Origin of the sequence: Aquimarina algiphila (assembly GCF_947494415.1) — a bacterium.
Classification (GTDB): domain Bacteria; phylum Bacteroidota; class Bacteroidia; order Flavobacteriales; family Flavobacteriaceae; genus Aquimarina; species Aquimarina algiphila.
Genome location: NZ_CANLVC010000008.1, coordinates 692058 through 749728, shown reverse-complemented (window position 1 = coordinate 749728; position 57671 = coordinate 692058). Strand labels below are relative to the sequence as shown.

Here is a 57671-nt window from a genome sequence, read left to right as displayed (position 1 = left end):
TTAATGCTTTAGCATGTTTATACAAATATATTAGCGCACATCGAAGGTCTTCAATCGCTCCAGGGGCTGGAGAAACGTCTACCAAACGATATTCTACATTGGCAACAGCAAATCCTTTCTTAAAAAAATATCCAAAACCAGTTTGTGACTCTTTAACACCATGATTCCATCCTCCGCCATGAATATTAATAACAATGGGAGTTGGTTTTTCTGAAATCGGATTAGTATATATATCCATACGACCTTCCCAATGCTCTATTTTGGTATAGACTACGTCAATTTGGGCTTTATAATTATTTGGATACTTAACGGGTTTATATGTGGTTTCTTGACATGATACATTAAGAAAGGACCCCAACGAGAGTATGACCAATAAAAAATATCTTTTCGTATATAATTTAGATTTCATAATAAATAGGTATAATAACAAAGCAAAACGTTACTCATTCAGTGATTTTTCTGTACTCTTTTTAATCTTTTACTTCTAAAACTTTTCAATACTATAGCTTATGTACAATAATTCTTGGTATTGCCTTCAGTTTTTACCTATGTAAAATCTGTCTTTCTGCTCTAGATTTTAATTTTCGAAACAGGGATAAAAGAGTAATTCCTAAAAATAAAGAATATCCAATAATTAATTTCACTTTTCCTAGATTGGCTAATATAAAAACTAGCCCGGCTAATCCGATACGACCTCCTCCACGTAATTCAAAAACGGTTCCGTTATCGATTTCAATTGCATAATACATACTCCATATAAAAACTCCGGTTAAAATTAGTATGGCAAAGATTTGAGCTTTACAATAACTTAAAAAAGTTGGTAATTCAGATTTATATTTTAATCCTTTAATATCATCTTTTAAAAAATCAAAAATTTCGTTTTTTATTTTTTCATCCTCCACATTGAGCTCCTCTTCTGAGTCCTTTCCAAAGAATATCTTTATATGCTTAATCCCCTTTTGGTTAATTATTTTTTTTATGTATTTGTAGGGTATACTGAATAATTCCTTTTCAATTTCATTATTTGTGGAAGTTTCTATATTATAATTGAATTTGTTTATTTTTTCAGGATCAAGATTCCCTTTGTAAATAGTTTGATTTTTAATCAAAATTAACTTGTCAGATTTAGCTTCAGAAAGCTTCCAGAGTTTATTCATTTTTATACTTTAACCTATTTTTTAATTAATGTCAACATTTAATATATATGTCATGATAGAGCAAAATGTTACCTAGGTATTTACAATTATACATTGATTTTATATTTTTACTTCTAAAACCATAACAGTAATTTTCTCTTATTTCTTTTTTCAATTCACATAGGTTGGTTATTGATAGTTTTTATTTTGTCCATCCAACCTTTTTTTGCCATTTTTTAATTTCTTGTTTCCTTTTTTCAAAATCAATTGGCGGTGATTGATTTTCATTTTTAGCTTGTGTTCTTATAATTTCTGTCTGTTCTTCAAGTGTATTAAGTCCAATTGATTTTCTTCTTTGATTTACTTTGGTCAAATCGTCAAAACTATATGGACTTAACTCTTTGTTTTTATCCCAATCAAATTGAGTTCCATAACGTTGTGGTTTACCTTCAAATACAGCTATTCGGTCAGTTAGATACGCTAGATTTTTTGGATTTGCTTTATTATCATTTACAGCCTTTTCTAATAGTTTCTCACACTTTTTCATAAAAGAAGGTTGCCCGATCGAATGTTGTATAATTAACCAAGTTGCTTCATTGGCTTGTTTACCTACTTTATCAATTGTAGGGTAACCGATTACATCTATTATTTCATCTAAAGCTTCAGCATTTTTGTTGTGCAATTTCTCCATTTCTTTGTTATATCCTTCATCGAGTTGTCCAGTTTGTATCAGCTTGTCCCTAAGTTCAAGGTCCGCATTTTTTAATTCAATTATTCTTTTTGCAATGTTTTTGTAATCCATTTTATTGTTCCTATTGACTTAAATTACTAAATATGATAATTCTTGTTCATTCACATTCATCAAAGTGAAATAGAATGAGGTATCTCTATTAGATTTATCTCCTTTTTTTAGATAAAATTGTTCTTTAGTTTTTTTGAATCTTTAGCCATTTGCTTCTTAATATTTACCGTGTTTTTACATCTTAGCTAGAGATTGATTAATAATATCAGATATTTCATTTGCTTTATTTACGATCATAAAATGACCACCTCCTTTAATCCATATTGTATTATCTATATTTCTATTTGTAAAAATTCTGTCTTTACTACCTTGAATATGTATGATATTATACTTTCCCTGGGAGAAGTTTTTCCATTGCATAATCTTATCAATAGCCCAGACCATGAATCTTTCATCAGTATCATTAATAATTGCACTTAATAGTTTAGATTCTTCTTTTGACTCTGTACCAAAATAATAATCGGCAGTTAATTTATTAGACCATTTGAGGATAAATGAAGGTATAATCTTATATATTTTGGTAAAACTAGCTAGCTTTAGATTAAGTCCATAGTCTTTAAAACTTTTGACACTTGAAATTATTATAAGTTTTTCTACCTGTATATGTTTAGCTATTTCTTGTACAACAATTCCTCCAAAAGAAACTCCAATAAGTATAATTGGTTTTGATCTATCAATTTGATCAATCAGCCTTTTTGAATAGGAGTCAAGTGACTCTTTTTTATTTGGTTCTAACCATTTAATAAAAGTTTCATTAGCATTTTCAATTTTTAAAAAAGTAAAAACTCTTTCATCTGCACCTAATCCACTAACATAATAGATGTTTTTTGTCATTTTTTTTCTAATTAATATGACGTTTATTTTTTTACTCTATTGTTTTTAATTCAATTTATAAAGGTTTAGTCCCATACAAGTAAACAACATGCAATGAGTCATTGGTTGTAACTTTCTTTCAAATATTTGATGATTATTCCTATTTGTCCTAAATGATATAAATCGTGGTGTAACATTCCGTTGATTACAAAGCTATATTTATAATAATCTTTAAAATCTGTATCATAGTACTCTTCCTCAAGAAACGTATCACTTTTTGATTCTAGCAGGTTTATTAATTTGGTTAGGGTTTTGTTATATTTTAATATGATATTTTGCCAACCCATTGGTTCTAATCTTTGATTATTCAGCCAATTTTCTTCACAATCGTCTGTTTTACTTCCTTTTCCGGTTCGAATCTTTAATATGGTTTCTTGTCTCCATAAGGTTAAATGAGAAATTATTTCTGCTATACTATGCAAACCTTTTATTGGTCTTGTGAAAAACAAATTTTCATCAATTTGATTCAATTTAGTATTAAAATTACTCCCAATCCATAATTTTCCGTTCTGGACTTCAATTAGTTGTTCAACTATGTGGTTGATTAAGGTATTCATTAAGTTGTTATGAGATATTCGTGTTTGACATATGACGCTAGTGAACTAAGTTAGCAAAAAAGGACAAAGAGTGACAAAATTTGAAATAATATCCTGAACTGTTTTAAGGGGTATAAACTTTCCTTATTGTATACTTTGTTTTTATATTAGAACCTTTAACAATTCTTCATAGGGATTACCAGTTAACCCTAGTAATTTAGCAAAAGCAGGTTCAGTTTTTAATCCTTCTTTTTTTAGTTTCCTAATGTCAGTCTTAAATTTTGCTCCCATTTTTTTCAAAATTTTATACTCAATCATCATATGTTTATATGCGTTTTGTTGTTGAGTAGGAATATTCTGCCCAAAAATTTCGATTTCAAAACTTTCGATTCTAAATTTTGCTAGTATTGATTTCACATTATTACAATTTATGGTTCTGATTTGAAAATCCTTTTCGTTTGCAAATAATTCAGTTAAAAGTATAGAGAACTCTTCATAATTTTTACATTCACAAATGATATCCAGGTCGCTGTTGGTTAAATCAATATCAATTGGAATTGTTCCTGTTAAAATTGGGTTATAACTTCTAAGGTGATCTAAAATCTTAATTTTTTTCAACACTTTATAGGCTTGTCGTTGACGTTTATTTCCAGATTTTAAATAATCAATTTTTGTGAAATCATTCATTTAGTACCAGTTAATTTAAGACGATGTACATAACAGTTTGTTCATGGTGAGTTATAGAAAATCGGTTGTAATTTTTTGTCAATAACTGATCAAGCCCCCTTGTTAATCTATTGGACGAGAGGTTGAAATCCACCATATACCATTCGTTTGGCATCAAAGATCATTTTTGAAGGATCTGTTAATGGGGCAATTAAGTTATTCATTCTCGGGTCTTTAGCGACCTTTTGATTTGCTAAGTCACGTGTTGCTTTTGAATCAAATACGACCCATCCAAATACAATAACTTCATCTTCTTTTGCATCTAAGAGTTCTGGGAAAGTACGTGTCCCTTCAAACATTAAATCCTCACCAACATACTCAAAATATGCTAGTGCACCATGTTCTTTCCAAATCTTTGCAACAGTTTCGGCAACATGTTTGTATTCGTCCAGATGATTTTGCGGAATGGGAAGGGCGAATCCGTCGATATAATTTGTCATGTTTTCTTAATCGTTTTTATTTAGAATCTATTTTTTGTTGTTAATCAACGATCTCTTGTAAGATTAGTAGATTTTTCTACTCACTAGCTTTTATTTTGCAAGCATAATATCATATTAAATATACAAAAAACATCTAGCTATTCCTTAATCGCTATGACATAACACCTGGTAATTTAGGACGTTATTTTCTGTTTTTGTACAGTTCAATTGCTTTTAAGAACTTTATTCCCCCAGTTTCTGTTTGGTCGTATATGAATCCATTTAATTCAGGATGATTTTCGTCAATCCAGGTTAAGAGTTTAGTTTTGTTTTTCTCCCAAGTTTTTTCATTAAAATTCACGTAATCTATTTCTACAGTAACTATTTTATTTTTTTGAAACCTTATACTTTGATTAGTTATAAATGGTTCTTCATGAAGGAAAAAGATTCTTTTATCCATTTTTGAAATCTTTGCTTTAATAATTCCGTCTTGTTGCTCTATTTCTAGTATTTCATAGTTAGGATCAAAAACAGAATCCCATTTTAGAAACTCCAGGTATTCGTTTTGAGAATAAACCTGTTTATATTCTCCTTCTTTTGTAATTAAACTATCCGCAAACCAAATCTTTATTCCAGTATAATCAGAATTGTCAAGAACCTTAAAGTATTGCCTTGCAATTTCAAGTTGATCAATTTCTTCCTTAGAAGTTTTACAGGATATAAATGCAATTGTCAAAAACGATAATAGGATTATAATTCTATTCATATATTTTAGATTAAGTATAAAAACCTTATGTGTTTTGATACATTGTTACCCACTGTTTTTTTTAAAATTAGTTTTCTTAATGAAGACTTACTACTTTCTTAATTTTCCATTTTCCATTTTGATTATTCCAGATTAATATAAACTTCATAGGTATTGATTCAGCATCCGGCTCTTGATTGTTGTAATATTTATGAAAACCTATTTGTACTGCTCCATAATCGTGAATCGGATATACCTCAACACTTTCTTTTAATAGTGTTCTTGTTACTTTTCCACAAATATTACGTTTGGTTCCATCAATAATATCTTGTTTTGAGGTCATTAATCCACCTTTGTCATGAAAGAATTCTATATCATCACTATAAATGTCTGCTTGCTTTTTTAAATCACAAGTATTGTAGGCGTCAAAAAACTCTTTATCCATAGCTAATATTTCATTGAATAAATTCTTGTTTGCTGGAGTATATTGCCTTATTTGATTATCTTTTTTCTCTGATTCTGATTTACATGATAAAAATGAGATTGAAATAATTAAGTATGTAAATAATATAATTGCTTGTTTCATTTAACTTTATTAATGGTTTATGGCGTACAGGTAATGTTTAATATATGTGTCGTAGTCGTGTAAATTGTTACTTAATTGGCGACAATATTATGTGTTTTTTACCTCTTTTTATCTTGTGAGGTAATTATGAATAAACACGATATTTATTATAATTAAAATCCAGAATAAAGTTCCATACCATCGAACTTTTCTAGCTTCTCGTGCCTTTTCTTCATATCCATACTTTTCATATCGTTCAAATTCTGACGTTGAAAAATGATCATACTTTCTCCATCTTTGCATAGGAATAAAAAATGGTAAAAAGAAAAGGGGTATCCATTCTCTCGTTGTCAAAGGAGCAGTTTTGCGATTATTTTGGAATTTTTTATACTTGATGTACTCAGTCTCGACTTCTGATAACTGTTTTTGAGTCAGATTCCGAGTTTCTAATTCTAATTCAGCTTTTTTAACGTCATTTTTATTGACTCCATTTTTGATGAGGTCAAACAATTCAATATTAGTATATCGGTAAATCTTTTTATGATTCATGAATATCCAATTCACATAATGTACAACGTTTATTAGGTTTTATTGTATCAAGGCAAAATGTTACCATAATACGATCTGTAAATCTACGCGGATTTTATAACTTTTTCTTCATACTTCATACAAACTTGATGACATATCAAATATGCTAGAACTAATAAGTTATTACTTCATCATACTTCTTGATGTTAACGAATCTTTGGTTTTACCACCTTTCTTCCAATTTCTCAAAATTACCTTCATAAAAGAGTAGAAAAGCTTCAAGCCCGTCATTTTTTGTTTGCTCGGGGATTACACTACAGAAATCTTTATCGTAATAATCATATTCGATAAGTCCGAACCACTTTTTCCTCTTTCGAGTTATTGGTCTTTTGAAACAAACATAAAATTCATAATCATTTAATTCACCAACTATGGAAACCGATATTAATTTTCCATCATTATTTTCAACATTTAGAGAAGGAGAGCAATGAATGTTTTTGTCATCTGCATTCAGTTGTTCCTCTAACAATTCTTTCCAAGGGAATTTTTCATATTTATTTACAAATTCTTCCTTAGATAATAATCTTTTATTTACCAATTCGGCTTTTAAAGGGTGAGATTCAGAATATTTTAATTTCGAATAGGCCATTAGAATTTATGTTTGCTAACATGATTATGAAAGGTTAGTTGTATCAGCAAGGACTAAGTTAGTAAAAGCAAACGAGACGAGCCAGAGGCAAATACGTAGAATTTTACTAGCATACACAGAACCTATAATTAATTACATGTGGTATTGTTATCGCTATTTTTTTAGTTTCGACACTCATTTACAATATCTTTCATTAAAGAATCAAACTTTTGTTCTTCCTTAGAATTATAATCAGTTAGAGTGTCTTGATAGACTTCAAATTCTGTATAACGTATTGCTAAAGGTGATTCTGTTGAAGAACTTCCATCAATCATGATTCCGCCAATTCCTCCAGAACCGATCAATCGAATTCCCGGAACATGTTGAGTTCTATCTGAATCATTCTCATATCGTTCAATTTTTGTTCTTTCTTTGTTTTTGTTGACAAAGTAGTATTTGTGGTCAATAATTCCGCCTTCAAATTCAGGCTTAATAATTAAAATTCCGTTATTAGGTATTTCTAAAACTCGACGTCCATTTTCTATTAAAGGTTCTATTCCACAATCTTCTCCGTAAACTATTATTATTTTTCCAGAATAATTCTCTGGTATGAGGTAGGTTTCTGGTTTTTCAGTATTAATTTTAATCCAAATGGGCCAAAATAAAATTACAAGAGTAATCATAGAAAAAATCCATATGATTTTTGTTTTTAATTTTTTTTTACTCAGTGAAATGAGAATTATCCCAATAATAAAAATGGGTAATCCGATAAAAGTAAAAAAAGCCATAATGGTCAATCCAATTCCACCTAGTATGAGAAATGCAATTCCAATATTGAAAAGTATGTTGCTTGTTCTTTGATTCATTCTAACGGTATATTATCCTTAGTACTTTTTTATTTCCATTTCCAATTTAGTTCGTCAATATATTCGGTTCCCAATTCTGCCAGACGTCTTTTAAATTCAGCTTTATCCTTAATCGAATGTTTTGGAACAATAAGTGATAAATCGGTTGTCAATTTTATAAAGAAATGGTTTTTTGTTTCAATTAATTCTTTAAGTTCAGTTCCGTTTATTTTAGTTTCAGAAGTGAAGTCTTTTGCCTTTACAAAATTTTCATCAAGGATAATTTCTACGGACGTATCAATACGGTTTTTATAGTTTTCTTCAACGTATTTTTTAAAATGCCTTTTGTATCTCCAGCTTGAATAAATAGGGTAGAAGGCAAACCATAAAATTGCTGTAATTCCAAAAACTAAAATTCCAATGTAATTTTTGTCCTTAAGAGTCAAGTATAATCCATATATCAAAAAAATAATTGGAATTATAATTCTACTATTTTGACGTTTCTTTTTATGGGATTTAGATTTTGAAGATGCGTATAGTTGATATTCTAAAAAATCTAAGTTGGTAAGTTTATAGTTTAGATTCATTTTTGGTAGTAATGGTAGCGCTAAATATATGAATAGGAGAGGAGCAAGTATGTTTGAACCAATCGATCTATTTACACAATTTTTATTTCTTGTTTAAGTTATAAAAAATTTAGTGCCACAGCAAAAAAAGAAATGACCTTATGATTGATACTTAACTTTGCTCTGATTTTTAGGTATAATATTGGATACATTTTTTTTAACAACCTGGAGAGTTAAAAAAAGATATTATTTTCCACTTTCCATCTATTTTTGCAATGGTCATTTCTTTTATTAGGGAATAAGAAGTTAATTCTACTGAAATATATCCAGCTTGTCCGGATTTTAGCTTTATTTCAAGCCAATTTATTCCGTCAACCGTTTGATATGTACTTTTCTTCATTGTAATAATATTACAATCACAACTAAACTTTTCAAAAGATGATTGTCTTATAACTTTTCCTTTCAAGCTTGGTTTTTCTCTTATATTTACATTTTCTCCAATTACGATTATTTCGTTATCTCTATCTACTTTTTTTAAATATGAAGGTCCTTGAAATATTATTTTGTCATGAGAGATAATATTGTTGGGGTTTTCATCTTCAACTCTACTAAATCCAAATCTTAAAATAGTTAACATATTCTTCCAAGATTCTTCAGAATTTTCTTCAAAATAGTATTTGATAAATTCATCCTTAGTACAACCGGGATATCCACATGTGTCTTTACTTTCTAATACACGATTTGCAAGAAAACCTTTAAGTTTTTCTTTATCTTTTTGGATTACACAGTGCAAAAGTTCTGTCTTAAATTTTAAAAATTCTAAATCTAAATAGGATTCATCATTGATTAATTGAGCATTTGTATTTAAACCAAGAAATCCGATTAATATGTATATAAAATTTCTCATTCGAATTGTAACCAACGTTAAATATATGTATCTAAGCAGAGCAAAAAATTACTATGCTTTTTGGATTTTTCTGTTCATTGATTTCTAGCTTTTCTTTTTGATAGGCATTGCACTTTTATAAAAATACAATAGTCATTCGATTTATCAATTAGCTGCTATGACAATATAGGTATTATTGTCAATAGTTTAGTTTGTTTATCTGAAGTTCTATTTCGTCAATTTTTTCAGCCCAATATTGAACTGCTAAAACTTTATCAGCTTTTTTGTTCTTTTTTGTACCAGATTTTATTTTATTAGGTATGCTATATATGTAATGACTGTTGTTGGTTAAATCTTTATTTTTTTCACTATTGGTCTTTGGTTCGATTCTATTAGACCAGAATCTTTTATGTTTAATAAACCCTTCTCTTTTCTCATTTAAAAACTCTAATAGTTGAGGTTTGTCTTTTGGAATATAACCTGGTCCAGAACAACCACAAGAGTGGAAAGTAATTCCGCTTTTGTATAGGTTTTTCATATGGCTCCAAGTTTTTAAGTCATTTTTCTTGGGGGATTCGAAATCCAACCCCATATTTGCCATTAATGCACTACACTCAGGGCATTTTGAAGGAACACTTTCAAAATCTTTTGAATAGGCTGCTCCTTTATCAATATCAACCAATAATTTACGTTTAAATGTTTTTCGACATTCAAAACAAGCATAATGTTGTTTGTATGTAGTCATTCCGTATCTACACATAATTTTTATAATTAATGACGACGGTAAATATAATAAAACGGTTTTACCTCGAAGAATTGCCTCCAATAGATGGTTGTTTAGATAAGTTAATATTACCGTTCGAGTCTGAAATATCTATTACTTTTTAACTCCAATTATGATTTTAGCATTTGTTGCTTTCAACGTGAATGTGATTTTTTTATTTTTTGGAAATCCATTTACATAAATAGAAATAGGTTTATGATATAAATTTCTTTGCTGTTTGACAATTAGATTTGTTTTTTCACTCTATGCAAAACAGAAATGATAGTGAAAAATAGAATTTTCATTCGAGTGTTTTTAACTTGTAGCTTGCTCATAGTGTTCTCAATAAACACTCGTTTTAATAGCATTTATTTGTTGTTAAAAGCTTTTGGTCGCAATAATACCAGACGGCATCTTCACTCCCAGGTTCATAGGGTGCAAATTTTTCGAATTCCATTCCGGCTTTTTCCATTACTCTGATCGATGCTTTATTTTCTTTCATTGCAATCGCAATTATCTTTTTTAATTTGAGTTTATCAAATCCGTAAGTTAAAATTGCACGAGAAGCTTCTGTTGCTATACCTGACCCCCAAAATTCTGGTAAGAATCTATAGCCAAGGTCAATTTCATCAAATTCTGGTAGATATGCTAAACCAGCCCATCCTACAAATTGCATTTCATTTTTTAGAAAAGTAGCCCATCTCCCGTATCCATACTTCTCATAATTGTTAATTCTTATTTGTATTGCCTTTTCTATTTCTCCAATAGATTCAACTATAGGTTCACCTGTATACTTTTGTACATCTGGATCAGAGTGCAGCCTAAATAATTTCTCTTTATCATCCAGAGTAATTTTCCTTAACAATAATCTTTCTGTTTCTATCAAGATTTTCATTCCAAATTATAGATAACGTTAAATATATAGCAAGTAGGGTAATAGAAAGTAATAAACATTTAGGTTTGCACTAAGCCAAATCAACGATTTGGCGGCGTTGGTAAATAGCACTGAACTTTCGTAAACTAATGAACGCCTTCTTTGCTATATATACGGTGTTAACACTAGCATTATTTATTAGAATATACTTTACAAAAATAGTTTATTAACTAAAGACTTCAATAACCAACCTATAGAATCACATTAACTTTCTAAAAGCTTTTGTGTATATTTTGTCAGAATCATTTTTATTTTTTTGAGGGATAAGTATATGTGTTTTTGTTATCACATTTGCATCATTTCCATCGACACTTGTACTTCTAGTTTCATCAGTAAAACAAATGTTTATTTCGTTATTTTTTTTCTCTAATTCTATATTAACCATATAATTAAAGGTCTTTAAAATATAATAATTACTTATTAAAACTATACCATACTTAAAACATTGTATTTCTTTAGTATTGTTATCCAAAGCATTATAAATTGGATTAAGAACATAAAGGTAAGAATTTAGTCCCCAAAAAAGTGAAATCATCAAGAGATTATATCCAACAGCCAAGGCGAATTCCCCATCATTTTTTAAGTTATACCCTACAATTATTGAAGTAATTGAAATTAAAAGAATCACTATTGAAATAATAGAGTTCTTTTTAATCTTTTTCTTTAAAACCTTCTTTATAAATTTGTTCCATTCCTTCTGTTCATATTCAAACTTTAATATAGGTTCAAGTTTTTTTTCAACAATATCTGAAATAAAAGTTCGCTTACTATGTTCGAAGATTAATTTTACAAATAAAATTGATAATTGCCCATATATAAAAGCATATAAGTAGTAATGTCCCTCTAAATTTTGAATTGCTATGTAACCAATAAAAGCTATAAGTGGAGTAAATAAAAAAATAATTGTAAGAACTTTGATAAAAGAGAAAGCTACATTGTCTTGATATGTTTTATCCGTTAATCTTTACATTATTGTTAACATTAATTTTTTATTCGTTTTAAAATTAGTTCTTTCTCATTTTCACTATTCAAACCTTTGTCAAAGTTTTTAATCCTTACTATTTTTTCCTGCCCTACATTATCTATAATTCGCTGCTTTTCATTTTCATAAATGTTTTTCTATTCAGGATTATGGTCTACCAGTTCAATTGGAAAAAGTGTATTCCAATCTTCTTTGGTTAAATCATTTAGCGTTTTTTTCATTTGTTTTTCGATTTTTTATCGGCTTGTGCACAACAGTTTAGCTATTGTTAGTGTAGGAATAGAAAGTCAGAGACTTTTAATTAAACACTTGGTTAAAGAATTTTGTTGGCTTTTAATTTTTCTTATTCAAAAGTCAAATCAAAATAATTTGACGGACTTAGTAAAAATATACAAAACTTTGAGTTAAAAACTAAACTCCGTAATTAATTATAGTTTTTGTTGGCATTAGTCTTGTCTATTCTGTTATATACATTCGGGTTATGTTTCTCCATATAAAATTCAGGATTAGGTATTTCTGTAAACCCAAACTTTTTATAAAGCCATTCGGCTGTATCGGTTAATAAAATCCAGCGTCTTAATCCTTGAAGACTAGGGTGTTCCATTATTTCATTTATCAGCCATTTACTTAATCCCTTTCCTCTATATTCCTTTAGAACATAAACATCTCCTAAATATGCAATAGTTGAATAGTCTGAAATTATTCTAGCAAAACCAATTTGTGTGTTTTCGTAATAAAGCCCAAAATTCAAAGAGTTTTCAATTGATGTTTTCAAAGTATTGATTGGAATTCCGTTAGCCCAATCAGTTTCGTTTGCAAGGAATTTGTGAATGCTCAAAATATCTAATTTACCCTTGTTAGTTGAAATGGTATATTCATTTCTATGAGCTTCTCTAATTTTCATTTCAGTCTTGTTAATTAATGTCAACGTTAAATATATGTGTCGTAGCAGGGAAAAATGTTACCTAGTTTTTCGATCTATCCGTATATTTTTATTTCTTATTCGAATTATAAAAATTTAGCGCCATTACAAAAAGGAAATGACCTTTTGATTTATCACTAAATTGCTCTGATTTTATATATAAAGTTGTAGCCAGTTTTTTTATTCAATTTCTTTGTATTCCGATTTTCCGCCTGATAAATCTCCATTCAACCAGTTCCAATCAAATTCCAATTTCAGTTTTCCACTTTTTGTTTCTGAAATTTTGCCTTTAGATTCTCCAGCTTTTAATTCTCCTTCAGTTGTTAAGCACTGATACAAGAGTTCTATTTCTGAGTCTTGAGTTTGTTTTCCAATAAAAAGTCCCTCCAAAATCGAACCTCCTTTATACTTTCCTGTAATAGTTGTTCCATTTTGGAAATAATGGAAGATGGTTTCACCTGATGATAATCCACTTTTATTCTCCGTAGTTATAAATTTTTTATTATCTAAATTCAATTTGATTTCTTTTTAATTGGCTACAAAGTTGCGTGTATGAATCGTCGTGGAAAAGCCACTATGATTTTATACACCTTGTTACCCAACATTTTTTATTATTTTTTCTATTTCCAAATCTGTCTTAATTGCTTTTCCTTTTTCGGTAAATTCAAACAATAAAGGTTCTTCTGACGTAATCTCAATATACTTATCATCTATTAATAAGTTCAAATGTTTTCTTATTTCCTTTCTTTTGTTTCCAGTAGATTTGGCGACTTCTTGAATAGAAAACCACATATTTTCAATAGGTTCTGAACAGTCATCCGATTGAAGCCAAAGTTCCTTTAATAGTCTTTTGAGTATTTTCAATTCAAATATTCGCTCTATTCCACTTTTTATGTTTTCAATCCAATTTTTGTCACTCGGATTAACAATAATTGCATTAAAATTAAATCTCTCACTCTCAATTCCGACACCTTTTAAATCATCAATATGTAAATCAAAATCAAAAGCTGGTGGATATTTCGATGAATTAATATTCCGAGATTTTAAAACTTTATGATTTTCCGTTTGGTTTACAATTCGGTTTACTCTTATTCCATAATATTTTAAAGTGAGTCTTATTTTTCTTTTAGTTCGAAATGATGTTGTATAGATATGAATTTTATGTCCTTGATTTTGTAAATCAGAAATCAATTCACTCGTTCCTTTCCGTATTTCTTCAATTCCGAATAGTTTAGCAATTCCGTTCCTCTTTTCGGTTTCAAATTCTTTTCCATTCGGAATTAATGTACTGTCAAGATCAAAACTGATATTCATTGGATATTTTTGCTAACGGTCTAGTGTATGAAACGTAGCGTGTAAAAAGACACTAACTTTTCGGATTATCACGGAGCCGAATTTTTATATTTTGTTTTTAATTTTTCACTTTTTTAAAAGCCAAATTAAAAATTTGGCGGACTTCCTAAATATACACAAACCTTTCGATTTAGCACTTATTAGCTATGCTTTATACACCGTGTTAGCAAATGTTATTTTTCCAAATTACTATTTCAAAAATCTTATCAGATAGTATAAACATTACCTTGGTTCTGATTTATTACAATTTTATATATTATTCCAAATATCTAAATGCATTTTCCAGTTACCCTTTACTTTCTTCCAAACAATGACATACTTTCCTTGCCAAGAAGAAATTTGACCATCTTTTTGTTTGGTTTTTCCTTCGTAATAACCATAATCATAAGCTGTGTCTTCAACTACTGTAATTTCTGTTTGGGTGATTTTATGAAAACTAGTACTTATTCCTTTAGGTAGTGTCCAGTATTTTATAATGTCTTCACCTTCTAATATTATAGTGTTATTAGGGAAGATTTTTGCGTCTTCGGTATAAGATGAAGCAATCATTTTATAATCCGATGCCATAACATAGCGCGAAAATGCCTTGGTGTTTTCTATAATTTGATTGATGTCTTCTTTATTCCCTTTTAATGTTTGAGCCTGCACTTGACTAAATATTGTAAGTGCTAAGATTATTTTAGTTATAAATTTCATTTACTATTTATTAGTGATTATTATATCGTGAATCTCATCTGCCATATCCATTACATTAAAAAACTTTTGATTCTTTAAGATAATAATATATAATTCTTCTTCAGGAAAATATCTAATTACAGACTCATAGCTTCCTTGTTCGCCATGATGATGGTGAACCTCTAATTTACTATCGTCCCATTCTAAAACACCTAAAGGCGATTGTGAGCCTTCTCTTTCAGAAAGAAGCTTTATGGATTCTTTTGACAGTAATTGATAACTGTGCAAGTGCTGGAGATATTGGTAAATATCTTGTGCTGTAAATAACATCAAAAACTTAATGCCATCCATCTTAAAAGCATCAAGATTATTGTCTTTGTTAAATGGATGAGCAGGTAACGTTTCGTTTTTCCAAGGCGTAGCTTTTCCAAAATAGCTACTTTTCATTTTTGCAGGTTTAAATATGTTCTGAGTTACATAATCTTCAAAAGATTGACCAGAAATCTCTTCTATAATATGAATGAGTAATATAGGGTTGTAGTTTGAGTAGAGATAGTCTGTTCCTGGCTCAAAAGCAAGCTGTTCTATGTTCTTTAAATCATTCAGTAACAAGTCGTGAGTAACGGTCATTTCGTTTTCTCCATAACGCTCCCATGCTACTCTTGGCAAACCACTTGTGTATTTAAACAATTGCTGAATGCTTATTGTAGAAGCCCAAGATGGTAAATTTTTAAGGTATTTACTTACCTTATCCTCAAGCTTCAGTTTTCCGCTTTCGTACAGTTGCATTGCGGCCACTCCTGGAAATTCTTTAGAAATAGAACCAATAGCGAAACGATGAGACGCTGTTAAAGGCTCTTTGGTTTTAGGATGAGCAATACCAAAAGAGTTTTCGTATAAAACCTCATTGTTCTTTACAACGAGAACATTACCATTGAGTTCTCCTTTTTGGTTTATTTCATCGACATAAGCTTCTACACTTTTGTAGTTTTTACAGGCAGAAAACGTTAAGGTTAATACTAATATTAAGAGTTGAATTATTTTATGTTTCATTTTATAATTAGGTTTTTTTAATCTTTTTAGGCACAATGCTCTTTAATCTATTCTGAATAGGATAATAATTATATTTATTGGTTTAGTTTTTTTTAGAATTTCAATCGCATTAGTATTAGTTGGGTTCAATTCTAAGGACTTTTTATAGTTTTCAATGGCTAAATCAATTTCATTAGTTCTATTTTCTATAAAATATCTTACTCACGACTTTCCACTCACCATCAATCTTAATAAGATTCATATAATCAATAAAACTGAAGGTTTCATAATCTATTTGAAGTTTTGCACTTGCTACGTTTCCTGTAACGTTGATGTAAGAAATATGCGTTTTCCGGTTCTGTTTTGGTCCAGGTTTAACAGCTTTTTTAAAGAATTCTAAAGCATTGACTTCTCTGTATTCGCCATTACGGATAAACTTCATGGTTGCAGTTTCGTGAAATGCTTTTTTTAGCATTTCAAAGTCGTTGTTTGTTCCACCATCTAGGTAATAAGAAACTGTTTTCTCAACTTGTAAATAATCAGATTGTTGAGCTAAAATTGTAAAAAAATTTAGGCATAGTAATAATGTAGTGATTGATGTTTTCATTTTAATTGTTTTTAGATTGATTTTGATTTTTTTGAAGTTTGGCAACAACCAACACCGCCACTTTTGCAGAAGCTGTAGGGGCTTGTCCCGTGATAAGTCTATTCTCAGCTATGGCATAACTATCCCAACCATTAGCTGAGTATGTAAAATGACCTCCATGTTGGTTGACTTTTTTTTCAATAGAAAAAGGAAATTCTTCATAATAAGGTTTTTCTTTTCTCTCAAAAGCGTCTGGGTAACCATTAACCTTTTTTCCGTTTATTAAAAAGTCACCATTATTAGTTTTTAAGTTGACTATTCCAGCAGTTCCATGATAAACTGCGGAAATAACACCGTTTTTCTTTTCATAAATCGCCATCGCTATATTTTGAATAACTTCGTTATCTGGCACATCATGCATAGCCGCTCTACCACCAACATAGTAAACGGCTTTATAAGTTTTAGGATTAACTTCAGATGGTTTTAAAGTTGTTTTAAGACGTATCATAAAACCACTATCACTAAAATAGCGATATTGTAAAGGGTATTTGGCTTTGTAGTAATCCCCTAAATGAATGCTTCCGCCATCTGGAGTCAGAAAATCAACTTTGTAATTATGCTTTACAAAAACATCGTAAGCATAAACAATTTCGGTAAAACTTGTACCTGTTTCAATATCTGAATCGCCATAGGTTTTGGCATTATACATGATGAACAAAATGTTGCCTTTACTTTCTTGTTCTGAATGTACTTGATTTGATAATCCTAGGGAAAAACTTAGGATTATCGATAAGATTTTAAATTTCATGATTATCGTTTTTTGATGATGCTATCAAAATTCGACAAATCCTTTTGAAATTCAATCCAGAGTTATAATAGAAAAGTACAGAATTATAATTTTGGACAAAAAACTTTATAACATCTGTTTTTTATAAGCTGCTGGCGTAGCGCCTGTAATCTTTTTAAAAGTAGAATAAAAGGATGATTTAGAGCTAAAGCCAGCTTCTAAACCAATAGCTTCGAGTGTAAACTGATTGTTATTTTTAATTAAATCCTTTGATTCTTCCACACGGAGCGTATTTATATATTGAGCGAAGGATTGCCCTAAATTATCATTAAGCAGTTGGGATAAATAATGTGTTGAAACGTTTAATCTATCCGCCAATAATTTCAATTTTACAGTACTATCCTTAAATAATTTTTCTTCAATCATTAAATCATTCATCTTTTGAATGTGTTGTTCTGCTTCTGTATTTTTAATTTTTTTAGAAGCATATTTTTCTGGTTCTTCAAAAAATAACAATTTATTTCGTCGCTTTAAAATCACCAAAAGAATTGCAAGATAAAGTACAAATGAGAACGATAAAGCGCCCACGATATAAGATGTATATCTACTTGTAAAGTACGCCAGCCAAATAATAGACACTCCTATTGTAACCGTAGTTAACCAAATATCTTTACTATTTAATTTTTTAGTTTTTGAGATTAGTTTGTACAATTGTGATCTAATTAAAGCAAGCGACAAAACAATATAAACAAACCATTGCGCAAACATGAACCAAGACAAGTAGCCTGCTGAAGAGCGCTGCCACAAATAACGATGTTCGTTATATGGAAAATAATAACCAAGTAGAATCATTATAACTACAATTGGTATAATATGAATAAGCCAACCATAGGAATTGCTACTTTTTGAGCGAGTGGTTTCTCTAATGTAAAGATATAAAAATGGCCCGATGAGTAAACATGCAGAGAGACCAATCTGAATGAAATGTGTAGAAATATTCTCGTAAAATGTTAGAAATACTGATTTTGTAACACGAACGCTAACTACAAATAATAAACCAGCTAAAAAATAAGTAGAGCGGTTTCTCTTTTTTATAAAAAACGCGAAATAAGCACTTAAAAAAAGCCCATTGAATGCCCCTAATGCACTAAAGAAAAATAATAGTTGATTATCAAAATTCATTTATATAATTTGATGTTTTTCAAAGATTTTATTGTTTTGTTCTAATATTTGCTAACGTTTAACATATGTATCGTAGCTGTGCAAAATGTTACTTAACTATCGACATTATCTGCGCATTAGTTGCTAACTTTAACTTTTTGCAAGCATTGCGCTTTACCAAAAATAGGATAACCACTCGATTAATTACCTAGCTTCTATGATCAAATATATGGTGTTGTAGCCAGTTTGTTTTTCCCCCAAGCAAGAACCTTCACACCTATAGAAAATTGAGTTTTAACAGGATCATTTTTGATCAGGTTTTTAAATCTTGGATAATTAAACTCAAAATTCGTCAATTCAAGTTCATTAATAGGCCATTCCAAATGGTGAATTTCGAATTCATTAATAGATTTTTCTGTATCTTGAAAAAGAGCATATCTTTCAGTTAACCATTTTTCTAATTCTGATTTTTCAGTAGTTTCATTTCCAATCCCAAACTGAATATTCAATCTGTCATTAAATTCCTGATTATTGGATTCGTATTGATTTTCAGTCCGTTTTATTTTTGAAAATCTATATGGCAGTTCAGACATTTCTTTTGCAACTTTACATGACAAACTTTTTCCGCCTTCGATACTCAAAAAATACACTCCTGTTTTGTTATTAAATTTCACATAAGTTCTGATATTGATTTCATCAAAATTCGAAATTGGCGAAAAAGAAGGTAGGTTTTTTGGTCGTATTTTTTCCATTGTAAAAGCAACAACAGAAATCCAAGGTTTTCCATCAAAAAGGTCAATTTCAAGTTCTTTTGGGACAAACTTTTTCAATTCAGATAGTTCCACTTGCCAATGAAGAAATATTGCATTATTCCACTCTTGATAAAATTTCCACTTTTCGGTTGGCATTTTCCAAGGTCTGTGATTAACCGTATTTAATATCTCTCGGATTGTCATTTCTGCAATTGGCTACAAAGGGTGTGTGTATGATTAGTTGCATGTTTTATGCACTAAAGTTAGCAAATAATTCACAGAAAGAAAGTCCGTGAAGACTTTTGTAAGTAGATTATGACTAAGCAATTAATTATACAAGGTGTTGGCAATATTTTTCATATCTGTTCAATCCTTTGATAGGTTTTCTTTTTTGATTTCTCAAATATTTCTCCACCAAACTCTTCATTATCCAATGAAATTATAGAAATGTCTTTTATACCCATAATCCCGAAAACGAATTTCAAGTAGGTTGTTTGGAAATTCATATGTTCATTTTTCTCATTTTCTCCATAACCTGTGTCTCCACGACTAGATAGAATGAACATTTTTTTGTTTTCAAGAAGTCCAACATAATCTCCGTCTGGTTCTCCTGAACGGAATTTCCAAGTTTCGTTAATTCTCATGAGTTGGTCTATGTAAGATTTTAGTCCGCTTGGAATTGACCAGTTATACATCGGGGTTCCTAAAACATAAATATCATGTTCCTTAAACTCTTTAATCAATTCGTCGCTAAACTCAACTCCCGACTGATTTTCTTTTGTTCTTTCATTAGGTTTGATAAATGCACTTGCAATCCATTTTTCATTTATTGATGGAATTTCAGTAAGTCCGACCTCTCTATAAGAAAAACTATCTTTTAGATTTTTGTTTTTCCAATTTTCTACAAAAAGTTGCGTTAATTTTCTACTGTGTGATTTTTTATTTCTGACACTTGCATTAATGATAAGTACTTTGTTCATTTTTTTCTAATTTTTGAATAAAGAAGCAAAGTTCTATAAATAGAAGAAGAAAGATATTGACCTAGTTTAAGATGGTTTGTATTTTTTACGAATTCTGCTCAAAAATTCGGCAGTGATACCTAAGTAAGAAGCGATTAAATATTGAGGCACTTTATCTGCAATTTTTGGGTAATTTTCAATAAAGCTGAAATAACGCTGTTCAGCATCTAAGGTGATATTTGTAATTAACCTTTTTTGTAAACTGCCAAGATAATTTTCAAGGATGATTCTAAAAAAGCGTTCAAGTTTCGGGATTTCAAGTAACATTTTTTGAAATGAGTGGTAGTTAATTTGAAGCAGTTCAGTTTTTTCAATTGCTTGAATATTATAGATAGAAGCCTTTTGTTTTTGAAAACTTTCAATATCAGTTGCCCACCAATTTTCAATTGCAAAATATAGGATTTCTTCCTTTCCTGTTTCGGGATTTATGTAAAAAGCCTTTAATGCTCCATTAACAATAAAATTGTCAGTTCGGCAAGTTTCCCCATTTCTCAAAAGATAATCTCCTTTTTCAAGGGTTTTTTCTGTCCAAAAAGTCTCAATTGAATTTTCTTCTTCGGAACTTAATTTAATGTATTTTGAAATGGAATTGATTAGTTTCTCTTTCATTTAAATTGTTGCCAACGTTCTGCGTATGGCTTGTTGCGGAATTTTCCGAAGGAAACATTCTGATAAGTCACTAAGGTAGCAAATCTGCAATGAATTCCGCTAAGGAATTCGACCGCAAAGAGCTATACACGTTGTTGGCGGTTCGTTTTTATTTTTAAATATTCTGTCCAAATGTTAATAAGTTATTGTCTGGGTCGAGCACTGCAAATTCCTTTTGTCCCCAAGGTTTGATTTCCAATTTTCCATTTGGATGAATTTCAGTCTGTTTTTCCAATAATGATTTATAAAATTCGTCAATATTGTCTGTCCGAATATAAACTTGTCCGTAATTTTCTTTAGGGTCAAACTCTTTAAATTCAAAGAAATGGATTTGGATTTGGTCTTTTTCCATCATCAAGTAACCATCAAAATCGGCACTCCCAAATTCATTAAAACCTAATCGGTTTGAGTAATATTCCCGAGTCACTTTTTTGTCTCGCATCGGTAATTTCGGATTGATATCTATTAGCATATTATTTTAAGTTTTTAAATCCTATATTTTAATTGTCCAAACCAGTTCAATTTCCGCCATTTTACTTATTTAGATGAGTTTTCTTAAATGACCGCCGGTTAGTATAAGAAAAACGTAGGGTAGAAGATAAGGATTACATTTCAGGTTTAACACTTAGCTAAATATAAATGTTTTGCTTTTATTTTCCGTTTAAATGCTAAATTTTATATTTAGCGGGCTATGTAAATAAATACAGAACTTTGGAGGTAGTACAAATGCCCTATGTTTTTTATACATTGTTAGCTACAGTTTTTTAATTTTCACTACAGAATAAATTCTTTCGACTAATTCTCCTGACTTACTTTTTATTTTTTCAGACATATTTTCAGTTTCGATTATATTAAATCCTGTTTTTTTGATGAGTAATTTTAAGTCATTATTGTCATAAAGACTAAATTTATCCTTAACAAAAGGAAGCTTTTTCATGAAATCCTTTTGAGCAAATGTCAAAATCAATATTCCATTTGTTTTTAATACTCTATAGATTTCAATTATAAAATCTAATGGGTTTTCCCAAAAATAAATTGTGTTAACTGTGAATATTTTATCAAAATAATTGTCAGAAAAAGGTATTTTAATTCCGTCATACAAATAAAAACTAATCTGGTTATTTTGTAATAACTTTTTATTTATTCTTTCAGCTTCATATTTCATTGTTTCGGATATTTCTAACCCGAAATATTTAACTCCATTTGTTTCACGATATATTTTTTCAAGATGTCCACAATTACCGTGACCAATTTCTAATAAAAAATCAGATTTAAGTAATTTCAAGGATTTAATTGAGTCAATAGTCATTTGAATATTAGACTCATTCATATTTTTAGCAATTTCAATTCCAAATTCTCCTTTTGGGTTTGATAATTGCTTTTCAATTCCTTTTAATTCGTCTTGAGTAAGTTCCATTTTGCAATTTTAGCTAACGGTTCAATGTATGAAATCGTAGCGAGTAAAAAGATACTACATTTTCGAATTAGCACAGAACCAAATTTTTATATTTTGTTTTAACTTTTCTTTTATAAAGCCAAATTAAAAATTTGGCGGTCTTTGCAAATAAAACCCAACCTTTCGATTTAGCACTTATTAGCTATGTTTTATACACCGTGTTAGGCAATGTTTTCAGTTAGCAACATAATAGAAAAAATTACTATTTAATTGTTCGTGAGTCATAATTTGAAACAGGTCATTATTTATTTCCATTATTCCGTCAGAATTAAAATAAAATCCATAGGAATTATCTGTAAATCCGTCTATGAGTAAATATAATCCACCTTTGTCAGTTTTATAAGCTGCGTATATTTTTAGCTCAGAAAGTAACTTTAGAATATTTTTTTGTTTTTTAGAAAATTCTTTGTCAGATAATATTTTGGTTTTATTTGAAATGGGAAAAGGAGAATCTTTTGGAATTATATAAGTCCAATAGTAATTCTCTTTATAAATATCGTCAATTCTTAGAATAGACTTTTGGTTTAAAAAAATTTGATTTGAAGATTCGATTAAGCTCTTTGTCAGTTTTTCGAATTTCTTTAATTTTTTATTTAAAAACTCAGAATTTTCCTTTTTTCTATTTGTTCCTTTTTTTAAGAAGACATTAGGTTTGTTACTGGCTTGAGATTCAGTTAAATTATATTTCTTGGAAAAACTCCCCCAAATGAAATTCGGTATTGTACTTGCAGAATGTATTGTGTCAATAGCCCAAACTTTATTTATGTTTAAAGGTCTAATATCCCATTTCGAAAATGGTTTGCTAAATTCTAGATATTTATCTAATGGAGTAGAATCAGTTTTAGTCTTTTCTATCAAATAGTTAAATATTTTTAAGTCATATTCTTTTAATTTATATAAATAATCTTGGCTAAATAATGAACTACTAATGAATATTAATATAATTACAAAAAAAGTGCTTTTCATTTCTTTTTAATATTGCCTAGTGTTTCTTGTATGTTGCGTTTGCATCCCTATAGGTGCATATGCATTATACAAATTGTTATAGCCATTTTATTTTTTTTCGTAAACTGCTTAGTTTGACATTTACATTACATTTGTTATTCTCATAATCTGAATAAAAAGTGTCTTGGAAAAGAACCAAATTGTCCCAATTTGAAAAGCTTTGATAATCTTTTGATGAATAATAGTATTTATCAACTTTCAATTTACCGATAATTTCAAACTCCGTTTCTGCTTTTTTGAAGAGTTGAGCGTGATACCAGCTGATTTTTTCTCTAGGAACAAATTTCGTCAAAGTTTGTTGAGTCATTCCAAACAGAACCTTGGCTTTTTCGAAGTCTTTTAAAGTTGGTTTGTCAGTTTTCTTAATATCTGTTGTTACAATTAGATTTAATCCGTATTCCGTATTTTTTTCAGCTTCCAAAACAAATGCGCCACAATAATCACCGTCAGATAATTTAAAAACAAGGCAATCTCCTTTTTCAAAAATAGCGTCCCTGAATACTTTTCTTTTCCTTTTTCTTGCGCTTTTTTTATCCTCAGAAATTTTTGTCAAAAAACTATCTAGAACTTTTTTTCTTTTAGTTAAATCAGATTTTGAAGAATCGAGCTCTTTCCATAACTCAATATCTTTTCCAGATGTAACTATTTCAATCACTTTTTTGTGTACTTCACTGTCCAGGGCTTTGCATTCCCATTGGCATTTGGCAATTGTTATCCAAAAGTTGTTTTGATCTTCATAAGATTCAATTAATTCTTTGTTTTCTTGAATAAGCTTTTTAGTAATCTCATGAACGTCCATTCCTTCATTATAAAGCTCAAAAAACTCATAATTGATATCTTCATAAACATCATTTGATGAAATTCCTGTTCCCCAAGTTCCCATTAATTATTTCATATTGAATTGGCTATAACGGATTTGTGTATGAAACGTAGCATATAAAAAGACACTAGCTTTTCGAGGTAACATAGAGCCGAATTTTTATATTTTGTTTTTAATTTTTCTCTTTTTTAAAAGCCAAATTAAAAATTAGGCAGACTTTCTAAATATACATAAGTCTTTTGGTTAAGCACTTATTAGCTATGTTTTATACACCATGTTGTAGCCAGTTATTTTTTTTGTATCTTATTAATCATCTCTTCGGCATTTGTGTTTTTTGGATTCAGCTCCAATGATTTTTTATAGTTTAACAAAGCTAATTCATATTGTTTATTTGTATGATAAACTTCTGCTAAACTGTTATATAACTTTGAATTGTCAGGAAATTCAGAAACGGCTAATTTGAATATTTTAATACTTTCAATTATCTTTTTTTCAGCCAATAAATCATACCCAAGTCCATTTAATTCCTTTGGATTTGCAAAATCATAAATATCTAAATTGTCTTTTTTTAAGTCATAGTAATGCCGAATTCCTAAATCAATATTTTCTAGGCATTTATTACGAATCTGTCTATAGATAGATTTTTTTGGTAAGTTAAATGACTTTCCTTTCATTATTTTATGCATAGACTGGATTATTTCAAAGCCTTTACTTTTATTGTTAGACATTAAAATAATATTAAGGTCATTCTTTAATTCACTCATAAAAGCTGCTTCAAATTGCCAAGATTGACCACCATGAAGATGTAACGAAAATGCATTTTGGGATACACCTAGACTGGATTCTTTATTTTTGAAATATTGATTTTTTAATAGTAGTTCTAGAGAGGCTCTAGAAATTAATTTGTTGTTGTGTAAAGCAGTAATCCATTTATTTAAATCATTGATTGATACCCACAATCTATCTTTATTTGAAGAGATTTCTTCACAAGAAATTTTGTCTACATCAAAACATCTCGTTTTATTAGGATAATCTAAATCAGGGTCGAACACCACATTTTTCATTTTTAAAGGGGTGATTATATTTTCTGTAACAAATTCTTGATATGTTTTTTTTGTAACATTTTCAATAATCCTTTTCTGAAGAAAAATACTATTATTATTGTAGTTGTACTTTGTACCAGGCTCAAATAGTAAATTGGGTAACAATTGTAAGTCTTCTAAAATCCCTTTCTCATTTTTTACATTGTCATAATCAATTTGTGGAATTCCACTAACGTAGTTTAAAAGATGCTTAATAGTTACTTTTTCAGACCATGCAGGCAAACCTAATCCGAATTGAGAGAGTTTATCATCAAATTTCAATATCCCTTTTTCTATTAACATCACAATAGAAACTGCATTAAATTCTTTTGATATTGAACCTATATTGAAAATAGATTTTTTTGACAGTTTTGTTTGCCCAGAACCGTCTATGTATCCGAATGATTTTTGATACACAAGAGAATCATTTCTTGTAACTAATACATTGCCATTAAAAATTCCTCTATCATAACTAATCTGCATAAGCGAATCAATAGTTTCATTATATTTCAAAAAAGATTGAGGTTTTTGTTCCTGAGCGTTGATAAATCCCAAAAATGATAAAGAAAGAATGAGAGTAATGTATCTGTTCATATTTTTAAAATCAGGTTTATAGTCTAAAGACTAAATAATTTTAAATTTGTTACAGTTAATATATGTGTCGTAGCAGGGCAAAATGTTACCTTGCTTTTCGATTTTTCTGCGCATTGGTTGCTAACTTTTCCATTCTGCAAACATTGCGCCTTACCAAAAATACAACAACCTTTCGATTAATCACTTAGCTGCTATGATCACATATATGTTGTTAGCAAATCGTTTTTTAGATATTTTGTATTCCGATAAATAGAGTCGCAATAATTATTACTAAGAGTCCGAACGAAAATAATTTATCTGATGTTTTTACGTGTGTATTTTTAGCTTCAAATCCGCTATTTATTTCGTCCGAATTCCTCAAAAAGAGTATAAAATCTCTATTATGTATATTCTCACTAATTTGCTTAAAAATCCGATCAAAAATCCAGTAAATTATTGGCACACAAAATCCAAAATACATAATACGTTCATTTCTGAATTCATTTTTAGAGTTTAAAATTCCGAAAAGTCCAATTGTCAAGAGTCCGATACAAATCAGCCACACTATTTTTGGATTTAGCCATTTCTTTTTTCTAGTATACAGAATTAAAAAACTAACTCCCAAAGCGATTCCAATTCCGATTGCACTATTATCCAATTCTGTTAATTATTTTGTTATTCTCAATGTTTGCTAACGGTCTAGTGTATGATTTCGTTGCCTGTTTAAGGAATAAAGTTAGCAAATAAATCACAGATAGAAAGTCCGCGAGGACTTTCGTAAGTAGGCTCTAACTAGCAATGAATTATACACATTGTTGGCACACGTTTTCATTCCCAAAATTCGTATTTAAAGTGTCTAGGAACATATCCTTGCACATTTTTTAAAAGTCCGTTTTTATAATATTCATAATTTAATTCATACAGCAATTTTCTGTCATTTTCTTCTCCATATTCTACAACAGAGTTTGTGAGTTTTTCTTTTTCATCAAATGTATTTGATAAGTAACTACTAATTTCTGTTCTTTTCAAATCATTATAGTCAGAATAGCTAACTTGTTCTTTAACCAATACAGAATCTTTATCATAATAATTCATTTCTGATTTTTTGAGTTTGGGTTGTAATGAATAACCAAAACGTCTTTTAACATAAAAACCCTTGTCATAAACTTTGGTTTCTTGATAGGTAATCATAGAATCTCTTCTCCTTTTATAGATTGTTCTAAATGGCTCATAATAAAATAACTTTTGACTGATTGGTTCTTTAAAATCTCTTTGAAAATACTTAATAGCTTTTAACCTTGAAATTGAGTCATATTCATAAGTTTTTTTGTCAACGCTATATTCGTTTTCATAGTAAATAGTGGAATCTAATTCTCTTATCAAAAGACCGCTTTTGTCGTATTCAAAATGAATTATATGGTCTAAACTTTTTCTTTTTCTAGTACTTCTATTGTATGAAGCACTATATTTTTCTATTCTAGTTCGATTTCCATTTTTATCGAATTCAACAATTTCTGATAGGTCTTTTGGTGAGTTCAGATACACATAGATTTTCTTAACTTTATGATTTGTATAAACACTATCTGGTTGCCATCTGTTTTCTATTTGTCCATAGCTTATGAATGAAACACAAAAGAATAATAAAACAAGTTCTTTCATTATGATATAATTTCAGTCAAATTTAAATTCAGATTTCGCAAGTAAAAAACCATAATGAGTGAAATAGACTTTTCGGTTAGGTAAGAGTTTTTTCAAATGTTTGCCAACGTTAAGTGTATGTTTTGTTTGGTGATAATCGTTTGCGCAGTGATAGCGAAGACAAACTATTTGCCAAATGTAATATACACAGTGTTGTACGTAGTATTTTAATCAATAAGTTTTGATGTAAAGTTAAGAGTATAAGTTCGTATTAGATTTTCCATGAATTGTTTTTTCTGTTGTTCATTTTCAAAATACTTCTCATCATCTTCTTCATCTTTCATTAATTCAAGGAATTCACTTTTATATTTTTTAGTCTTTTTGTAAAGTTCAAATTGTTCATCCATAAACTCCTTATACTTTTCATTTCCATATATTCTTCTTTCATGCTCTATTCCATCCTGAACCTCAATTAATAATCGATTTCTATTTTTATATGATTCCTCTAAATCTATATGTACTATCAAAACCCCAGAATACAAATCCATCAATATTTTATCTTCATTAGGGAAAACCTTATTAAATACAGATATCATTTCTGTTTTCAAACTCTTACCAGAGTTTTCTTTCTTTATATTAATTTTTATATCGATTAAATATAATTTGTCGTTTATTAAATTAAAGGTTGCAATATAGCCTCTGTGAAGAGCGCTAGATGTTATATTTATTTTTGGTTTTTTTTCAGGATATTTTTCAAAATATGGTTCTAAAGGATTGCCTTTGAATATATATTCTATTCCATCAATAAATATTTTATCTGGATATTGACCAGTTGCTTGAACATTTTGTGTGAAAATTGTCAAGATAAATAAAAATATTATTGTTAAATAGTTTTTCATATTAGGTACAGCGTTTAATATATATGTCGTAGCAGGACAAATTGTTACCGAGCCATCGATATTTTCTACGCATTGGTTGCTAATTTTTCCATTCTGCAAGCATTGCGCCTTACCAAAAATACAATAACCATTAGATTAAGCACCTAGTTGCTATGATCACATATATCGTGTTAGCTACTTTTTATTTTTCTATTTTCCAGTTGAAATTTAAAACCTTACACTTAGGGCATTCAACGTATTCTCCTTCAAGAGAATCATTATTACAACGATTACACTTTCCGTAAGTTTTATTAATGTGCATAAATGAGAATTTAGCGTCAATACTTTCTATTTGATAAAGTGATTCTATTTTTTGAATTAACTCTCCAAGTTTATTATTGATTTTTAGTTCAGAGAGAATTTTTTTCTCTTTGGATGTGAAATTTGGAACTTCAAATTCCCTTTCAGAACATTTTTTACAGGAGAGTCTCATTAAACTATAAACCTTCTTTTTGTTTGTTAAACCACTTTAGTTGAGATTCAATCCGTTCGAGTATTTTTTCATCAGAGTCATTGTGAATATCTCTAAGTTGATATTTAGGATTCATTAAATCTTCCTCATCAATGAATTCATTGATTTTAAGGTTGAAAATGGCCTGACCAAACCTTTGTTCAGGATTTTCACTCAGATAAGTAGAAATATGTTCAAGTATTTTCCGATGTTCTTTTTTCATTATCAGATAATTGTAGCTAACGGTATGTATATGCTCAGTTGGCCCGTTTAGGGACAATTGAAGTATATACTTTGTTAGTGGCTGACTTCTTTTTTAAGTTGATACATCCCACTAAAATTTTAAAATTATAGTTTAATTCCAATATTATCATATTTCTCATTAATGCTAAATGCTTGTGGAGAAGATCCAATTGTATTTAACAAATCAAGTTTTGTCTTTCCTTCCATTACTGTCGGGTGGTCTCCAGCTTGTTTCCACCAAAGTACTGATTGGTATCCTTCCATTTTAATTCCCCACTTTTTTCTGCTCTTTAAAAAATAACCATGGACAGTACGGTAAACGTAGTTTTCTAAGTCCTCAAAATTGAGCCATACAGATAAGTTTACAAATATCAATTTATCCTTATAAGGGGTTTCAATATTTGTAGCACTTCCCCCTCCGTCATCTTTTAGTCTCCATATAAATCCGGGGCTTTTTTCAGCTAATTTATTTACAGGAGCTAAAAAATCTTTGAATTCTAATATCATTGGTGAATCAAGTTCATCTTTGAGTTTAATGATATTGAACTGTGCAATATGAAATAAATTATTTTTCATGCTTCATTATTGATTTAAAGTTCTTTTCTTAAATATTCTATATAATCTTTGATTGATTCTTCATTTCTTTTATAATAAGTCCATTTTCCGTGCCTTGTAAGGATAATTAGATTTACCTTATTCATCATACTTAAATAGTGCGAAACTGTCGATTGTGATAAACCTGCTTTTTCTTGAATATGGCAAACGCAAACACCATCTCTAAAATCAGGGACATTTAATTGTTTAGGGAAATGTAATTCAGGGGTTTTCAACCAATGAAGGATATTAATTCGAACTTGATTCGATAATACTTTATTTATTTCTAAAATCTTCATGGAGCAAATATAAAACTATATTTCGAAATATCTCGATATGTCTATATTTATTTTTTGTTTGTCACTAACGTGTTTATGTATGATTTCGTTGTGTGCTTAAGTACTAAAGTTAGCAAATAAATCACAGATAGAAAGTCCGCGAGGACTTTCGTAAGTAGGCTAGAACTAGCAATGAATTATACACGGTGTTAGCATTAGTTTTTTAGCTCTAAAATTTTATTTGCTAACCGTTCATTATTATCATTTTCATTCGTATAATTTAATTCTATTGCCTTTCGATAATATTTAATTGCTTTTTTATCATCTCCTGAATTTTCATAAGCTTCACCTAAGCTATCAAAAGCATTCCAAGATTTTGGGTATTCATTGCTATTCAATTCAAAAATTTGTATTGCCATAGTATAGTTTTCTTTTCCCAAATGAAAATAACCAATGGAATTTAGAAAACTTTCAAAGTTTTTTTCACTATTTTGTTTTTTTAAGTTTTTATATGTTGAAAGAAATGATTCAAATTCATCATCAGAAGCTTGTATTAATGTTTCATACAAATAGGTTTCCGAGTTTTTTAAATTATTGTCAGTAAGATAGGCTAAATGGTTAGCCACATTATCGACATCAAAAAACGTAGTTAAACCATTTGCCAAAAAAATGATGCTCAAGTTTTGTTTTGGAAATGTGCGATAAACATTTGTTAGATTTCCTGTAAATCCATAGGAAATTTCATTGTTAGATTTAAATTTATCCCAACCGTGAGTAAACAAGTCTGTTTTGTTGTTATATGGGTATTCTTCCCACATAAGGTTCGTTGTTTTTTTGTTTAGAAGGATGTTGTGGTTTAGTTTTTTACTCCAATTAATAAATTCATTTAAAGTCAGATTCATTCCATTAGTCGCAAAATTGTATTCTCCTCCGTAAAAATGCTCAATTGTTAGGTCACCTTTAGTAAAAGGAAAATAACTAGTAACTCTATTTGAAACGATATCTCTTGAATCACTTGAGAAAAGTACATTTTGTGTTTTATCGCTAAACTGATTTGAAATAATAAACTCTGTTAAGGTTAGTCCTGTTATTTTTTGAATTATTTTATGTAAAAACCAATAATTGGTTTGATTATATTCATACTGCTCACCTAGCTTAAATTGAATGTTTTTTGAATATAATTGCTTTTCCATTTCTTCTGTTGTTAAATCGTTATAATTTTCTAATGATTTATAATCTGGTAATCCTGATGAATGCGTTATTAAATGTTTAATTTCAATATTTTTCCATTCTTCAGGAAGGTCAGATAAGTATTTAGAAATCTTATCATCTAAGCTTATTTTATTTTGTTCAACAAGTTGAAATATTCCTACAGCTATAAATATTTTGGTAATGGAATACACTCTAAAAAGTGAAGAATCCGTAACGGCTACGTTATGTTCAATATTTGCTAAACCATAGTTTTTATGATGAATAATTGAGTCGTTTCTTATTACAGCAACTGTAGCTCCAGGTATACCATATCTATCCACTATTTTTTCTACATATTCATCAACTTCACTAGTAGTTTGTTGTTGCTTTTTTTCCTCTTTTAAACTATTGTTATTATTGCAAGAAAATAAAAGAATAGAAAAAAAAATTAGAATAGATATTTTAGTAAATTCAATTTTCATTAAACGGTTCTGTTTTAAATTAATGCTAACGGTCTCGTGTATGAGTAGTGGCGGATTTCTACTCACAAACTTTTCGGTTTTGCACTGACCTTATTTTATGTTTATACTTTCGTTTTATCACTTAAACCGCAATTACTTATACACATTGTTGCCAGTAGTGTTTTTTAGTTTAGGTTTGATTTACAACTCTCAATTGCTTTTTTTAACTTCCTTTTTTCATAATCCGTTTTTGCATATTCAAATTCAGATAGCTTTTGTAAAAAAATCAAATCTTCTTTGTCGGGATTAGTTGAAATATACTTTAAAAATTCTGTCATTAGTCCATCTTTAAATTCTAAAGGTTCACTGCCTCCTAAATTTTGAACCATATAACCTGTTGTTAGTCTAATATTCTCTTTATTATAACCCTGTTCAATTAATTTATCTCGAACAGAATTAAAAGTCGGTTCAATTTCTTTCCATTCGTCTTTGTTAGAGTTTATTATTACATTCAACGAATAGTCAATAATTGCATCAGTTTTTGAGTCGATTTGTAACAAAAATTCAATTCTTTCAATATCTGAATCTTTTTCCACTAATGAGATTTGTTTTCTAAATTCGTTTTCAACCTTTTGTTTCTTATCAAAAAGAAGGTTGTCTTTCCTGAATTTTGAATTAAAACCATAATATTCAAACATTGCATCATAGATAAGTGATTTTACCTCTATCATTTTTAATTGATTGAATGATGAAATATATTCTTGAAGCCAGTCTTTTTTATTGTCAATACTTTCATCTCTTTTCATTTTCATTACTTTCTTAAAATCTGATACGAGAAATTCTCTGACTTCTTGATTGTCAAAAGTAGAAAGTCCGCAGCACCAAGAAATTGTAAACTCCTTACTAGGGTGAATAGTTCTGTCGTGATTTGAGATATATGATATTAATGATGGAATACATTCTGTCAAATTATTTTCGGTTATTAAATCACATATTTCATAAATTAAGTCATTAGTTCCTTTTTCTAAATGACTATTTAAGTAAGGTATATACTCTTTAGTTCCTAGTTTATTGAGTACATTAAATGTTGTCATAAACAGGTGTTCATTTTCCGTGTTTAGTAATGGCAATAATTTTGGAATTGCTGGTTTGTATTTTAAGTCTCCCAAAGTTTTTATAATTTCAATTTTTCCTCCGTCCACGCTATTCTGAACAGGATCCATTAAGTTTTGAGGATAAATACCATCTTCTCCAGCATTTGAAAGTTTTGAGAGTAATATTGGTCCGATAAAGTCAGAGTCTTCGCTTGATAGCTGCCTAACAGCTTCTCCTTGTACTATGCTATTTTTGTTATCTAATAATTTAACTAATAAATCTCTTGAAGAATCACTTTTTATATTACCCAATAGTTTTGCTAAAGCATAAAGCAAATTATCTAAATTGGTTTTATATATGTCTTCGTAAATAGAATCATATTTTTTATATGATGTTAGATACAGCATCATCAATACTTGTGATGTTTTATCATTAGATAAATTATCGGAAAGTTCGGATAATAGATAATTATGAAAATTCTTTTTATTACTATTAAATGAATTTAAAAATTGTTCAAATTCTTTAAGCGAATAGAATTTTTGATTATCATAAAATGTAGTTTGTGTCAAATCATACTGTACTTTTTTTGACTTAACTTTTAAGTCTCCTGATGTTGGTGTCCAAACATAGTAAGCATTGTTGTTTTTTAGAGCATTTACATAGGTTATAAACTCTTTGTCTTCTTTTATTTGTTCTTCCCAATATTCAAGATTCCTTTTTGAAGGCTTATTCTTATTTAAAAAAACAATGAATTTATCTCCAATTTTCATTTTGTCAATCGGACCATAGCGATTACTAAAACCTGAAATCCAGATTATATCCGAATTGACTTTTCCTTTGTAGATTTTTAGAATTTTTGCTTGCGCTCTAAAATCACCATTACTTATGTATTCAACAAGAGCAATAGCATCTGATTCAGCTATCATTTTTTTCCAACTTGGGTCTTTCCAACTATCAGCTTTTGCAGTCAGATGAATAAATATTAGTAAGAACATAAATAATAGTTTTTTCATTTTTTTGTTTTCTCTAAACTAATTACATTTTTTTAATGAGAATAATAGAAATGAGTTAACAGTTCATTTGAATGAGTAAATAATCTTGGATTACTATGTTTCTCAACATTACTGGCAACGTTAAATATATGTGTTGTAGCAGAGCAAAATGTTACCAAGCCATCAACATTTCCTGCGCATTGATTGCTAACTTTTACTTTTTGCAAGCATTGCGCCTTACCAAAAATACAATAACCTTTCGATTGATCACCAAGCTGCTATGATCACATATATCTTGTTATGTGCAGTTTTTTTATATTCCATTTCTATTTTTCCAATTACTCATTGTTGTCGGATGTTCATTGTCAATTGGATAGTTCCGATTTACAAAGTCTAGCTGTTTTGGTGTTAACAAGACGAACATTCCATCATTTCCGCAATTTATTGGATAAAATTGTTCTTCTGAATTTTGTCGTCTTAACTCAGCGTTCAACATTTCTATAAAATTCACATAGGCAATTCCCCAATCAAGGTCAGAAAATTGTCCGTCGAACGCTATGTATTCAACTCCGTTTAATTCTATAGTGTGTCTCCAGCTATTTTGGCCTTGTTCGCTTTTTTCATTTGCGAATTTCAATTCCAGTCTAAGTTTTTCAAAGGTCGGTTTTACTTGTGTCAAATATTCCTTTAGTCCACCAATTTCAAACAGTTCTTCGCAATCTACCCAGTGATAGCGATTGTCCATAAAATTCAGGGTTTCACCACGCATTGGTCCTTGAAAGAAATTTAAATCCGTGAAAGCTTTTTGAAAGTTAGCCTTAACAGTATCTAATTCAGATTCGCTGGTCAAATTGAAATAACCTAATTTTTCTAATTCCGTCACGACTTCTTTTCCGCTTAATTTCTTCTGAATTACTTTCTCTGGATTTGGGTTCTTGATTTTAGAAACAGCGTTACCCTTTTTGGAATTACAAGCCAAAAAAGTGAAAAGAAATATGATTAAAAAAATATGTTTCATTGGTTTTTTCAAGTTGCACACAACGTTTAATATATGTGTCGTAGCAGGGCAAAATGTTACCTCTGTGTTGAGTTTTTCTGCGCAGTGATTGCTAACTTTTACTTTTTGCAAGCATTGCGCATTACCAAAAATACAACAACCTTTCGATTAATCACTTAGCTGCTATGATCACATATATCTTGTTGTGCGATCGTTTTTTCCTTTTCTATTATTGAGTCAATAAAATCATTAACGTGCAATTCTTTCAATTCTGCGTATAGTTTTTTGTCCTGATTTGCCTTTTCCGCCAAATCATATTTCATTTTCTGATATTTTAATCGAGCCCAATCATTTTTTCTCAAAAAATTTCGAGATAGGATATGTCTTTCCAACGCTTTACTGTCAATTGGGCAAGCATAAAGATGATGAACTATTTTATCTAAAACTTTGTTTGTCAGTTGTCCTGTCCGTTTAAAAACTTCACGATGTTCAATTCCTTGATTTCCGTTATGGTAATACCCAATTTTATTTAGTCCAGCCTTTATTTTTTCAAATTCTGATTCGCTTTCATAAACGATATCAATGTCAATTATATTTTTTGAATCTAACTCAGGAACAGATGTGCTTCCAACGTGTTCAATCTGGTATTCAAATCCTCTTAAACCTTTTTCAATTTCAAGTTTTAAATCCGTGAAATTTTTAATCCAATCAGACGTGTATTTTTTGATTAACATATTTTTTTGGAATGACGCACAACGTTTAATATATGTGTCGTAGCAGGGCAAAACGTTACCTTGCTTTTCGATTTTTCTGCGCATTGATTGCTAACTTTTACTTTTTGCAAGCATTGCGCCTTACCAAATATACAAGAACCATTCGATTCATCACCTAGCTGGCTGCTATGATCACATATATGGTGTTAGCAACTTTATGTTTTTTCTGTATAATATTCGTTCGCTTCCAGTCCAAGTAATTCCGTTTTTTTGAGATCAGGATATTTTTCAATCCGCTCTATTAACTGTTCAAAAGTCTCATCTTCTAATCTGATCTCATCTAAAGAGAAAAACCACTCCGAGAAATAGTATAATTTTTGAATTCCATATTTATTGGCAATTTGAGAGAATATTTTTTTAACCTTATTAGTCAATTCTGTATTTTCCTTATCTACGAATTTAAACCAGGCTGCAAAAATACCTGATGTTCCTGAAAACTGTATAAAATTTGGATTGTCAAAGTATATTTTTAATTGTTGATCAATAAAGGTAAATTCAAAAAACTCAATGTTATTCTGCTTTTTTAGACTCCAATTTAGATTTTCAGAGTTTAGAATATTGGAGATCCGTTCTTTTTCCTTTTCAAAAGAATTAAATTCACGAAACCCTATTATTTGCATCCAGACTGCCATTCAGATTTTATTGTTGCTAACGTCTCTTGTATGGTGCGTTTGCATCCCGCAGGGTGTATATGCACTATACAAACTGTTATAAGCTTTTCATTTTTTCGATTTCAGCAATTTTTGCACAAGTATTTTTAATTCCGAAATTTCTTTTGATTGTTTATCTAATTGTTTTTCCTGTTGTATAGTATAAAGTGTCAGTTCTTCAATCTTTTGGAGTAATTTAGAATCCATTTCACCAAGGTATATTCCATTTTCTTCTACTTCCTTAGCACTTGGAATATCTTTTAGATGTCCATTCTCTTTGATATGATTTTCTACATCTTGAAGAGTAGGTAGTTTATAGTCGTCATAAAATACAAAATCAGACCAACCTGTTTCAATTTTTATTTCCTTAGCTCTTATTTTTCCATTAACAGCTAGTTTCCATCCATTTGGATTTAAAGTTCCAATTCCAATATTTCCATCGTTTTTTATAGTCATTTTTGCCGAAGGATTTGTCTCTCCAGCAGTTTGGGTTTCAAATAGAAGAGCTTCTCCTTGAGTTCCACATCCGTCCATTTGTGACACAATTCTACTCGTTGGATGGTTTTTTAACCCACCATTCCAAAACTCAATAGATGTTCTTTGATTACAAGTCCATTTTCCATTTCGCAATTTCATTATGGATAAGTCAGCATTTGTATCAAATATGTCCAGTTTAGTAGAAGGGTTAATGTTTCCAATTCCTACATTTCCATTGTTTTTAATAATCATTTTTGCACTTGGAGCTGAATCTCCGGCGGTTTCAGTCTCAAAAATTAAGGCTTCTCCTTGAGCACCACATCCATCCATTTTGGAAACTATCCGACTGGTTGCGTAATTCTTATTACTTCCATTCCAGAATTCTAAAGCGGTTGTTTGATTACAAGCCCAAGTAGCGTTCTTTAATTTTAGAATACTCAAGTCTTGAGCATTATCTGAGATTACTTGAGATTGACCAAAAGTAAGATGAATACTGCCCAAAAGAACAGTTAGTATTATTGGTAATTTTTTCATTTTTAACTTTTATTTATATATGTAAGTGTCTTAATCTTCTAAATTGTTACTTAAATATTTTGAGAAATTGCTTATAACGGTCTCGTATAACCGTCAGTTACGGGTTTATATGCGTTAATTTTCGGTTTAGCACAGGCCTTAGTAATTACAGAGTGGATTCGGGCGTAGTCGAATCCGCCGTAATTGCGGTTATACATTGTTGTACGCTGGCTTTTTATATCTAATTAATCTTCGATACATCTACAGGCACCTAATAAGGCAGAATTCCCACCAAAAGCAAAACCTAAACTCTCAGATTGTGTGGACAAACTAACACGTCTGCCCGATATTTCATTACTTATTAAAAACATGGTTGAATTATATAAACCTATATGGTTAGGTGGTCCAATTCCATCGGTAGCATAACCCGTAGGAAGCGCGGTAAAACCAGCGGTGTTGCTTGCACCAGTATTAGGTGGTGTCCAATTTTCAGTTCCTGTTTCTTTTAGAACACCTCCAGCTACTTGTTCCCCACCTAAATACTCGATTAGTTCCTCCCATTCATCTCGATTTGGCACATGCCATCCATCGGGACATTCTACACCAGCGTATAGTGGCCCGAATGGGGTTTCAATGGCACCACCTTCAAATACTAAGTTTTGAGCAAACCACTTTTGGTTTCCAATTTGTACCCAATTGTATATAGTTCCGTCTCTGGAATCAACTATTGTACCGGTATCACTAACATAGGTGCTTAATGTGGTAGTTGTTTGTGTTTCGCCATAAATTATGGAAATACCATTATCGGCAAATGCCCTTACATGATATTCAGTATTCACCTCAAGACCTGATATAATAATTGGATTTCCTTCTTCGCTTAGCAATACTGTATTATCATCTACAGTGGGATTCCCAGTTTGATTCCAGCATAATCCCGCCTGAATGATAGAGGGAACTCCATTTGACTCAATTTCTATTCCACTTTCAATATGAGTTGTTCCGGTAAATGAAATTGGAAGGGTTGCGATTTGAGGATTTTCCACATCTAATGTTATTTGTATTGATGTGGAACTAGATAAACCATCATTATCAATTGCTGTAGCATTAATATTATAGGCTCCCGAAGTATATCCATTAGTAGACCACACATAACTATAAGGTTCAAAATCAAACTCACTTATTTGTTGGTCATTTACCTCTATCACGACCCTTTCGATGATGCCATCAGGGTCATTTGCATTTATCTGAATTGTAATGTTACTTCCAACGTAAAAGACTTCATTTTCATTAGGTGAAACTATTCCAATTACAGGTGATGCAGAATCATCATTGTCGCAACTGTTCAACAATAATGAGACAAATAATATGAAAAGAAAATGCGTAAGTTTCATTCAGATATAGTTTTTTTAGCTTGCGTACAACAATTGAATATAGTTACCATGGTAACTATATTTCTTTTATGTGGGGAACTAAATTAATAAATCTTTTATGTTTTTAAACTTTTTTATCGCTACATGAGTATAAATTTCTGTTGTTTTACTAGAATTATGCCCTAACAGTACTTGTATATATCGTAAATCTATTCCTTCTTCTAATAGGTGTGTTGCAAAACTATGCCTTAACATATGTGGATGTACCGATTGATTGATTTTTGCCTTTTTCGCAGCTTGAGTAACAACTTTAAAGACACTGGTAGGACTGTATTTCTTTCCAGGTTTTATGGCCTCAAATAAGTATAGTTTTGGTTTGTATATTTTGTAATATGCTCTAAGGTTATTAAGAACCACTTGATTAATAACCGTATATCGATCTCTATTTCCTTTAGCTTGTCTTACCTTAATAAGCATGCTGTTACTATTGATATCTGTGAGTTTTAGATCTAATAATTCACTTCTTCGTAATCCAGAAGAATATAACAAACTAATAATACATTTATGTTTTAGGTTTTTTGTAAGGTTAATCATTTTTAATATATCTTCTTTAGCCAATATGCCGGGCAGCTTCTGTTCTTTTCTAGGCCTTTCAATACTATAAAATCGATTAGGCATTCCCATTACGACCTCATAATAAAATTTAATACTATTAATAGCTTGATTAATATAGCTGTTAGACTTATTTTCTCGAATCAGATGTTGTAAATAATTACGTATCTCTTGTTCAGATAGTTCTACAATTGGGCAATCGTAAAAGTGGTTGATAAATTTTTCAAATTGAGAAATATAAGTTTTACAAGTGTTTAGAGCGTATCTTTTAAGTTCTAGTTTTTTTAAATATTCTTCAGGAACGTAATTATAAGAAGTAGTTTTGACTCTGTTGCGATACCAGTTAATATCGATTGGAGTATTATTCCTTATTGTTTTCTCCTTAAAAAAAGAATTACTATTAATCCATGCAATACCACGAAATGTTTCAAAAATTATATCTAGATTCTCCTTGGTATTCTTAATGTAAACCATAGCATATGTCTTACTCCACTTAGGATTAGGTAATTCTTTTACCAAAGCATGTATGACTTTATCCGGATAAAACTGTAAACCGATCATCTTCTCATTTTGTATAAATAGATGTTTTATTGTTATGTGTTTAGAAGGATTCATAGGGTAAAAATGATGGAAAAAAATACTTTAATCGTGTTTTATCCGTATAATATTCGCATATTATTCGTTTAAAAAAATTATAATGAAAAAATGCCCAGTTTGTGATACTGTAATTACGGGAAGGTCAGATAAAAAATATTGCTCTGCATATTGCAAATCTGCACAGCAATATGAAAAAAGAAAACAAGAAGAAGATGAGTATTATAAAATAGATAAACAATTAAAGACGAATAGAAAAATACTAAAAGCTTATAATAAATCAGGTTTATCAACTGTAAGAAAAGAGAAATTACTAGCAGAAGGTTTCAATCCAAAATTTTTTACACACTACTGGAAAAATACCAAAGGACAAGTCTATCTTTTTTGCTACGAATATGGGTTTTTATTGTTGAAAGAAAATCAAAAAGAAAAGTACATTTTAGTAAAATGGCAAAAATATATGGAGGTGTAATTTTACGTAAATATTAAACGTTTTGTTTATCAGTTATTACTGGCAAACAACAAATGCGTTCCCGAATCTGTTGATAAATCTAATTTAACAGCTATGGTACTAGTTTGTGATTGAAAAATATGTGTCATAGCAAGAGTGCCTTGTTTCTCAGATTTGATATGCGAATATTCTGAAACAAATCTGGATAATAATTTTAAAACATAATTTTGATCATTAGTCATATAAGTAACTTGTCCGGATTTTGCATTAACTCTTACTCCATAATAAAAACTATCAGTTTTATTCCAGTTATAAAATACATATTTATCATTAGTTTGATCTGACTTAGAAAAACCCCGTTTTTTAAGAAATGCTTCAAAACCTGTATTATCATTAGATTTTTTATAATTTGAAAGCGTTGTCCATTCTTGTTCTTTTAAGTGTTGACCAAAAACAGAAGAGGTAGAAAAGAACAAAAGAAAACCAAAGAGGACTAAATTTTTCATATTATTATTGCATTGACTATAAGTGTAATAACAAAAATACTTTTGGATTAGTATATGTTAACTAATATAATTCCATATGTTTTTATGCTTAGCTAACTGCTGATAGGTGTATAATAATACTTTATTTTTTTCAGCAGATAAGGAAGGATCATCATTTAGAATCTTCATAGCATAATAACGAGCGGTCTTTAAAATATCATTATCTCTTACAATGTCTGCTATTTTTAGATTTAGTACTCCGCTCTGTTGTGTTCCCATAATATCGCCTGGGCCACGTAATTTTAAGTCTACTTCGGCAATATCAAAGCCATCGTTAGTGCGAACCATAGTTTCTAATCGGGTTTTACTATCTGCAGAGAGTTTAAAACTTGTCATAAGAATGCAAAAACTTTGTTCTGCACCTCGCCCCACGCGTCCACGCAATTGATGTAATTGAGATAAACCAAATCGTTCTGCACTCTCAATGATCATTACACTGGCATTTGGGACATTGACTCCAACCTCAATAACAGTAGTGGCTACCATAATTTGAGTTTCTCCTTTTACAAAACGATCCATTTCATAATCTTTATCAGCGGGTTTCATTTTACCATGAACAATAGAAATTTGATATTGTGGAGCAGGGAAGGAGCGAGCAATACTTTCATAACCGTCCATAAGATCTTTATAGTCCATAACTTCAGATTCCTGAATTAGTGGATATACCACATAAACCTGGCGACCTTTTTGGATCTCGTCGGCGATAAACTTAAATACTTTTAGACGATTACTATCGTAGCGATGTACAGTTTTAATGGCTTTACGACCAGGGGGGAGCTCATCAATTACAGAAATATCCAGATCTCCATATAAACTCATAGCTAATGTTCTGGGTATGGGTGTAGCGGTCATTACAAGAATATGAGGAGGATACATGTTTTTATGCCATAATTTTGCACGTTGTGCTACTCCAAATCGGTGTTGCTCATCAATAATAGCAAGTCCAAGATTTTTAAACTGTACTTTATCTTCTAGAATAGCATGGGTACCAATTAATATATGTAGTGAACCATTTTCTAATTCTTCATGAATTTGCCGCCTTTCTTTAACCTTAGAGCTTCCCATTAATAGTTTTACATTCACATCCAGATCTTTCGTGAGCTCCTGGATTCCCATATAATGTTGATTAGCCAAAATTGCTGTGGGAGCCATTAAACAAGCCTGAAAACCATTATCTATAGCCAATAACATAGTCATTAATCCCACTATGGTTTTACCAGAACCTACATCTCCTTGAAGGAGTCGATTCATCTGGGCGCTACTACCAATATCATTACGAATTTCTTTAATAACCCTTTTTTGAGCATTGGTAAGCTCAAAAGGAAGATGATTTTTATAAAAGGTATTGAAATGTTCTCCGACTTCAGTAAACGGAAAACCTTTGATTTTTTGTTTTCGAATCAACTTTTTGGTAATGAGTTGTAACTGTATGTAAAACAACTCCTCAAACTTAAGACGATATTGTGCTTTAGCAAGTAATTCTTGGTTTTTAGGAAAATGAACATTAAAAACAGCTTCACTTTTTGAAATTAACTTTAACTCCTCCAGAATTTCACTCGAAAGTGTATCATAAAAACGTACTTTGGTTTCAACAAATAGTTGTTGCATCATTTTACTCATTACACGGTTTGTGATGCCTTTATTAGAAAGCTTTTCTGTAGAAGGGTAAATAGGTTGCATGACAGTTCTTAAGTTTTTCTCATGTTCTGTAAGCAACTCCATATCTGGATGTGGCATATTAAACCCATTATAGTATTTCGTTTTCCCGAAAATAACATAAGGAGTATTAAGTTTTAGGTTTTCCTTAATCCACTTTTGTCCCCTAAACCATACCAGTTCCATTTCGCCAGTGTCATCTATAAACTTAGCAACCAAACGTTTTCCTTTCTTCTGTGCTACAGTTTTTATATTGATAATTTTGCCAACAATCTGTACTTCTGCAGAATTACGTTGTAATTCATTGATTTTATAATATTTTGTCTTATCGAGATATCGGTTAGGGAATAGGTTAATAAGATCTTGATAGGTATGAATACCTAATTCAGAACGTAAGAGCGTTGCGCGGGATGGCCCAACACCCTTAAGGTAATCAATAGGAGTTTGTAAAATATTAGGATTCATTAGAACGAAGATAGTATTTCTTAGAAAATAGTTCAACCCCAATTACTCATTAGAACTTCGTTACGAAGTTGGAAAATACAATAAACACTGATGTTTTCTAAGTTTTAGCATAGTAGCGCTATGGTTAAACTTAAAAATGTAGCAAAGCGATTGTGTTTGAAGGAGTTTTTCAGCTGTAGTAGATTTTCTAATGAGTAATTTGGGTTAGAGCTAAAATTTGCCACATAGACAGAGTAAAATCGTTATTTTGGCAGAACGTTTGATTGATGAAAGAGGTGTTAGGAGTATATTAAAGGATTTAAAACTCGACTAAATCAACTTTAATACAAATCTCATCTTATTATAAATAAAAGAAACAGAGACAAATGAAATTTATTTTAGCCCTTTTTACAGTTTTATTTTCATATACGGGTTTTGCACTGGAGGTAGATTCAGACTTAATGTATAACAATACCTTAGAACAATCACAAGTTGATTTTTTAGAGGGTAAAGTAGATGTATTGGTCAATGCAAAAACAAAAACTGTAAAAGGAAAAGTACAGTATACATTAACAATGTTAAAAACGGCAACATCTATTTTCGTGGATGCGCAAAACATGAAAATCAAAACCGTGACCTTGGATGGAGAAAAAGCAAACTTTAAATATGATGACAAGAAGATTGTTATTAATTCTGATTTTAAAGTAGATGCTAAACATAAGATCTCAATTGAATTTGAAGCCACGCCAAAAAAAGCATTATACTTTGTTAAAGATTATCATGGTAAAGATCAGATATGGACACAAGGTCAAGGTAAATATACTTCTAATTGGTTGCCTAGTTTTGATGATATGAATGAAAAGGTAGTGTTTGATCTGTCTATTGATTTTGAAAAAGGATATGAAGTAATAGCAAATGGAAAACTTGTAAAGAACGAAGCGATCAATGATTCTATACAAAGTTGGCAGTATGATATGCAAAAGCCAATGAGTAGTTATTTAGTGGCTTTTGCTATTGGTAAATATGAAAAGGTAGTCGAAGTTTCTGCAAATGGAACACCTTTAGAAATGTATTACTACCCTGGAGATAAAGAAAAATATCAATCTACATACAAGCATAGTAAGAAGATATTTGATTTTTTGGAGAAGGAGATAGGATATTCTTTTCCTTGGCAGAATTATAAACAAATTCCTGTAAAAGATTTTTTATATGCAGGTATGGAAAACACGGGAACTACTATTTTTTCTGATGCTTTTGTAGTAGATGAAACTGCTTTTATTGATAGAAATTATATTAATGTAAATGCACATGAATTAGCACATCAGTGGTTTGGTGATTTGGTTACAGAAACTGAAGGGACTCACCATTGGTTGCAAGAAGGTTTTGCAACATACTATGCTTTATTAGCAGAAAAAGAAATTTTTGGAGAGGATTATTTTCTATATAAATTATATGAAAGTGCAGAGCAACTTACAGAATTATCCAAAACAAAAAATGCTACAGCATTATTAGATCCCAAAGCGAGTTCATTAACATTTTATCAAAGAGGAGCCTGGGCTATTCATGCACTTAGAGACCTTATAGGAGATACCAGTTTTAAAATAGTAATTCATAACTACCTAGAGAAACATAAATTTAAGAATGCAACCACAAATGATTTTATGACAATAGCAGAAGAGGTGAGTGATACTGATTTGACTTCCTTCAAGAAATTATGGTTAGAAAATTTAAAATTCCCTTCACAAGAAGCATTAGATATTCTTACCAAATCCGATTTTATTAAGAGTTACCTCGGTTTAGCTCAGGAACGCACACAACCCTTGGCAGGAAAATGGGGGAGGTTAGCAAAAGCACTGGATTTTCCTGTAAATGATTACATTGGTCAAGAGGTGATTTATCAACTAGAAGGAAAATCAGATCAGGAAATTATTGCCTTATATGATAAAGCTTTTGCTACAAATAATATTTTTGTTCGACAAGCTATTGCCAATACCTTGAGCGATGTTCCTAAGGATTTACAACAACAATATGAATCCTTATTAAATGATCCATCATATGCAACCATAGAACCGGCCTTGTATCATTTATGGGCTAGTTTTCCAGAAAAAAGAAAAGAATATTTAGAATTAACCAAGGAAGTGATAGGCTTTAATACTAAAAATGTTAGAATGCTTTGGTTAGTTTTAGCTTTAAATACTAAAGAGTATCAAACTGAAAATCATCAAAAGTTTTACTTTGAATTGGTAAACTATACAGCACCAAAATTTAATTTTAATACTCGCGAGAGCGCTTTTACTTATTTGGAAAGTTTACAGGCTTTTTCCGACAAATCATTAATACATCTTGTCGATGGTGCCACACACCATAATTGGCGTTTTAGAAACTCTTGTAGAAAAATTCTTGATAAATTATTAAAGAATGAAAAATATCAAAAGAAATATGTAGTTTTAATGAATAATTTACCAAAAAATCAACAAGATTTTTTACAGAAAAAATTAACCCCATAAAATAGAATATGCGTGCATTAGTAATTTCCGGAGGTGGCAGTAAAGGAGCTTTTGCAGGTGGCGTAGCACAGTATCTAATTAAAGATTTAGATAGAGAGTATGACCTTTTTCTTGGTACCTCTACAGGAAGTCTTTTAGTTTCACATTTAGCTTTGTCTAAAATCGAAGAAATAAAAAGTTTTTATACTTCGGTAAATCAATCTTCAATATTTAGAAATTGTCCATTTATTGTCAAAAAGAAAAAGGGATATACAAGTATTAGTATTAATCATTTTAATGTTTTACGTAATCTGATTAGAGGTAAAAAATCATTTGGGGATAGTAAAAATTTAAGAAACCTTGTAAGAAGTGCAATTTCTAATGAATATTTTGAAATTTTAAAATCAGGAGAAAAGGATGTTATCGTTACGGTGACTAATCTTTCGGCTAATATTGTTGAGTATAAATCTATTAAAGAGTGTACATACGAGGATTTTTTGGACTGGATTTGGATATCATGCAATTATCCACCTTTTATGAGTTTGGTCAGGAAAAATAATTGTGATTATGTTGATGGAGGGTTAGGGTCTATGGTGCCGATAGAAGAAGCTATTAAAAGAGGAGCAACAGAGATCGATGTTATCGTTTTAGAAACGGAAGTTAATTACCTTAATCGTATGCCTACAAAGAATCCCTTCTCTTTAATAACCAATATGGTCGATTTTATGATGGATAGAATTGAAAATCAAAATATAAGAATTGGTAAATTTAGAGCAATAGAACAAGATGTATCCATGGACTTATATTTTACACCAACTGTCCTTACCACAAATTCATTAATTTTTGATAAAGAAAAAATGACCGAATGGTGGACAAAAGGTTATGAATTTGCAAAACAAAAAAATATATCAAACCCCTTATAAAAGAATATGCGAGCATTAGTAATTTCAGGTGGAGGAAGTAAAGGAGCATATGCCGGTGGTGTAGCACAATATCTGATCCAGGAACAAGGAAAAAAATATGATCTTTTTTTAGGTACCTCTACAGGTAGTTTATTGATTGCACAGCTGGCATTAGGGAATATCGATAGAATGTACGATATCTATACCAATGTAAATCAACATACAATTTTTAATGTAAATCCATTTATAGTCAGAAAAAAAGGAAATCGAGAGTTTGTATCTGTTAACTTTTTTTCATCATTATGGCAGTTTATTAAAAGAAAACGAACTTTTGGAGAAAGTAAAAACCTAAGAAGAGCTATTAGAAGGAATTTCTCAGAAGCAGAATTTAGATTGGCTCGTAAAAAAGTAGATGATATTGTTGTTACCGTTACTAACCTTACCAAAAATAGAACAGAGTATAAATCTATAAAAGATTGTTCTTATGAAGACTTCTGTGACTGGGTTTGGATATCTTGTAATTACGTTCCTTTTATGAGTTTGTCAACCAAAGATGGTTACGAATATGCAGATGGTGGTTTTGGATGTATGGTTCCTATTAGAGAAGCAATACGACGTGGAGCTACAGAGGTGGATGCCATTATTCTAGAATCTGAAAACATGGAGTACAATAAAGTTCTGGGAAAAAATCCATTTTCTCTTATGGTGAATTTGTTTAGCCATATGTTAGATCAAGTTGAAGGTCATGATACTGTAGTTGGTAAATTAGCTGCAATTAATAAAAATGTACCGTTAAATTTATATTATACACCTTCTAAACTCACCGAGAATTCTTTGATTTTTAATAAAAAATTAATGGGGAGCTGGTGGAGGCAAGGATTTGAATATGCCGCAGAAAAAGCAAAACAAGCAGAAGAAAATAAACTTAAAGATATTGACTTAGCCGGGTAATTTTTAGTTTAAGATACTTTTACTAATATATCAATTTTTAGACACTGTTCTTACTAGTGCAATTTGTTGTTGACCGTATATTCCTTCAGATCATACAAATTTTAGGGATATTCAAATTAAAAAAGGAAATAATTTATATTTTTTATACTTAAAAAACCATATCTGTTACTAGCATTCACTTTTATTAAGTTTCTTTAAAACAAAAAATATCTATGATAAGAATTGTATTAAAAAGAATTTTTGCATTAGCCTTTCTTTTTGCAATAATGAGTATGAATGCGCAAATACCACCACCAAATACACCTTGGGTTAAAATATTTTCTGAAGAATTTGATGGAAGTTCAGTGAATACAAGTGACTGGATTATTAGAACAGATGAACTAAGAGGATTTAGTAGTAACTCTCTTGATGTAAGTGGTGGTACATTAAAAATAAATAATACTTATCCCGCAGGAGGTAGACCTCTTGGAGGATGGATTGAATCCAGACGTAAACCTATCGGAAATGATAGGTATGGTTATTACGAAGCAAGGATAAGAATAACTGCAGATCCTAATGGACGTATTTGGCCAACATGGTGGATTTGGGGGAAAAATTTTCGAAATGGAGCTCCTGGACCAACTGCTACAGAATTTGATTTAATGGAGTATAGCGGTTTTGCTACACGATTCTTCGAAAATAAAGCAACAACTTCTCATCATTATAGTGAAAAAAGAGTAATCGATGGTAAAACCAAAATTGATGCAAGCATAGAAAGTGTTAGAACTAGAAATGCATTTGAATGGCATGTATGGGGGATGTATTGGACTCCTACAGAAGTTTCTTTTTACTATGATGGAGTAAAATACTTAACCACAGATCAGCCTGAAGATGCGGCAAATGACCCTTATGATATGAGCCTTATATTGTCATCTTCTCCACATACGGTAGATGTTGCAGATTATAATAGTGGATCAGGAGGTTTCCAACCTAATCATCCAGATGCAGCCACTGCAGCTCAAGCCGGACAAACATTACCAAGTTTTGAAATTGACTGGGTACGAGTATGGAGTTTAGGTTCAACCGTTGGAACGAGTGATTGTCAAGGGTTGCCTAATGATATTTGTCAGGCAATTAATATCACAAATACTAATTTTAAGGTACGATCGGCGGGAGAAAGTTGTAAAGGAAGTAAAAATGCTACAATATCAATTGAGGCTACACAGAAACTTCAGTATACTGCGGTTATTGAAGGAACCTCAATGTCGAATGAATTTGATACAACTACATCTTTTGATGGTCTTGGGAGTGGAAACTATACGGTATGTATTACTGCCGAAGGTCTTCCTGATTTTAAACAATGTTTTGAATTAGTTATTAAAGAACCTCAGAACTAAGTGACCAGTCCTCTATATAAAGGATTAAAAAAGAAGTAAAGAAATTTAAAAAAAATAAAAATGAAAGAAATTAAAATAATAGTTTCACTTATTGGGATTGCTTTTTTATTGAACTGTAGTGGTTCTGATGATGGGGAAGGGACCCCTTCTGGAGTAACTCCTGACCCTGCATCTTTGGTGTTTCCATCAGAAAATGCAACCTGTACTTCTGGTACATTTATATCTTCTACAGAGAATGAAATTGATTTTGAATGGAATACGGCAAAAAATGCAGTAAGTTATATCGTTAATATTACAGATTTAAAAACAAATACGACTTCGAAAGTATCATCAAGAGAAACTACTGTCAAAATTAAATTATTACAGGATAATTCATATACGTGGTCTGTGACAGCTATTGGCTCTGGAGATGCAGAAACGAGTACAAGTCCCGTTTGGGAATTTTACAGTCCAGCAGAAGGTGTTGTAAATTATGCTCCTTTTCCTGCAGAAATAAGCACTCCAAAAAATCTGGATGTTTTAACCGGTTTATCAAAAACCATAGAATGGATAGGTGCAGATGAAGATAATGATATTACATCTTATGATGTATTTTTGGGAACCACAAACCCTCCGGTAGATGTTTTAGGAAATACAACTAGTACAACAATAGCAAGTGGAAGTTTAACTGCTGCAACAACCTATTATATTCAGATTGTTACCAATGATGCTTTTGGTAATAAAACCAAATCTGCGGTAACAGCTTTTTCTACTCCTTAAGATAAAAGAAACACGTTTTAATAAAAAAAGAAACCGGTTATCGTATAGAATAACCGGTTTTATATGATAATCAGGAGTCTTTATAAAACTAAAAAAGTCCGCTAACCTCGGTTTTGATTACAGCTAATGCTGTATCACTAGGAGAACCTTTTTCTACTAATTCGGTAAGAATAATTTCTCTCATTTTATCAGCAGAATCGACATCTTCTTTTAAAGTAGCTTTTCTGATAATACCAATTGTAGCATTTTTAGCTGCTCTAACTGTATTCCAACTTTCATCAGAGATATAGATTTGCTGGGTGAGATTATGCTCAAATTCTTGATCTATAGTATGTACTAATAGAGCTTCATAACTTTTTTTATCTTCTCCTACAGGAGCCATTCTGGTTAATAATTTACCAGGAGATATTCTTTCCAGAAATAAAACCATACGCTCATATGCCTGAAGTTTAAGAGGAAGGGCTTGTTTTTGATTTTCTTTGTGCAAAAGAAACCTACGTCGTCTTTCTTCATTTGTAGTATGCATTTTAAAAAAATATACTGCAAGTAGTGTAATAAGTATTGCTGGGATTAAAGAAATAATTAAAGGTATAATTTCAAATTTCATTCTATTGTATTAGTTATATGGTAAGATTGTTTTTCAGTTCTTTATTTAGAATAGCCGCCAAGATACGTACATTCTTTTAAATCTTGATTACAAGTATACTCTACTTTGGTTTTTGCATATTTAAAAGATTCTTCTAATGTCTTAGTTAATTCTCCATCATCTACATTAAGATCGATATCGTTCATAGTAAACTGGCAAGGGTGTTCATACCCGGCTGCATGTGTGATTTCTGTAAACTCTTTTCTGAAGGTCTTAAAATATTGAGCAAGACGATCAGATTTAAGCGGTATATTAATCCCCTTTTGTAGCCATTTACTTTGTGTAGCTACACCACTTGGACAACGGTTGGTATGACATATTTGTGCCTGGATACAACCAATACTCATCATAGCTTCTCGGGCTACGTTTATACAATCTACACCCATAGCAAATGCCATAGCGGCCTTAGCAGGAAAACCTAGTTTTCCACTTCCAATAAAAACTACCCTATCGGTTAAATTGTGTTTTTGAAAAATTTTATAAATAGCAGTAAATCCATAGACCCAAGGAAGAGATACATGGTCAGCAAAACTTGGAGGTGCCGCCCCTGTACCACCTTCGCCACCATCTATAGTGATAAAATCAGGACCTCTATTTGTTTTTGCCATAAGCTCAGCAAGGAGCTCCCATTGCTCTGTTTTACCAATAGCTGCTTTTATTCCGACAGGAAGTCCTGTTTCTGAGGCAATGTCTTCAATAAATTGAAGAAGTTCAGGAACATTTGTGAAAGCAGTATGCGAAGAAGGAGATAAAACATCTTTACCAACTTCTACTCCTCGTATTTGTGCAATTTCGGGAGTGATTTTTGTTCCGGGTAGTACACCGCCTTTCCCTGGTTTTGCACCTTGAGATAACTTAATTTCAATGGCGCGAATAAAAGGGTTTTTTGTCACTAATTCCTTCATCTTCTGCATTGAAAAATCACCATCTTCATTTCTTACACCAAAATACCCTGTTCCGAAATGAAAAATAACATCACCACCATTACTGTGATAGGGAGAAAGTCCGCCCTCACCGGTATTATGATACGCATTTGATTTTTGTACTCCTATATTTAAAGATTCTACAGCTCGAGCAGAAAGAGAACCAAAACTCATTGCAGAGATATTAATCACAGATCCTGGTCGATAGGGTTTTGTTCTATTATTATATAGCCCCATCACCTTTGCACAAGGAAGAAAGGATTTGTCTTCTTTGTTAGGATGATTTTTATCCATTTTAAAAGGAATCATACAGTTCTTAACAAAAATATGTTGATGCACATAGATATCTCTATCTGTACCAAAACCCTCGTAGTTATTTTCATTTTTTGAAGAAGCATAGACCCACCCTCGTTCAATCCTGTTAAAAGGAAGTTCTTCTCTATTATTTGCTACAAAATATTGCCTAATTTCTGGACCAATACTCTCTAGTAAATATCTTAGATGGCCAACAATTGGAAAGTTATGACTAATAGTATGTCTTTGATTAAAAAAGATATCTCGTATTGCAATCATTACTAATACAGCAATACCCCATGCCCACCAAGGGATCGCTCCTAAAAAACTAAGTATACTTTCCATTTCTATTTTATCTATTGCGCATTAAGATAATCAAGTGTTAATTGTGACATTACTTTAACTCCTAATAGTAATCCACTTTCGTCAATATAAAAATCCGGAGTATGATGTGCTGCTACTTTTTTAGCTTCAGGAGATTTTCCTCCTAAAAAGAAATAAAATCCAGGGACAACCTCTTGAAAATAAGAAAAATCTTCACCACCAGTAGTTGCTTTAGATAAAATTACATTTTCTTTACCAGCAATACCTTCAATAGTTGGTAACATCTTTGTTACAAGATCTGGGTCATTATAAGTAATTGATGTGTTATTTTGAAAATCAATAGTTGCTTCTCCGCCATAAGCTTTGGCAATAGAAGGTACCATTTCTTTCATACGACGAATAATAAGTGATCTCATTTGAGGGTCTAATGTACGTACAGTACCAATCATTTCTGCGCTTTCGGGAATGATATTAAAACGTACTCCACTAGTAATTTTACCAACTGTAATTACCGCAGCCTCACTTACAAGAGGAGATTCTCTACTAATAATAGTTTGTAAACCATCAATTATCTTAGCAGAAATCAAAATGGGATCGACTCCTGTCCATGGTGCTGAACCATGAGTTTGTTTTCCTTTTACATTAATAACAAATCGTTCTACAGCTGCCATTGTTCCTCCTGGTTTATATCTAATTTTTCCAACATCTGTTCCAGAATTAATATGCAAACCAAAAATAGCATCAACATCGGGATTTTTTAGTACTCCTTCTTTGATCATTAATTTTGCTCCGCCTTCTTCTCCTGGTGGAGGGCCTTCTTCTGCAGGTTGAAAAATAAACTTAACGGTTCCATTTATTTTATCTTTATGTTTGGCAAGAGTTTCTGCAACTCCCATAAGGATAGAAATATGAGTGTCGTGGCCACAAGCATGACTAACTCCAACCTCTGTATCCAGAAAAGTAGTTTTTACCACAGATTTAAAGGGCACATCAGCACGTTCTGTAACCGGTAAAGCATCTATGTCTGCTCTTAAAGCCACAGTTTTGCCTTCTTTTCTTCCTTTAAGAATACCAACTACACCAGTCTTTGCGACATTTTCTGTTACTTCCATACCTAAATCCTTAAGATGTTTGGCAATTTTTTTAGCAGTTTCGAATTCTCGATTCGAAAGCTCAGGATTTTGATGAAAATCTCGTCTCCATTCGATTACTTTGGATTCTAATTTTTCTGCTGTGGTTTTTATATCAGGATCAATTTGTTGTGCCTGAATAGAACAAAAAACCATTAGAAGGATAAATACAATAGATTGTGTTTGTGTTTTCATGAGTTTATCAATATTATTTTAGAAGTCAAATAATCTAAAAAATGTTAGAATCAGCAAGTATAATAATCATTTTTAAAATATGCTTATATAAATACTTAAATTCATTACAATTAAAAATTAATAAGTCTATAGTCTTGATTTTGCAATTGTACCAAAGCAGTCATTGCAGAAAGTGCAAATTGCACTTGAGGCAAAGCATCTTGTCTAGTAATATTTCTATACGCTGCAGTTTGCCCACATAAAATAATTTGCACTCCTTTTTCTGACAAAGCCGAAAGGAGAGGAGTGTTTGGGTTATCAATACCGTATTTTATTTTATATTTTGAATCGTTTAGAAGATCATTTGCTGCAGATCCATGGACAACTAATGCTACTTTTAGATTTTTAAGAGATACTCCGGCAGCATCATGCATATTAAGGTACCTTGCCGCAGTATTAAAAAGAGGATTTACTTTTGAACTATCTTTAAAAGTTCTTCCAACATCAAAAACAGCTTTTAAGTTCTGCTGTTTGTTCGTTTTGAAATCAGGGTTAACTACTTCATACGTTTTTCCATATTCTGATATGATTCTACCTTCCTTAGACTTTTGCTGAGAAAAAATAAGTGCAGGTACCAAAATAAAAAGATAAGATGCAATTGTGTTTTTCAAATTGTAGTGTGTTTTAGCTTCTAAAGATATTCAAAAAACTATTAAAGGAAAGTTAAAATAATACTTATGCTTTTGAATCTTTTACTTTGTTTAGTGTAAATATATTTTTGAGTATAAAAAAACACATTGCCTTTATGTAGACAATGTGCTTATTTTTATTTATTTGAGAAGGTTTATTCTTTCATGAATTTACCAATCGCTTTATTATTAACTAAAATGATATATAGTCCTTGTGATAATTCTGATATATCCATGGTAGGAGTAGGAGTTGATTGAATCAATACTTGCCCTTGAATATTGACAATTCTCAGATCATAATCCTCTGCAGTAAACCCATCAATATTTAGTAGTTCATTATCGTTAACAGGATTAGGGTAGTATGTATATGTTTTATTCTCTTGCCTTAGATTAAGTAAAGATTGATCTACAACAAACTTTTCTGAAGTAATACTACACCCAGCTTGGTTAGCCACTGTAACAGTATATTCTCCAGTTTCTGTCGGAATATATTCTGCCTGAATCGCTTCATCAATTACTTCATCATTATAATACCATTGATAAGTAACAAAATTCGAAGAAACTGATAAGTTTTGACTTGGAGTAACAGTAATTAGAGGTTGTTCTGGAATCTCAGAAACTATTATATTTACTTCTGTTCTTGTTGCTGTGATACAGCTACCACTTGTTCCTTCGATATAGTATGTCTTGTCTGCCGTAAGTTCAGGAGTTTCATAGGTTATACCAGAAGCAATACTGGTGCCTCCTGTAGGCGTTTCATACCATTGATATTGACTATTTCCAGATACCGTTATGGTTGTAGATTCACCTGTACAAATATTTTGATCAGATACAACAGGTTGATCTGGATTTCCTGATACCGTTATTGTCACTTCAGTTCTTGTTGGTGTAACACAACTTCCTATAAAACCTTCAATATAATAAGTTTTACTAGATTCGAGAACAGGGGTGTTAAACGTTGCTCCTGATGCAATGCTAGTACCTTCTGTTGGCATTTCATACCATCTATATTCACTATTTCCAGATACTGTTATGGTTACGGATTCAGGACTGCAAATCTCTTGGTTTGATGCTGTAGGTTGATCAGGACTTGGAGATACTGTAACATTAACGGGAGTTCTGGTTGCTGTAATACAAGTTCCAATGACTCCTTCGATATAGTACGTTGTATTCGTAGTAAGGTTAGGTGTTTCATAAGTTGATCCAGTATTAAGACTGATGCCTCCTGTTGGAACAGTATACCACCTATAATTGCTATTTCCAGATGCGGTTATAGTTATAGATTCTCCGCTGCAAGCATTTTGATCTGAAGCCGCAGGCTGATTTGGAAATGCTATGGTTACAAAATCTATTTTTTCTTCGGTATTACTTCCTGAATCATTTGTGGTTGTTAACGATACAGTGTAATTTCCAACAGAAGCATAAGTATGCGTTGGGTTTTCTTGGGTAGAAGTCTGGCCATCACCAAAGTCCCATAGGTATGAATTTATTCTGTTGGTAGAAGAGTTGATAAAATTAACTGTAGAGCAATCTGTGTTAGCTTCAAATTCAGATAAAGGAGGTTGATTGTCATCACCTAGGATATAACTTCCGGATATCGTATAATTTCCAAGTGAAGCATAATCACTATATCCATTATTTGGATTTCCTTCACCAACACCATCAATTTCTATATAATAAATTCCTTCTGTTAGGTTTTCATTTATAGAAGCAGAAAGGCCAGAAGGATCAGAAGATAGTACTTCTTGTCCCAGTTCATTTAAAATTCTAGCTTGAATATTTAAATTTGGATAATCAGGATCAGGTCTAAAAGAAAAAGAAACATTACCTGTTTCTATAACAAATGAAAATACATCTTTATCTTCTCTTGTGCTGATTAAACCAAAATTTTGATCGGTGTTTACATCACCTGCGGGACTTGTTCTTAATGGTGTAGCATTTGTGATATCATCTCCATGATCATCATTTTGAAAACCAATACCATTTCTGGTATTTGCTATAATTGCAATATCATCTTGAGAACTTGTGGCACCGTTGTATTCTCCCGCACTCCATTGTCCAATAGGTCTGCTAGCACTCCATCCCATAATTGGACTCCATTGACCGTGTCCGTTATAGTATTCTGTACTTCCTTGCCCATCATGTGATAGCCCAAGAGTATGACCTACTTCATGAGATCCCGTTTCTCCTGCAGATCTGGTACCTAGATTATATACCCAACATGGGTTATCATTGTTTCTCGAAAAAGAATTAAGATATGCTACCCCTCCTGATCCTGGAGCTGCATCTGTAGTTGGTGTGAAAATACACATCATTCTACGATTTCTGGGTGCCGCTTCAAAAAGATCTCTACGAGTAGTTATATTAAGGTTGAATGGACGAAAGTCTTCCGCCATAATTTTCCAAATTTCAATTATCTTCTCATCACTAAAATTAGGTGATTGTGCATCTATTGTAGCTCCACCAAGCCAACTCGTGCCAGAAACTAATTCTCCGTCAAAATCAAGGTAAATAACACCTGTTGCTCCCGGCAAACTTTCTAATTGGAGTGATGTTTTTGAAACAGGACCTCCATTTATTTGATTCTTTCCTGAAGCTGACTTTTCCAGGTCTACGCATAAAACATCATTGATATTGGTTTCTTTTATAAAAACTTTACCATCTGCTTCAGAGTATAGCGTATATGCTTTTTTTTGATTAGGTACTACAATTTCTCCTGTTAGTCCAGCACTTGTTTTTGAAAAAGTAAATGTTGATAATCTATCATTATTAATATTACCTATTAATATAAGATCATTATTGATTTCTTTTTGAAGATTAAGAGTAAGAGAAAGTTCTTGATTACCTGCTGTTTTTATAGAAGAGGAGGTGTTTTTTTTAGGGTTGATTAGATTATCAATAAACGTTTGTTGATTATTAGATACTAATTGGGGTTGGTCTGATTGACTATATGTGAGACATACATTAAGCACAATGCTAGTTAGAAGAAAATACTTCGATAATTTTCTTTTCATGTTGGGTTGGGTGTAAGTAATTATTTTGACAACTATCTTTACTAAACTCGATATTAATGATTTTAGTATAGTAGATTTATATGTATTGAAGTTAATGATATAGAATACATTATATCATTTAAAATTTTTTATAAGTATCAAAAATAGATATAGGACGCATTTTATATAAAATACGCCTATACCACACTTAGTTTTAGATTTAAAAAACTCAAAATTTTATATCCTTGACTGACTAAGGATATAAAGCGTTTATCATAATATCGAACTATGAGATACTAATAATTCTTTCTAAAGGGATAATCGTTGATTGTTTTAATATTACTTCTTTATCTGTAATCCCCCAGATAGTAGTTTCTACCTTTTTTAGACCGGTATCATCAACAAAGACGATCCTTACTTTTTGATGTTCTAAGTTACCAAGAGAAAGTGCTCTTTGTAATTCTAGAAAACGATCAATCTGATCTTTTCTTTTGTCTAGGACATCTTCTTTAGGGAATTTTAAAAATTTGATTTGCTCTTTTTGTACTATTTGTACATCCATGTTTGGGGCCATAGCGATGAGTTTGGTTATTTTTAGTGTTCTGATAAAAAATGGTATTTTATTCTCAGATTTTCTAAATATAATACTTTTTGTCTTAAAAAAATGCATTTTATCTATTAAAATTATCAAAAAGATATTAACGTGTAAGAAAAAACACTGTTAATATCAATAATATTTAACGGATAGTTTTATGGGGACTATGGTGTAGAAAAATGTTTGTGATAGAGTTGTTTTATAAGGTAGATGACTACAAAAAATGAAAATAGAATTTTATGTATATGATATTAACAATCTATTGTTAATGTATGCAGGGTTATAACAATATGACCAAATTGTTATTGTATAAAAGTTATTGACTGTGATTTGTTTACAAAAAAGATCAACTACACTTCCATAACCGTCCTTCTTTGCTTAAATTTCGCCTCTATAAAACATTGTTACGTTGGAAGAATATTTAGCAGAGTTAAATGATGCACAGAGAGCACCTGTACTCCAGGTGGATGGAGCTATGATTGTGATTGCAGGTGCCGGATCGGGAAAAACACGTGTACTTACCTATAGAATTGCTTATTTAATGCATAAAGGAGTAGATTCGTTTAATATATTATCCTTAACATTTACCAATAAAGCAGCACGTGAAATGAAAAAGCGTATTGCTACTATTGTTGGAGCAAGTGAAGCAAAAAACTTATGG

At 30.8% G+C, this 57671-nt stretch carries 62 protein-coding genes (2 of these 62 cut by a window edge); 7 read left to right on the top strand and 55 right to left on the bottom strand.

The genetic code is table 11. The features are described from left to right. The 47 genes from PQF96_RS21040 to PQF96_RS20810 form a co-directional block, all read right to left on the bottom strand. Positions 1-409, bottom strand: the 5' end (the start) of a protein-coding gene (locus PQF96_RS21040; RefSeq protein ID WP_271768117.1) for an alpha/beta hydrolase. Its footprint begins 482 nt before the window's first position; only the first 409 of its 891 coding nucleotides appear in the window; the start codon lies at positions 407-409; its stop codon lies off the left edge, out of view. Between the two features lie 133 nt (positions 410-542). Next, the gene (locus tag PQF96_RS21035) at positions 543-1157 is read right to left on the bottom strand and encodes a hypothetical protein (RefSeq protein ID WP_271768116.1); all 615 of its coding nucleotides are present in this window, start codon (positions 1155-1157) and stop codon (positions 543-545) included. Positions 1158-1338: 181 nt separating this feature from the next. Further along, on the bottom strand, positions 1339-1938 hold the full coding sequence (locus PQF96_RS21030; protein ID WP_271768115.1) for a DUF6624 domain-containing protein: 600 nt from the start codon (positions 1936-1938) through the stop codon (positions 1339-1341). 174 nt (positions 1939-2112) lie between these two features. Beyond that, positions 2113-2772 carry an alpha/beta hydrolase gene (locus tag PQF96_RS21025; RefSeq protein WP_109435343.1) on the bottom strand — a complete coding sequence of 220 codons (660 nt, stop codon included), beginning with the start codon at positions 2770-2772 and terminating at the stop codon, positions 2113-2115. 98 nt (positions 2773-2870) lie between these two features. Then, positions 2871-3368 (bottom strand): DinB family protein, encoded by a 498-nt coding sequence (locus PQF96_RS21020; protein WP_271768114.1) that lies wholly within the window; start codon positions 3366-3368, stop codon positions 2871-2873. A gap of 141 nt (positions 3369-3509) precedes the next feature. Further along, on the bottom strand, positions 3510-4034 hold the full coding sequence (locus PQF96_RS21015) for a DUF4269 domain-containing protein (protein WP_271768113.1): 525 nt from the start codon (positions 4032-4034) through the stop codon (positions 3510-3512). A gap of 107 nt (positions 4035-4141) precedes the next feature. Next, entirely contained in the window at positions 4142-4513 is a 372-nt protein-coding gene (locus PQF96_RS21010; protein WP_271768112.1) for a DUF1428 domain-containing protein, read from the bottom strand. A 181-nt stretch (positions 4514-4694) separates the two neighbouring features. Further along, a complete protein-coding gene (locus PQF96_RS21005) occupies positions 4695-5258 on the bottom strand; it encodes a hypothetical protein (RefSeq protein ID WP_271768111.1) in 564 nt (187 codons plus the stop codon). A 76-nt stretch (positions 5259-5334) separates the two neighbouring features. Next, a complete protein-coding gene (locus PQF96_RS21000; protein WP_200825098.1) occupies positions 5335-5823 on the bottom strand; it encodes a nuclear transport factor 2 family protein in 489 nt (162 codons plus the stop codon). 108 nt (positions 5824-5931) lie between these two features. Then, positions 5932-6351, bottom strand: a complete 420-nt coding sequence (locus PQF96_RS20995; protein ID WP_271768110.1) for a hypothetical protein — start codon at positions 6349-6351, stop codon at positions 5932-5934. 202 nt (positions 6352-6553) lie between these two features. Then, positions 6554-6979, bottom strand: a complete 426-nt coding sequence (locus PQF96_RS20990) for a hypothetical protein (RefSeq protein WP_271768109.1) — start codon at positions 6977-6979, stop codon at positions 6554-6556. Between the two features lie 161 nt (positions 6980-7140). Then, positions 7141-7824, bottom strand: coding sequence for a DUF6843 domain-containing protein (locus tag PQF96_RS20985; RefSeq protein ID WP_271768108.1), 684 nt, complete (start codon positions 7822-7824; stop codon positions 7141-7143). Positions 7825-7853: 29 nt separating this feature from the next. Further along, entirely contained in the window at positions 7854-8390 is a 537-nt protein-coding gene (locus PQF96_RS20980; protein WP_271768107.1) for a YcxB family protein, read from the bottom strand. Positions 8391-8586: 196 nt separating this feature from the next. Continuing rightward, on the bottom strand, positions 8587-9276 hold the full coding sequence (locus tag PQF96_RS20975; protein ID WP_271768106.1) for an SH3 domain-containing protein: 690 nt from the start codon (positions 9274-9276) through the stop codon (positions 8587-8589). Positions 9277-9454: 178 nt separating this feature from the next. Next, a complete protein-coding gene (locus PQF96_RS20970) occupies positions 9455-10081 on the bottom strand; it encodes a hypothetical protein (RefSeq protein WP_271768105.1) in 627 nt (208 codons plus the stop codon). A 295-nt stretch (positions 10082-10376) separates the two neighbouring features. After that, positions 10377-10913 (bottom strand): GNAT family N-acetyltransferase, encoded by a 537-nt coding sequence (locus tag PQF96_RS20965; protein WP_271768104.1) that lies wholly within the window; start codon positions 10911-10913, stop codon positions 10377-10379. Positions 10914-11151: 238 nt separating this feature from the next. Beyond that, complete coding sequence (locus tag PQF96_RS20960; RefSeq protein ID WP_271768103.1) at positions 11152-11580, bottom strand: hypothetical protein; 429 nt, start codon at positions 11578-11580, stop codon at positions 11152-11154. A 778-nt stretch (positions 11581-12358) separates the two neighbouring features. Next, entirely contained in the window at positions 12359-12838 is a 480-nt protein-coding gene (locus tag PQF96_RS20955) for a GNAT family N-acetyltransferase (RefSeq protein WP_271768102.1), read from the bottom strand. A gap of 198 nt (positions 12839-13036) precedes the next feature. Next, complete coding sequence (locus PQF96_RS20950) at positions 13037-13372, bottom strand: hypothetical protein (protein WP_109435362.1); 336 nt, start codon at positions 13370-13372, stop codon at positions 13037-13039. A gap of 78 nt (positions 13373-13450) precedes the next feature. After that, positions 13451-14170, bottom strand: a complete 720-nt coding sequence (locus tag PQF96_RS20945; protein WP_271768101.1) for a hypothetical protein — start codon at positions 14168-14170, stop codon at positions 13451-13453. Positions 14171-14458: 288 nt separating this feature from the next. Continuing rightward, positions 14459-14905, bottom strand: a complete 447-nt coding sequence (locus PQF96_RS20940) for a YybH family protein (RefSeq protein WP_271768100.1) — start codon at positions 14903-14905, stop codon at positions 14459-14461. Positions 14906-14908: 3 nt separating this feature from the next. Then, positions 14909-15937 carry a serine hydrolase domain-containing protein gene (locus tag PQF96_RS20935; protein WP_271768099.1) on the bottom strand — a complete coding sequence of 343 codons (1029 nt, stop codon included), beginning with the start codon at positions 15935-15937 and terminating at the stop codon, positions 14909-14911. Positions 15938-16115: 178 nt separating this feature from the next. After that, complete coding sequence (locus PQF96_RS20930; protein ID WP_271768098.1) at positions 16116-16523, bottom strand: nuclear transport factor 2 family protein; 408 nt, start codon at positions 16521-16523, stop codon at positions 16116-16118. 1 nt (position 16524) lies between these two features. After that, positions 16525-17310: a type 1 glutamine amidotransferase domain-containing protein gene (locus tag PQF96_RS20925; protein WP_271768097.1), complete on the bottom strand. Its 786-nt coding sequence runs from the start codon at positions 17308-17310 to the stop codon at positions 16525-16527. A 105-nt stretch (positions 17311-17415) separates the two neighbouring features. Next, the gene (locus tag PQF96_RS20920; protein ID WP_271768096.1) at positions 17416-18471 is read right to left on the bottom strand and encodes an AraC family transcriptional regulator; all 1056 of its coding nucleotides are present in this window, start codon (positions 18469-18471) and stop codon (positions 17416-17418) included. Positions 18472-18671: 200 nt separating this feature from the next. Continuing rightward, positions 18672-19406, bottom strand: a complete 735-nt coding sequence (locus PQF96_RS20915) for a YqjF family protein (RefSeq protein ID WP_271768095.1) — start codon at positions 19404-19406, stop codon at positions 18672-18674. Between the two features lie 152 nt (positions 19407-19558). Continuing rightward, entirely contained in the window at positions 19559-20182 is a 624-nt protein-coding gene (locus tag PQF96_RS20910) for an FMN-dependent NADH-azoreductase (protein WP_271768094.1), read from the bottom strand. Positions 20183-20248: 66 nt separating this feature from the next. After that, positions 20249-20830, bottom strand: a complete 582-nt coding sequence (locus PQF96_RS20905; protein ID WP_271768093.1) for a Crp/Fnr family transcriptional regulator — start codon at positions 20828-20830, stop codon at positions 20249-20251. A 154-nt stretch (positions 20831-20984) separates the two neighbouring features. Next, positions 20985-21341: a bleomycin resistance protein gene (locus PQF96_RS20900; RefSeq protein WP_271768092.1), complete on the bottom strand. Its 357-nt coding sequence runs from the start codon at positions 21339-21341 to the stop codon at positions 20985-20987. 282 nt (positions 21342-21623) lie between these two features. Then, a complete protein-coding gene (locus PQF96_RS20895) occupies positions 21624-22286 on the bottom strand; it encodes a class I SAM-dependent methyltransferase (RefSeq protein WP_271768091.1) in 663 nt (220 codons plus the stop codon). 213 nt (positions 22287-22499) lie between these two features. After that, positions 22500-23291, bottom strand: a complete 792-nt coding sequence (locus tag PQF96_RS20890; protein ID WP_271768090.1) for a hypothetical protein — start codon at positions 23289-23291, stop codon at positions 22500-22502. 76 nt (positions 23292-23367) lie between these two features. Next, positions 23368-24213, bottom strand: coding sequence for a hypothetical protein (locus PQF96_RS20885; RefSeq protein ID WP_271768089.1), 846 nt, complete (start codon positions 24211-24213; stop codon positions 23368-23370). A 224-nt stretch (positions 24214-24437) separates the two neighbouring features. Beyond that, positions 24438-25826, bottom strand: coding sequence for a serine hydrolase (locus tag PQF96_RS20880; protein WP_271768088.1), 1389 nt, complete (start codon positions 25824-25826; stop codon positions 24438-24440). A gap of 226 nt (positions 25827-26052) precedes the next feature. Beyond that, complete coding sequence (locus PQF96_RS20875; protein WP_271768087.1) at positions 26053-26463, bottom strand: hypothetical protein; 411 nt, start codon at positions 26461-26463, stop codon at positions 26053-26055. A gap of 170 nt (positions 26464-26633) precedes the next feature. After that, positions 26634-27464 carry a hypothetical protein gene (locus PQF96_RS20870; protein WP_271768086.1) on the bottom strand — a complete coding sequence of 277 codons (831 nt, stop codon included), beginning with the start codon at positions 27462-27464 and terminating at the stop codon, positions 26634-26636. Between the two features lie 206 nt (positions 27465-27670). Beyond that, complete coding sequence (locus PQF96_RS20865) at positions 27671-28342, bottom strand: hypothetical protein (RefSeq protein ID WP_271768085.1); 672 nt, start codon at positions 28340-28342, stop codon at positions 27671-27673. 476 nt (positions 28343-28818) lie between these two features. Beyond that, positions 28819-29055, bottom strand: a complete 237-nt coding sequence (locus PQF96_RS20860) for a hypothetical protein (protein WP_271768084.1) — start codon at positions 29053-29055, stop codon at positions 28819-28821. A gap of 125 nt (positions 29056-29180) precedes the next feature. Further along, positions 29181-29651 (bottom strand): DUF3291 domain-containing protein, encoded by a 471-nt coding sequence (locus PQF96_RS20855; RefSeq protein ID WP_271768083.1) that lies wholly within the window; start codon positions 29649-29651, stop codon positions 29181-29183. Between the two features lie 14 nt (positions 29652-29665). Further along, positions 29666-29968 carry an ArsR/SmtB family transcription factor gene (locus PQF96_RS20850; RefSeq protein WP_271768082.1) on the bottom strand — a complete coding sequence of 101 codons (303 nt, stop codon included), beginning with the start codon at positions 29966-29968 and terminating at the stop codon, positions 29666-29668. Positions 29969-30162: 194 nt separating this feature from the next. Next, positions 30163-31620 (bottom strand): serine hydrolase, encoded by a 1458-nt coding sequence (locus tag PQF96_RS20845; RefSeq protein WP_271768081.1) that lies wholly within the window; start codon positions 31618-31620, stop codon positions 30163-30165. Between the two features lie 164 nt (positions 31621-31784). Next, complete coding sequence (locus PQF96_RS20840; protein WP_271768080.1) at positions 31785-33707, bottom strand: HEAT repeat domain-containing protein; 1923 nt, start codon at positions 33705-33707, stop codon at positions 31785-31787. 292 nt (positions 33708-33999) lie between these two features. Then, positions 34000-34725, bottom strand: coding sequence for a hypothetical protein (locus PQF96_RS20835; protein WP_271768079.1), 726 nt, complete (start codon positions 34723-34725; stop codon positions 34000-34002). A gap of 134 nt (positions 34726-34859) precedes the next feature. After that, positions 34860-35501: a GrpB family protein gene (locus PQF96_RS20830; protein ID WP_271768078.1), complete on the bottom strand. Its 642-nt coding sequence runs from the start codon at positions 35499-35501 to the stop codon at positions 34860-34862. A 110-nt stretch (positions 35502-35611) separates the two neighbouring features. Continuing rightward, a complete protein-coding gene (locus tag PQF96_RS20825; protein ID WP_271768077.1) occupies positions 35612-36088 on the bottom strand; it encodes a hypothetical protein in 477 nt (158 codons plus the stop codon). 87 nt (positions 36089-36175) lie between these two features. Beyond that, complete coding sequence (locus PQF96_RS20820; RefSeq protein WP_271768076.1) at positions 36176-37117, bottom strand: hypothetical protein; 942 nt, start codon at positions 37115-37117, stop codon at positions 36176-36178. Between the two features lie 224 nt (positions 37118-37341). After that, positions 37342-38487, bottom strand: coding sequence for an FISUMP domain-containing protein (locus PQF96_RS20815; RefSeq protein ID WP_271768075.1), 1146 nt, complete (start codon positions 38485-38487; stop codon positions 37342-37344). Between the two features lie 78 nt (positions 38488-38565). Continuing rightward, positions 38566-39693 (bottom strand): tyrosine-type recombinase/integrase, encoded by a 1128-nt coding sequence (locus PQF96_RS20810; protein ID WP_271768074.1) that lies wholly within the window; start codon positions 39691-39693, stop codon positions 38566-38568. 82 nt (positions 39694-39775) lie between these two features. Between PQF96_RS20810 and PQF96_RS20805 the strand changes: the two genes are divergently transcribed. Beyond that, positions 39776-40144 (top strand): hypothetical protein, encoded by a 369-nt coding sequence (locus PQF96_RS20805; RefSeq protein WP_271768073.1) that lies wholly within the window; start codon positions 39776-39778, stop codon positions 40142-40144. A gap of 29 nt (positions 40145-40173) precedes the next feature. On the opposite strand, the gene PQF96_RS20800 is transcribed toward PQF96_RS20805, so the two are convergent. Both PQF96_RS20800 and recG read right to left on the bottom strand, forming a co-directional pair. Next, positions 40174-40629 (bottom strand): hypothetical protein, encoded by a 456-nt coding sequence (locus PQF96_RS20800; RefSeq protein ID WP_271768072.1) that lies wholly within the window; start codon positions 40627-40629, stop codon positions 40174-40176. Between the two features lie 57 nt (positions 40630-40686). Continuing rightward, complete coding sequence (gene recG, locus PQF96_RS20795; RefSeq protein ID WP_271768071.1) at positions 40687-42789, bottom strand: ATP-dependent DNA helicase RecG; 2103 nt, start codon at positions 42787-42789, stop codon at positions 40687-40689. 365 nt (positions 42790-43154) lie between these two features. Between recG and PQF96_RS20790 the strand changes: the two genes are divergently transcribed. The 5 genes from PQF96_RS20790 to PQF96_RS20770 all read left to right on the top strand — a co-directional run bounded on the left by PQF96_RS20790 (position 43155) and on the right by PQF96_RS20770 (position 49242). Continuing rightward, positions 43155-45275 (top strand): M1 family metallopeptidase, encoded by a 2121-nt coding sequence (locus PQF96_RS20790; RefSeq protein WP_271768070.1) that lies wholly within the window; start codon positions 43155-43157, stop codon positions 45273-45275. An 8-nt stretch (positions 45276-45283) separates the two neighbouring features. Beyond that, complete coding sequence (locus PQF96_RS20785) at positions 45284-46177, top strand: patatin-like phospholipase family protein (RefSeq protein ID WP_109438424.1); 894 nt, start codon at positions 45284-45286, stop codon at positions 46175-46177. Positions 46178-46183: 6 nt separating this feature from the next. After that, positions 46184-47107: a patatin-like phospholipase family protein gene (locus tag PQF96_RS20780; protein WP_271768069.1), complete on the top strand. Its 924-nt coding sequence runs from the start codon at positions 46184-46186 to the stop codon at positions 47105-47107. A gap of 212 nt (positions 47108-47319) precedes the next feature. Further along, complete coding sequence (locus PQF96_RS20775) at positions 47320-48483, top strand: glycoside hydrolase family 16 protein (RefSeq protein WP_271768068.1); 1164 nt, start codon at positions 47320-47322, stop codon at positions 48481-48483. Positions 48484-48543: 60 nt separating this feature from the next. After that, positions 48544-49242: a phage tail protein gene (locus tag PQF96_RS20770; RefSeq protein WP_271768067.1), complete on the top strand. Its 699-nt coding sequence runs from the start codon at positions 48544-48546 to the stop codon at positions 49240-49242. A gap of 88 nt (positions 49243-49330) precedes the next feature. On the opposite strand, the gene PQF96_RS20765 is transcribed toward PQF96_RS20770, so the two are convergent. The 6 genes from PQF96_RS20765 to PQF96_RS20740 all read right to left on the bottom strand — a co-directional run bounded on the left by PQF96_RS20765 (position 49331) and on the right by PQF96_RS20740 (position 56989). Then, positions 49331-49849 carry a DUF7935 family protein gene (locus PQF96_RS20765; RefSeq protein WP_143916373.1) on the bottom strand — a complete coding sequence of 173 codons (519 nt, stop codon included), beginning with the start codon at positions 49847-49849 and terminating at the stop codon, positions 49331-49333. A 41-nt stretch (positions 49850-49890) separates the two neighbouring features. Then, positions 49891-51450, bottom strand: a complete 1560-nt coding sequence (locus PQF96_RS20760) for an FMN-binding glutamate synthase family protein (protein ID WP_109438429.1) — start codon at positions 51448-51450, stop codon at positions 49891-49893. Between the two features lie 11 nt (positions 51451-51461). Continuing rightward, positions 51462-52754: an amidohydrolase gene (locus PQF96_RS20755; RefSeq protein ID WP_271768066.1), complete on the bottom strand. Its 1293-nt coding sequence runs from the start codon at positions 52752-52754 to the stop codon at positions 51462-51464. A gap of 110 nt (positions 52755-52864) precedes the next feature. Beyond that, positions 52865-53404, bottom strand: a complete 540-nt coding sequence (locus PQF96_RS20750; RefSeq protein ID WP_160114328.1) for a DsrE family protein — start codon at positions 53402-53404, stop codon at positions 52865-52867. 173 nt (positions 53405-53577) lie between these two features. Continuing rightward, positions 53578-56436, bottom strand: coding sequence for an Ig-like domain-containing protein (locus tag PQF96_RS20745; protein WP_271768065.1), 2859 nt, complete (start codon positions 56434-56436; stop codon positions 53578-53580). A 265-nt stretch (positions 56437-56701) separates the two neighbouring features. Then, entirely contained in the window at positions 56702-56989 is a 288-nt protein-coding gene (locus PQF96_RS20740) for a hypothetical protein (protein ID WP_109438495.1), read from the bottom strand. A gap of 430 nt (positions 56990-57419) precedes the next feature. Here PQF96_RS20740 and PQF96_RS20735 point away from each other — a divergent pair, with 430 nt between their 5' ends. Beyond that, positions 57420-57671, top strand: partial view of an ATP-dependent helicase gene (locus tag PQF96_RS20735; protein ID WP_271768064.1) — the 5' portion only. Its footprint extends 2079 nt past the window's final position; the window shows 252 of its 2331 coding nt (coding positions 1-252); its start codon is at positions 57420-57422; its stop codon lies off the right edge, out of view.

Excerpts from the sequence above, each read along its gene's own strand:
- PQF96_RS20965 (WP_271768104.1), bottom strand. The coding sequence starts at position 10,913 with ATGAAAATCTTGATAGAAACAGAAAGATTATTGTTAAGGAAAATTACT.
- PQF96_RS20885 (WP_271768089.1), bottom strand. The coding sequence starts at position 24,213 with ATGGGAACTTGGGGAACAGGAATTTCATCAAATGATGTTTATGAAGAT.
- PQF96_RS20915 (WP_271768095.1), bottom strand. The coding sequence starts at position 19,406 with ATGACAATCCGAGAGATATTAAATACGGTTAATCACAGACCTTGGAAA.
- PQF96_RS20935 (WP_271768099.1), bottom strand. The coding sequence starts at position 15,937 with ATGAAACATAAAATAATTCAACTCTTAATATTAGTATTAACCTTAACG.
- PQF96_RS20865 (WP_271768085.1), bottom strand. The coding sequence starts at position 28,342 with ATGAAAAACTATTTAACAATAATATTTTTATTTATCTTGACAATTTTC.
- PQF96_RS20820 (WP_271768076.1), bottom strand. The coding sequence starts at position 37,117 with ATGAAAAAATTACCAATAATACTAACTGTTCTTTTGGGCAGTATTCAT.
- PQF96_RS20845 (WP_271768081.1), bottom strand. The coding sequence starts at position 31,620 with ATGAAAATTGAATTTACTAAAATATCTATTCTAATTTTTTTTTCTATT.
- PQF96_RS20900 (WP_271768092.1), bottom strand. The coding sequence starts at position 21,341 with ATGCTAATAGATATCAATCCGAAATTACCGATGCGAGACAAAAAAGTG.
- PQF96_RS20775 (WP_271768068.1), top strand. The coding sequence starts at position 47,320 with ATGATAAGAATTGTATTAAAAAGAATTTTTGCATTAGCCTTTCTTTTT.
- PQF96_RS20860 (WP_271768084.1), bottom strand. The coding sequence starts at position 29,055 with ATGAAAAAAGAACATCGGAAAATACTTGAACATATTTCTACTTATCTG.
- PQF96_RS20785 (WP_109438424.1), top strand. The coding sequence starts at position 45,284 with ATGCGTGCATTAGTAATTTCCGGAGGTGGCAGTAAAGGAGCTTTTGCA.
- PQF96_RS20870 (WP_271768086.1), bottom strand. The coding sequence starts at position 27,464 with ATGAAAGAACTTGTTTTATTATTCTTTTGTGTTTCATTCATAAGCTAT.
- PQF96_RS20805 (WP_271768073.1), top strand. The coding sequence starts at position 39,776 with ATGAAAAAATGCCCAGTTTGTGATACTGTAATTACGGGAAGGTCAGAT.
- PQF96_RS20780 (WP_271768069.1), top strand. The coding sequence starts at position 46,184 with ATGCGAGCATTAGTAATTTCAGGTGGAGGAAGTAAAGGAGCATATGCC.
- PQF96_RS20990 (WP_271768109.1), bottom strand. The coding sequence starts at position 6,979 with ATGGCCTATTCGAAATTAAAATATTCTGAATCTCACCCTTTAAAAGCC.
- PQF96_RS20800 (WP_271768072.1), bottom strand. The coding sequence starts at position 40,629 with ATGAAAAATTTAGTCCTCTTTGGTTTTCTTTTGTTCTTTTCTACCTCT.
- PQF96_RS20855 (WP_271768083.1), bottom strand. The coding sequence starts at position 29,651 with ATGAAAAATAATTTATTTCATATTGCACAGTTCAATATCATTAAACTC.
- PQF96_RS20940 (WP_271768100.1), bottom strand. The coding sequence starts at position 14,905 with ATGAAATTTATAACTAAAATAATCTTAGCACTTACAATATTTAGTCAA.
- PQF96_RS20890 (WP_271768090.1), bottom strand. The coding sequence starts at position 23,291 with ATGAAAAGCACTTTTTTTGTAATTATATTAATATTCATTAGTAGTTCA.
- PQF96_RS20770 (WP_271768067.1), top strand. The coding sequence starts at position 48,544 with ATGAAAGAAATTAAAATAATAGTTTCACTTATTGGGATTGCTTTTTTA.
- recG (WP_271768071.1), bottom strand. The coding sequence starts at position 42,789 with ATGAATCCTAATATTTTACAAACTCCTATTGATTACCTTAAGGGTGTT.
- PQF96_RS20980 (WP_271768107.1), bottom strand. The coding sequence starts at position 8,390 with ATGAATCTAAACTATAAACTTACCAACTTAGATTTTTTAGAATATCAA.
- PQF96_RS21000 (WP_200825098.1), bottom strand. The coding sequence starts at position 5,823 with ATGAAACAAGCAATTATATTATTTACATACTTAATTATTTCAATCTCA.
- PQF96_RS20810 (WP_271768074.1), bottom strand. The coding sequence starts at position 39,693 with ATGAATCCTTCTAAACACATAACAATAAAACATCTATTTATACAAAAT.
- PQF96_RS20955 (WP_271768102.1), bottom strand. The coding sequence starts at position 12,838 with ATGAAAATTAGAGAAGCTCATAGAAATGAATATACCATTTCAACTAAC.
- PQF96_RS20985 (WP_271768108.1), bottom strand. The coding sequence starts at position 7,824 with ATGAATCAAAGAACAAGCAACATACTTTTCAATATTGGAATTGCATTT.
- PQF96_RS20840 (WP_271768080.1), bottom strand. The coding sequence starts at position 33,707 with ATGAAAAAACTATTATTTATGTTCTTACTAATATTTATTCATCTGACT.
- PQF96_RS20920 (WP_271768096.1), bottom strand. The coding sequence starts at position 18,471 with ATGAATTTTGATAATCAACTATTATTTTTCTTTAGTGCATTAGGGGCA.
- PQF96_RS21015 (WP_271768113.1), bottom strand. The coding sequence starts at position 4,034 with ATGAATGATTTCACAAAAATTGATTATTTAAAATCTGGAAATAAACGT.
- PQF96_RS20895 (WP_271768091.1), bottom strand. The coding sequence starts at position 22,286 with ATGGAACTTACTCAAGACGAATTAAAAGGAATTGAAAAGCAATTATCA.
- PQF96_RS21025 (WP_109435343.1), bottom strand. The coding sequence starts at position 2,772 with ATGACAAAAAACATCTATTATGTTAGTGGATTAGGTGCAGATGAAAGA.
- PQF96_RS21005 (WP_271768111.1), bottom strand. The coding sequence starts at position 5,258 with ATGAATAGAATTATAATCCTATTATCGTTTTTGACAATTGCATTTATA.
- PQF96_RS20740 (WP_109438495.1), bottom strand. The coding sequence starts at position 56,989 with ATGGCCCCAAACATGGATGTACAAATAGTACAAAAAGAGCAAATCAAA.
- PQF96_RS20815 (WP_271768075.1), bottom strand. The coding sequence starts at position 38,487 with ATGAAACTTACGCATTTTCTTTTCATATTATTTGTCTCATTATTGTTG.
- PQF96_RS20880 (WP_271768088.1), bottom strand. The coding sequence starts at position 25,826 with ATGAACAGATACATTACTCTCATTCTTTCTTTATCATTTTTGGGATTT.
- PQF96_RS20930 (WP_271768098.1), bottom strand. The coding sequence starts at position 16,523 with ATGAAAACATCAATCACTACATTATTACTATGCCTAAATTTTTTTACA.
- PQF96_RS20995 (WP_271768110.1), bottom strand. The coding sequence starts at position 6,351 with ATGAATCATAAAAAGATTTACCGATATACTAATATTGAATTGTTTGAC.
- PQF96_RS20755 (WP_271768066.1), bottom strand. The coding sequence starts at position 52,754 with ATGAAAACACAAACACAATCTATTGTATTTATCCTTCTAATGGTTTTT.
- PQF96_RS20975 (WP_271768106.1), bottom strand. The coding sequence starts at position 9,276 with ATGAGAAATTTTATATACATATTAATCGGATTTCTTGGTTTAAATACA.
- PQF96_RS21020 (WP_271768114.1), bottom strand. The coding sequence starts at position 3,368 with ATGAATACCTTAATCAACCACATAGTTGAACAACTAATTGAAGTCCAG.
- PQF96_RS20830 (WP_271768078.1), bottom strand. The coding sequence starts at position 35,501 with ATGCGCAGAAAAATCGAAAAGCAAGGTAACGTTTTGCCCTGCTACGAC.
- PQF96_RS20760 (WP_109438429.1), bottom strand. The coding sequence starts at position 51,450 with ATGGAAAGTATACTTAGTTTTTTAGGAGCGATCCCTTGGTGGGCATGG.
- PQF96_RS20925 (WP_271768097.1), bottom strand. The coding sequence starts at position 17,310 with ATGAAATTTAAAATCTTATCGATAATCCTAAGTTTTTCCCTAGGATTA.
- PQF96_RS20910 (WP_271768094.1), bottom strand. The coding sequence starts at position 20,182 with ATGAACAAAGTACTTATCATTAATGCAAGTGTCAGAAATAAAAAATCA.
- PQF96_RS20850 (WP_271768082.1), bottom strand. The coding sequence starts at position 29,968 with ATGAAGATTTTAGAAATAAATAAAGTATTATCGAATCAAGTTCGAATT.
- PQF96_RS20765 (WP_143916373.1), bottom strand. The coding sequence starts at position 49,849 with ATGAAATTTGAAATTATACCTTTAATTATTTCTTTAATCCCAGCAATA.
- PQF96_RS21035 (WP_271768116.1), bottom strand. The coding sequence starts at position 1,157 with ATGAATAAACTCTGGAAGCTTTCTGAAGCTAAATCTGACAAGTTAATT.
- PQF96_RS20825 (WP_271768077.1), bottom strand. The coding sequence starts at position 36,088 with ATGGCAGTCTGGATGCAAATAATAGGGTTTCGTGAATTTAATTCTTTT.
- PQF96_RS20945 (WP_271768101.1), bottom strand. The coding sequence starts at position 14,170 with ATGAATATCAGTTTTGATCTTGACAGTACATTAATTCCGAATGGAAAA.
- PQF96_RS21030 (WP_271768115.1), bottom strand. The coding sequence starts at position 1,938 with ATGGATTACAAAAACATTGCAAAAAGAATAATTGAATTAAAAAATGCG.
- PQF96_RS21010 (WP_271768112.1), bottom strand. The coding sequence starts at position 4,513 with ATGACAAATTATATCGACGGATTCGCCCTTCCCATTCCGCAAAATCAT.
- PQF96_RS20905 (WP_271768093.1), bottom strand. The coding sequence starts at position 20,830 with ATGAAAGAGAAACTAATCAATTCCATTTCAAAATACATTAAATTAAGT.
- PQF96_RS20790 (WP_271768070.1), top strand. The coding sequence starts at position 43,155 with ATGAAATTTATTTTAGCCCTTTTTACAGTTTTATTTTCATATACGGGT.
- PQF96_RS20745 (WP_271768065.1), bottom strand. The coding sequence starts at position 56,436 with ATGAAAAGAAAATTATCGAAGTATTTTCTTCTAACTAGCATTGTGCTT.